This is a genomic window from Haloarcula sp. H-hyl2 (assembly GCF_056934385.1).
Window position 1 is genome coordinate 384,493 of record NZ_JBRIIJ010000001.1, and the last position, 57,230, is coordinate 441,722.

Here is a 57,230-nt window from a genome sequence, read left to right on the forward strand (position 1 = left end):
AACCGCAAGACGGCAAGGGGGTGACCCTGTCAGCCGTTGTCAGACACGTGCTGTCTGTCGTCTACGGTCGCGTTGGGCCAGTGACGGGTGACCCACGCCGGCCGCTCGACCGTTGTCTCGTCGACCGCTGTGTACTCGAACCCGTAGCGGACCGTCGTGTTCTGCCGGGGGTTCCGGAAGGCCAGTTCCATCGAGCGGACGAGTCCGGAGGGTTCGACGAGCGCTCTGGCACGGAAATCCCGGACCTGGTTCAGCGCCGACGGGTTCGGATGGCTGGTCGTCACCCGGTAGTAGCGCCCGTCGTCGGCGTCGACGACGGTGACGGAACTGTTCCCGACGCCGAGGAACGTCCCCACGAGATGCCCGGTGATCGAACTGACCCGTTCGTGGGCCGGCACCGCCTCGCCCCTGACGTATTCGACACCCAGCGGGCGCTTGTGGCGACTGTACCGTGTCTGGCCCTGGACGAACGACTGGTCGCCGTAGCCGCCGGTCCCGGTCTGGCTCCGGTAGCTGTAGCGGTGCTCGCTCTGGACACGCACCAGCGTCTGCCGTTCCTGGCCCGCCGAGGCCCAGTCGATCCGGAGCGTGTACGAGCGGTTCTGGACCCCGTTCACGTGGGCGGCCGCGAGCGCGTCCGCGTCGACCAGTCGCTCCGAGGCCAGCCCCGGTACCAGCGGGCGACCGTCCTCGCCCGGCGTCTGTTCCGGGACCGGCGCCGGCGTCACGGTCTCCGGCGCTGTGGACTGGCCGCCGAGGGTCACGCACCCGGCGCTCAGAGCGACGAGCACCGCCAGGAGGGCGGCACGGCTGGCCATAGGCCACACTACGGTCCGGGAGCGGAAAAGGAGGGGTGTCGTACTGTCGGCTGTAGGCCGTTCGAGAATATCGCCACCCGGTAGTGACAGGTATCCCGTCTCAGCTACAGCCAAGAGCCTCTGTTGAAGTCCTCAGCCTGTGACAGTTGCGGTGTGCTGAATATAGAGGGTGGATGCAGCACGGGCGCGTGTGGATTGGGGATTCGTTGCAGGCTCAGTAGCCGTGTCTATTGAGCGACTGGAAAAGACTGTTGTAAGCCGCGATGGGTTCGACTGCCGGACAGCAGGCAGTCGATCCGGTAACCAGTCACGACAATCACCCCTCAGTTGATGGACTCGATCTCCCGCTCAAACAGTACCGCCGTCTCGTCGCCTCGCTCGGATTCCCAGATGATCGTTATGCGATCCCCGGGCTCCAGTTGGAGTTGGGGGCCTCCATTATGGCCGTTAAGAAAGAGTCGGTTCTTTTCGGGATCGTTATCCCCCCGGCCCCCAGTAGGGTTGGTGGTCCCGGGGGGTTGGTTGATGGTGTATCCGTCACCGTTGCTGATGGTGATACTCGGGTCATCCTTGTGGACAACTCTGAGCGTCTCCCCCGCCCGAAACGAGGCCGACGACGAGTCGCTAAGAAGTACTGACGCTTGTGAAGCACCGAAATCGTTGTTTACTCCCCATGCCTGCCTGCCGTTGACGCGAACGTCTAGCTGGTCTTTCGGAATCGGGTCGCCGTTTGTGTGGGTAATATTGAGTACGTAAAAATCACCAGAATACCCACCGGTTGCCTCAAGACGCATCTGATCTTGCTCGGCACTGAAACTCGCTACCGGAGCGTTCGCCGAAATCGATTCACCGATATACAACGCGAACACGGAGACTGTCGCCGCCACTATCACAGCTACAGCGACCATCAGGATAACAGCAATCACCGTTGAAACTCCTCGGTCGTCACGGAACAGGCGAGTCATCCCCTTTCAATTTCCACCCCAGTGTATATTTGATTGTGAATCTACCATGTATTTCCAGAATCAAATCACCTTCGGACCCGCAATACTCGCTGTCCGCAACCGGTCAGCGTCGGCACCGTCTTGCCTGCGCTCGACTCACGCTGTCGCCACCGCCCATGCCGGCACATACTTGGTTATACATCATACCCACCAGACTCGTTCGATGCACAATCGTCGTGGAGCATCACACCCGACTCGCGCCCTGTATGCAGCACAGCCCCGACAAACTATCAGCGACAGAGGATTTCAACAGAGCCAGCCAACAGTATCAGACCGCCGAATCGTGCTTGTCGTCGAAGTCCCGCTGTGCGCGGTACTCCTCGACGAAGGTCTCGACGTCGAACTGGAGCATCTGTTCCTCGAACTCGCTCATGACCGCGTCGTCCTCGGCGTGGCTGACGGCGTGTTCCATCAACTCGACGAGCAACTCGACAACGATCTCGTGGAGGCGGCGCGAGTCGAAGTCGGTCACCCACGCCAGCGAGTAGCCGACCGCGCCGTCCTCGCTCGTGTCGGCGACGGCGACCGAGTCGGGGAACTCCTCCATCACGACACCCAGGAGGTGGACGGTCGTGAACTCGTCGTGGTCGTCGCTCGGTTCGACGGTCGCCTGCAGCACCTCGACGAGGAACTCCGGGACGAACCGGGCCAGCGGGTGCGGGTCCAGGACGACCGCGTGGGTCTTGCCACAGCCACACTCGAACTCGCGCATTCCCAGGTGGAGGTCGTGGGTATCGACGTGTTCGCCACAGGGGAGTTCGAGCGCGGAGTCGCGGCCACCGGGCACGCGCGGTTCTGCCATTATCCCCCGTTGGGCCGTCGGGCGGTTAAACGACGCGATATCGCTCGTTCAGAACTCTTCGGTCTGCTGGTCGGCCATCGCCTGCTGGTAGGCGTTCGTGGAGACGGCGATCCCGAAGACGGCCGCGATCTGACTGAGGACTGTCGAGAGGGCCGACGAGATCGACGGCGGGAGTCCGAGCGAGAGCGTCGTGAGTGGGACAGTGACGACGATCCCGAGGACGAACGTGACGATGAGCAGCACCACGACGCCGCCGATGTTGTCCCCGACGATGTCGATGCTGTTCGTGATCGATTCGATGATGCCGCTCTCGTTGAGTGCGACCTCCTGCATGACGAAGTAGAACAGGACTGCGAGGACGAGACCGGGGATGATCAACAGCACGGTTCCGATACCGATCGCGATGCCGGTCAGTATCGAGACGACGATCGCGACGGCGACAGTCGGCAGGAGGTTCTGGGTCGCGCCGGACGGAATCGGGTCCGGGCTCTCGATGGCGAACGAGCGGATTACCACGACCCGGAGCGCCACGCCCACCGGCCAGAGCGCGATCGCCAGCAGCCCGGCCACCGCGAGCGGCAAATCGAGTCCCAGGGCGTTCGACGCCCCGCCGAACCCGCCGGACTGTTGCATCGCCGAGGCAGGGATGTCGAGTGCCGAGGCGACGTACCGGTTGAACGCCAACGAGAGCGACTGGCCGACGACAGTGTTGACGAGGCCGAAGATGATGAACACCGCGACGAACAGCGCACCACGTTCGCTCGTCAGGTCGTCGATACTGTCTTGGAGGGTCTGACCGACTTCCAGGGACATATTCGAATCCCGAGGTGAGATCGTAATAAAGCTATCTGTCCTCGGTGCTGGGACAGGTCCCGAGTCCCGTTACAGTGGACTCTCGTCGGCGCCACTCGGTGCGTCACTGCCGGCCGAGGAGCCACCGACCCCACCGCCGACGGCCTGCTGGTAGGCGTCGGTCATCACCGCGAGGGCGTACACGGTCACGGCGGTGGTCGCGACCGCCGGGACGAACGAGGGAACGACGGGGAGCGGCCCCGAGGCGGCCATGCCGGCCACCTGCCCGGTCACGATGATGAGCAGGAAGAGGACGGTCCCGAGCGCGAACACGGCCAGGAAGTTCGACTTCACGTGGCCGTAGCTCTCGCTCAGTGCCTCGAAGGCGTTGGCGTCACCCAGTGCGACCTCCTGACGGACGAACTCCATCAGGATTGCGACCAGGATGCCGGGGATGAGCAACAGTGCTGCCCCCAGCAGGACGAGGATGGTGACGATGAAACTCGCGACCAGCGAGTTCAGCGTCGTGGAGCCGATACTGTCGAACAGGCCGTCGGGGACGCCACTCTCCGGGCTGGCGAACACGCGGATGCCGACGACTCTGGTGACCTCGGCCAGCAGTGCGAGCACCAGCCACAGCGCCACGGCGACGGGCAGCGAGAAGCCCATCGCCTTGGGGAGCAGCTGTTCCGGACCGAACATACCGATCCCCGGGGGCAGTGGTATGGCTCCGGGTGCTTCGGAACTCGCCGCCGAGACCACCTCCGACCACTCGTACCCGACCCGTGCCAGTGCGCGCTCGATGAGCCGCAGGAAGATCGTCTGTGCGACGACGACGTTCGAGATCGCCAGCACGGCGAACGCCCCGAAGACCCCGAGGCCGTTCGGCGTCGCCAGTTTCTGTGCCCCACCTTTGAGAGCGTCGACTACTCCGATGCCCATATCAGGGCACCACGCGGAAATTATAAAATTGCTTTGGTGTGAACGAAACCTCTCGCGGCGGTTTGCGGGAGGTTCGGTCGCTCAGGGCCAGTCGTCGCGCTCGTCGTCCTCGTTGGCCGTCGCGGTCGGCGCTTCCGGCTCGCCCAGTTCCCACCCGGCGGCCTCGGCGGCGTCCTCGACGTGGAGGAACTCCCAGCCCGCCCGGTCGGCCAGGGCGGCGTCCTCGTCGTCGGTCCCGATGTAGACGTGTCGGTCGGTGTCGAACTGCTCTTTGACGTTCGCGAGACTCTCCTCGCGGCTCCGCGGGCCAGAGAAGAAGTCCTGTCGGACGCGGTGTTTGCGCGTGAAGTTCGTCACCACGTAGGTGGGCTGGTCGGAGACGACGCCCACGTACTCGGACCACTGCCGCGCGTCGTTGAACACGCTGTCGGGGTAGGCCAGTTGTTTCAGCGCAGCGAGGTCGAACGCCAGGGTCATGTCGCCGTTGCCGCCGTCCATGTGGAAGAGTCCGCTGTGAGTCGAAAAAAGGGCGTCGTTTGCTCGGTGACGGTCGCCGCGTTATTCCGCCTGAGGCGCAGCCTGGGCCTTGACTTCCTCGACGTCGACGTCCTTCTCGAGGAGCAGTTCCTTCTTGTCCGCGATCTGGAGTTCCTCGCGCATGATCTGTTTGAACGCCGACTGCTGTGAGAGGTCGCCGATGAGCACGCCACCGACGAGCTGGCCGTCCTCGAAGGCCAGGCGACGCCACTCGGTCTCGTTGTACTTGCGCTCGGCCTCGTCGTCGCCACGCGTCGGGTGGCCAAAGGAGAGGAACGGGAAGTCGAAGTGGGTGATCGAGTACGAGGAGACCCAGCGGAACTCGCGCTCCTCGGCGTCGGCGACCATGTTGGTGCCGGCGACCGACCCCTGCTCCTTGGCCGACCCCCAGGAGCCGTTCTGGGCGCGGTCGTTCAGGATGGTGTCGTAGTACTGGGTGAGGTCACCGGCGGCGTAGACGTCCTCGACGCTGGTCTGCATGTACTCGTCGACGATGATGCCGTTGTCCTCCTCGATGTCGAGGTCGCCCAGGAACTCCGTGTTGAAGTCCAGGCCGATAGCGACGCCGGCCCAGGATCCCTCGTAGCGGTTGCCATCGGGGTCGACCGCCGCTTCGACGGAGCCCTCGTCGTCGACCTCGAAGTGATCGACGCCCGACTCGAAGACCGGTTCGACGCCGTTCTCGCGCATGGCGTCGTGGATGATCTCGGCACCCTCCTCCGAGAGCGCGTAGCGCCACCAGCGGTTCCCGCGCATCAGGTACTTCGCGTCGATGCCCTGGGCGCCACAGACGGCCGCCAGGTCGATGCCAAGCAGGCCGGCCCCGACGATGATCCCCTGGTCGCAGGCCTCGGCGTGTTCCTTGATGCTGCGGGCGTCCTGGAACGTCCAGAAGTGATCGATGCCGTCGGCGTCGGAGTTCTCGACGGGCAGCTGGGAGGGCGTCCCGCCGGTCGCGACGAGCAGTTTGTCGTACTCGTAGGTAACTCCCTTGTGGGTGTGGACTTCGTGGGCCTCGGCGTCGACACCCGTGACGTGGGTGTTCAACTGGAGGTCGATGTCCCGCTCCTCGTACCACTCGGGTTCGTGGATGGAGATCGGCGCCTCGGGGAGTTTCCCCTTGGCGAACTCCTTGATGAGGATACGGTTGTACAGCGCTTCACCCTCGTCGGTGAGGACTGTGACGCTGGCGTCCGGGTCTTCCTCCCGGATAGTCTCGGCCGCGGATGCGCCCGCGATGCCGTCACCGATTATCACGTGCGACGTGCTCATAGCAGGGTGTTTGCTATCGGCCTTAAAGTGGATTGCTATCTCCGTATCAGAATTGATCGGCACCTCGTAGCCCCGTCAGTGGCCAGTAGGCACGCCATTCAAGGAGTTCGGGTCCCGAGAGACAGGTGATGAAGCTCCGTCAGAACGTCAGACACTTCGCGGCCAAGCAGGCACTGACACTCCCGGTCGTCGGCGAGAAGGTCAACGACCGACTGGTCGACCTGCACACGAACGTCTTCGCCGACAAGGCTGACCCGGCCCACGCCGACGAGCGCCGCCCCCACCTCGACGACTTCTTCGACGCGACGATGGACACCTACGTCGCGGCACTGGACGCGGGCTATCCGGAGGCCGAGGCCAGGGAGATAACCCACGTCCAGGCCAACTTCGACTTCTACAACCACGGCTGGACGGAGATGATGGAGTTCCCCAGCGACGAACTCCAGGACCACTACGACCGCTACGCCGAGTTCTTCGAGCGCCACGGCATCACCATCTCGGACCCGCTGGGCTCGTTCGCCCCGGCTGACGGCGTCACCGAGGCCCCCTCGACGCCCGAGAACCTCGACGACCCCGAACACCCCTACGCCGAGGGCGGCTTCGCAGACGACGTCTACGTCGAGACCGAAGACGGCGAGGTCGTCGTCGGTGGCCAGGAGGAACCCGAGGACGTCTCACCGTCGGAGGCGCCGGGCGTCGACGACACTGAGAACGCGGCGAGCGACTGAGGCCTGCGCTGCCGACTCCTTTCGCGTGTCGGTCCACCGCTTTCTGAGATCGAACAGCGCGAGCAGCGAGACCATGTCGCCGTCCTGGTGGTAGCCGGTGACGGCGAAGGCGTGGCGACCGTTCCGGGTGTCGAGCACGACGTCGCGGTGGCCGGGGCCCGAGCCGACGGTCCCGTTCAGCCCGACGGTCCAGACGAAGGTATCGCTCTGGCCGATGGAGGTGTGTTCACGGCGCGGGCCGTCGGCGACGACCGCCCAACCGGCGGGGTCGCGCCGGGCGACGGTCCACCAGTCCGGGCCGGTCGCGAACGGGACGAGCGAACTGTTGCTGAGCACGAACCGGATCCGCTTGCCGACCTCTCTGAGTGTGTCCACGAGGAAGACGTCGCTGCTCGCGATCAGTTGGACGGGGAAGTCCCTGGAACTGGGGCCCGAACAGACGTACTGGTCGGCATCGTGTGGCAGGGCCGGACACCGGCCGAGTGTCTCTGATTCGGGGGTCGGCTCGGCGGTCGAAATCGCTGGGACTGGGGCCGGTGTGACGGTCTCTGGCTCGCGTCGACCCCCACAGCCCGCGAGCGCGCTGGCCATCCCGGCGACTGTGGCGAGAAGGGCCCGGCGGCGCATACGAGATATATGTGTCGTGGTACCAAGAGCCTCACGGGGCCGTGAATCGTCGCGCTATTCCGGGACCGCGTCGAACAGCGAGACACACTCGGTGTGTAGCGGAATATCTCCCGAGATTGTCTGGACCGCGAGCGCGTGGCGACCCGGTGCCAGCGTCGTCGGAACTGGCGCCACGTTGTCACGCTCGGGAGCGACTGTGCCGACGATCCAGTGCTGTTGTTCACCCTGACGGAGTGTCACGGCTTCCCGGTCACCGTCACCCGTCGCCACACGCGTCCAGCTATCGCCCGTCCGGCGGACGTGGTACCAGTCGTCGGCCAGCACCTCCAGTGGCCCCCGCGCTCGCCAGCCCAGCGTGACCCTGAGCGGTCTGACGGGCGTGCCACCGCTGACCCGCACCACTTGTCTGTCGGGCCGGAACGTCAGCACTGTCTCGGTCGGATCGGTCTGCGGGCAGACAGTCTGGTCGGTGTCCGCGTCGAAGGTCGGGCACGGCCGGCCACGGAACCGACGACGGTCCGTCGCCTGTTCGTCGATTGTCGGGACCGGTGCTGGCGTGACGGTCTCGGTCTCGCGGCCGCTAGCACAGCCAGCGATAGTTCCGGTAATCCCGGACGCGGCGGTGAGGAACGCCCGACGACGCATACCGGGGCTACGGAGCCCGGTCTCAAGAGTCCCCCGGGCAGATCACCCGGTCCCCGTCGCGGTCGCCCCGCCGTCGAACGGGACGGTGGTCTCGACGTCGACGAGCGCGACCAGTTCGACCCGTTCGGCCGATGGAGTTGGTGTCGCCGTCGTCTCGCGGGTGACCGAGACGACGATGCTGAACGCGTACCGGCCCGGCGAGAGCGAGACGTCGAGTCGCTGCCTCTCGTCACCCCCTGGACTCGGATGGGTCTGGGAGGGGAGCGCCCACCGGTGGGACTCGCCCGGGTCGAGGACGAGCATGGGCTGGATGACCGCCCCGTCGGGTGCGACCTTCGCCCAGGACCCCGACTCGAACCGGTGGAGCGCCCAGTCGTAGGGGTTACACGAGACCTGCCGGCCGGTGCCGTTCCGGAGGACGAACGACAGCGTCTCGACGGTCCCATCGTCACTGTCGGGGGCGAACACCGTCGGCGAGGCGGTGAGGGAGACACTGTTCGGGTCCGGTCGACAGATCGTCCGGTCGGCGGTCTCGTCGAACGACGGGCAGCCGACCTCGTCGACGATGTCGGTCGGACTTGTGGGGCTGTCGGTCGGGCGGGCCGTGTGGACGTCCGTCGGCGTTCTGGTGGGCGTGTCTGTTGCCGATGACTGGTCGTCGGTCGCCGGACGGTCGTCGTTCGACGGCGATCCACTGCTCAGACAGCCAGCGGTGCCGACGAGCGCGGCGGCGCTGGACAGGAGGGCACGTCGCTGCACGGCTGTCGGTACTGTCGCCGGTGTTAAGCACCTTCAGGTCGCTCAAAACGCGGCTGACCGTCGAGGGCGCGAGCGAGTGTGCTCTCGGAGCCCCTCAGTCCGTCTGTGGCGCCGCAGCCTCGGATCCGACGCGCTCGTGGATGCGGTCGGCACACTCGTAGCCGGCGACGATACCGCCGTTGAGCGAGCGCTCGGGGTACTGTGATCGGGAGGCCATCCCAGCGTAGTAGAGGCCGTCGGCCACCGCCTCGCCCAGGTCGTAGGGGATCACCATGTCCAGATACCCGCGCTCGTAGACGGGCGCCGTCCTGGGGTTGCGCGCCGTCCGGACCCAGTTGACGGCGTCGCGGTCGAACTGCGGGAACAGCGACTCGATGCCGTCGAGCCAGGCCTCCCGGACGCCGTCGTCGTCCTGTTGCCAGATGTCCTCCTCCGGGGACTGGACGTAGCGGGCGACGTACAGCAGGTGTTCGCCGCCGTAGCGCTCCGGTGAGACGAAGTTCGTGTGCTCGATGAGCGCACCGAAGGGCGCCTCGTCGGCGATGTTGAGCCAGTAGGTGTCGAGCAGCGGTTCGTCCATGCTGACGACCGAGCAGACGGTCCCCTGGAAGTCGATGTCGCAGGTGTAGCCCGTCAGGTCCTCCAGGACGTCGGGCATCGTCGCGACGACGACGCTGTCGACGTCGTGGGTGGTGTCGCCGTCGTCGTCGGCCACCGTCAGCGACGAGACGCGTCCGTCTGTGGTGTCGATATCCGTCACGCGCGTGCCGGTCTCGATGTTGGACTCGCCGACGGCGTCGACCAGCGCGTCCAGCAGTCGGCCGAACCCGCCGTCGAGGTAGCCCAGGATCTCGCCCCGCAGGATGTCCCGTTCGCCGCGGAACTTGACGCGGCCGAGCAGCCAGGCGGCGCTGACGTCGTCCTTGCGGTCGCCGAACTTCGCGTCGAGCAACGGCTCGAAGAAGTTGTCGTAGACGCCCTGTGTGGTGTGCTCGACGACGAACTCTTCGATGGGGACGTCCTCGAAGTCCTCCAGTCGCTCGTAGGTATCGAACTTCGGAACCCCGCCCCGGATGTCGATATCCAGCGTCAACAGCCCCAGCCGGAAGGTGTCGTACAGCGTGAAGTGTGGGTAGGCCAGGATCTCCCAGGGTGTATCCATCGGGTGGACCACGCCGTCGACGTAGTAGCCGTTCTTGCCCACGAGCCACTCGACGTCCGCGCCCAGGCCGAGCTCTTCGGCCAGTTCGACGATAGTCTCCTCGGACTTCGAGAGGTGGTGGTAGAACTTCTCGATGGGGTCGCCGGCCGTCTCGTAGACCGCGGCCAGGCCGCCCAGATCCTCGCTGGCTTCGAAGACGCGGACATCGTGGCCGCGCTGCTGGAGCCTGTAGGCCGCCGAGAGGCCGGCGATTCCGCCGCCGACGACGCCGATCATACCTCCCGGTTTCAGCCGTCGGGGGATTTAGCTTGCGTTTCCGCGGCCGGCGACTCCCCATCGTCGCCGGTCTGCTGGAACTCCAGAACCGCGATAGCGCCGCGTGGGTCGTTGTCCTCGAACCAGATCGTCCCACCGTACAGTTCCATCATCACGGAGACGAAGTAGAGGCCGAAGCCACCGGCCGTCTGGCTGGGCGTGATCGAGCGCTCGTACATCGTCGCCTTCAGTTCCTGACTGATGCCCGGTCCGTCGTCGGCGATGCGGACCTGGACCCAGTCGCTGGCGCGTTCGAGCGTCACCTCGACGTGGGGCTCGTCGGTGTCGTTGTGTTCGACGGCGTTGCGCAGGACGCTCACGAGGACCTCCTCGGCCATCTCGGTGGCCTCGACGCCGACGCGCTCGTCGATCTGGAGGTCGAACTCGGCGTGGGGCGCCTCCGACTCGACCGTCCTGACAGCCCGCCGGAGCACCATCGGGAGGTCGACAATGACGAACCCGTCCTCCTCGCTGGCCGAAATCGTGTCGCTGATGCCGCGGATGGTCCCGCTCAGGTCGGTCAGCCGCGCACACCAGTCGGTGATGCTCTCGACGTGGCGGTGCTGTTCGTCCGAGATGTGCTCGTCGAGGTGTTCCGCTCGACCCTCGATGACCAGCATCGCGTTCCGGAGAGAGTGGCGCAGGACGCCGTTGAAGAAGTCGATCTGTTCGCGACGGCGGCGGCTGACCTCGCGACGCACCCGGAGCTCCCGCTCGCGTTCGACCTGGTCGAGTGCGACCTGTGTCGTCCGAGCGAGGATCGATGCGTACTGGCGGTCCGCCGGGGCGTAGCTGTCGCGCTTCGAGCCGATGGCCAGGACGCCGTGGTCGCCCAGCGGGAGCAACAGCGCCGACTCCAGCGGGCCCGTTCCCTCGCCCAGGGTCGCGACGCGGCTGGTCCCGTCCGCGAAGGTCTGCCAGAGCGGTTCCACGTGGCTGTCGTCGGGTCCGGCGTGGAGCAACCGGTCGTCCATGTACTCGTGGACGACCTCGCTCAGTGCCACCGGTTGCAGTTCGCCGTCGCGTACGAGGAACACGCCCGCAGCGTTCTGATCGAGGATGTCCGTGACGTAGTTCACCGCCAGATCGGCCACCGTCTCGGGCTGTTTGGCCTCGATGAACTGCTGGGTCGCCGTCTGGAGCGCCTCCAGTCGGTCCTGGCGGCGCTGTTGGCCCGTCACGTTCCGCAGCACGACCAGTCGACCGTGGCGCTCGCCGTGGTCGTCGGTGATCGGCGAGACGTGGGGCTCGTAGTAGGTGGCACCGTCGTCCAGTGTGAACACGTTCCCCCGTTCGACGTTAGAGTCGAGCCCCGGTGCCAGCGAGTCGAGCGAGTCGCCTGTCGGGGACGCGGTGCCGACGGTCTCGACGGCCGCGTCGTTGTAGTCGACGATGGTTTCGTGCTGATCCAGGACGAGTACCGGATCCGGCAACTCGTCGACGAGGATGGTCTCGGCCAGCGGCGTCACCCTGAGGAAGTCGTACCGGAACAGTGCCAGCGAGACGAACAGCGCCGTGACGACGAAGGTCAACGGCGAGAGGTTCATCCCTGGATGGGGCGTCACCCCGGTGACGAACAGGAAGTGAACGCTCGGGGGGAAGACACTGCCGACGACCAGCGTCATCGTCTGGGTCTTGTAGACGTTACGAGAGTGCAACAGGTACTCGACGAGCAAGCCGTATCCCAGCAAGAAGACGCCGAGCGAGACGGCGGTCTGGAACGTGTACAGTGGTCCCTGCTCGACGACGAACAGCGTCAGGCCGTTGCGGGTGACCGCTTCGACGGTGGGCTGGACCAGCCCGGAGAGCAACAGGAGCGCGTAGCCGTGGGTGACGGCGAACGCACCGACGATCCACGGGCCAGTGAGTACGTCGCGACGACCGGTGTAGGTGAGCGCAAAGAGGAGCCAGAGGGTCGCCATCGACGCCGTCGTGAGCCGGGTCAGCGGTCGGAGCGCAGCGACGACGGTTGCATCGGTCGCCGACATCGTCGCCGCAGTCAGGAACGCCCACCCGCCGGCCGCGAACAGCAGCCAGCCAAAGAGCACGGCGCCCGGTGCCGCTCGGTTCCGCCACGCGGTGACGGCACACCCCATACTGACCACGCCACCGACCCCTGTTCCGAGCACTGCTGCCGTCGCCAGATCCAGCTCCATACCCTACCGTCTCGTTGTAGGCCAGTTCGAGGCTATAGGGGTTTGGGAGAAATTCTCAGACATGAGAGCGGTCGGGACGCCGGTTCGCTACCTTTTTCACCACACTGCTGAAATTCGCAGGCATGCTGACCGTCCGGGCGCCAGCGACCAGCGCGAACCTCGGGAGCGGTTTCGACGTCTTCGGCGCCGCCCTCGAACGCCCGGCCGACATCGTCAGGCTGACACGAGCAGACCGGACCACCATCGAGGTGACTGGGGCCGGAAGCCAGTTCATCCCGGAAGACCCCGAGAAGAACACCGTCGGTGCGGTCGCCGAGGCGCTGGACGCCCCCGCGCACATCCAGATCGACAAGGGTGTCAGGCCGGCGTCGGGACTCGGTTCGTCGGCCGCCAGTGCCGCCGCGGCCGCCGTCGGCCTCAACGAACTGTACGACCGGGGCTACTCCCGAGAGGAACTGGTTCCTATCGCTGCGAAAGGCGAGGCCGTCGTCTCGGGTGACGCCCACGACGACAACGTCGCCCCCTCGATCATGGGCGGGTTCACAATCGCGACCGACTCGGGCGTCAGCCAGATCGACGCCGACATCCCGCTGGTGGCCTGTCTGCCCGACATCGTCGTCTCGACGCGAGACGCCCGCCGGGTCGTCCCCGAGCACGCCAGGGTCGAGCAACTCGTCGAGACCGTCGGCAACGCCGCCACGCTGACGACCGGCATGCACCGCGACGACCCGCACCTGGTCGGCCGCGGGATGCACGACACCGTCATCACGCCGGCCCGCGCGGAACTCATCGACGGCTACGAACGCGTCAGGGAGGCAGCGCTTTCGGCCGGCGCGACGGGTGTCACCATCTCCGGCGCGGGCCCGACGGTCATCGCTGCCTGTGAGGCCGACGACCAGCAGGCCATCGCCAGCACGATGCTCGACGCCTTCGGCGAGCGCGGTGTCGACGCCCGCGCCTACCAGACCCGTATCGGCCCCGGTGCCCAGATCTTCTGAGGACCGCGGTCGAGCTGTTGATGTGGGGAATTGTCAACCTTCGTATAGCTGTGTTTCTGGGCCTGAGACACTGCGTACGGGCCTTTTGGGCTACGGATACTCGTCCGAACTGCCATGAGATCCGCCCCACTCTCCCTGGAACCGCGCACAGACCGCCCAGCCGACGCCGGAGGTGACAGATGAAGCGCGCACTGGCGTTGGCGGCGCTGGTCGTCGCGTCCGCACTCGCGGTGCCGGCGGTGACCGCCGGACCACAGGGCGGGGTCATCTCGGTCGACACGACCACGTCGCCCGAGCGGCCCACGCCCGATCAGGACGCGACCGTGAACGTCTCCCTGGCGAACCCGACCGACGACGAGTCCTACAACGTCCGCTGGGTCGCGCTCCACAACTCGACGGACCCGGACAGCACCATGTACGACCGTGTTCAGCCGACCGAACAGCTCAGCGGTGGTGAGACGGCCGGATACGACCTGTCGATGCCGCTGGGCGAGACTGGCGAACACCACGCCGTCGTCCACATCTTCGTCGATACCCTCCACGGTGACACCTACACGTTCACGCGGAACGTGACCGTCACGGCCGTCGAACCCCACCCGGCGCTCTCGCTGTCGACGAGCCCGGTCGGGCCCAACGACCGGACCGACGTCTCTCTCTCTGTCTCGAACGGCCTCTCCGAGGAGCTCCGCGGTGTCTCGGTGGAGCTGTCGGACCGGAACGCCTCGCTCACGCTCGACGAGGACCGCCGGGTCTTCTCATCGCTGTCGGCCGGGGCCGAGGCGACGGTGACGTTCCCCGCCAGCGACGTCGAACCTGGCCGGCAGCCAATCACGGCGGAACTCACCTACACCACCGCGAGCGGGGAGTACCGGACCGTCACGCGCGACCTCTCGACGACGGTCGAACCGGTCGAGAACCCCGCGAACCTCACCCTCACCGGCGTCAAGGTCTCCGAGTCAGACGGGCAGCTCACGATCCGGGGCAGCGCGAGCAACCTCGGTGGTGGGAACGCTACCGGAGCGCTGGTCACCGTCGGCCAGAACGGGGCTGTCGAGCCCGCCCAGTCCCAGTCGCGGTTCTTCGTCGGTGAGGTTCCGGCGAGCGACTTCTCCTCGTTCGAGGTCCACGCGACCACCAGCACCAACGGGACCGTGACCATCCCGCTGGAGGTGAGCTACGTCGTCGACGACACGCGCGTCACTCGCACGACGACGGTGACGTTTACGCCGGACCAGCCCGCGACCAAAGCCGCGACGACCAAGCAGTCCTCACTTCCCGTCCCGCCGATGGCAGCGGGTGGTGCGCTCGTCGTCGTCCTCGGTGGGGTCGTCGGCTGGCGCCGCTTCCGGGGGTGATCGCCATGCCCGTCATCAGCACCACCGACGCGGTCAAGGAGTACGACTCCGGCGACAAGACCCTCCGGGCGTTGAAGGGCGTCGACCTCTCGGTCGACCCCGGCGAGTTCGTCGCCATCGTCGGCCCCAGCGGCAGCGGCAAGTCGACGCTGTTGAACCTGCTCGGCCTACTCGACGAACCCACGGAGGGGTCGGTGACTGTCGAGGATCAGGCCGTCTCGGAGCTCTCGATCCGTCAGCGGACCGACCTCCGGCGCGAGACGGTCGGGTTCGTCTTCCAGTCGTTCTATCTGGTCCCGACGCTGACCGCCCGCGAGAACGTCACCGTGCCGGCGCTCACTCGCAGCGGTCGCTCGGCGTTACTCGACCGTGCCGAAGACCTGCTGACCCGCGTCGGGATGGGTGACCGCCTCGACCACTACCCCGACGAGCTCTCCGGCGGCCAGAAACAGCGCGTCGCCGTCGCACGGTCGCTCATCAACGAGCCCGACATCCTGTTGGCCGACGAGCCGACGGGCAACCTCGACCAGGACACCGGCGCACAGGTGCTGGACGTGTTCGGACGCGTGGCCGACGAGGACGTCGCTATCGTCACGGTCACCCACGACGAGCAGGTGACCGAGTACGCAGACCGGACCGTCACGCTCGTCGACGGGAGCCTCGACACATGATGGAATCGCCCATCTCCCGGCGGTTCCCGCTCGTAGCCTACGCCTGGGAGAACCTCACCAGGGCGAGGGCCCGCACCGCCCTCGCGATGGCCGGTATCACCATCGGCGTCGTCGCCATCGCCTCGCTGGGGATGTTCGGCGCCGCCTTCGAGCAGTCGACCCTGAACCGCGTCGACGACATCACCCGGAGCGTCTGGCTCACGCCCGGGGAGGACGCGGAGTTCGACCAGTTCTCCCGGGAGCACGTGACGGCCATCGAACGCTCGACGGACAGCTCCGTCTACACCATCAAGCAGTATTCGACGGGGGTGACAGGTCTCAGGGCGACCGAGCAGGCCACGATATACGGCCTCTCTGACCCCTCGGCCTTCGTCACCGCTGACGAGGGTCGGATCCCGGAGACGTGGCGGTCCGGGGCGGCCGTCGGTCCCGACCTCGCCGAGACACTCGACGTCGGCGTCGGCGACAGCGTCACCGTCGACGGCGAGACCTACCGCGTGATCGCCGTCCTCGAACCGGCCGGCAGGTCGTCGTTCGTCAGGACCGACGGCGGTGTCCTCTTGCCACAGTCGCAGGTCGACGTCGACGGGTACCAGTCCGCTATCATCCGTGAGGAGTCCCCGCAGGCGGCCTTCCAGACCGCAGACACCCTCGAGACAGAGCTCAACGGCCGCAAAGAGATCTACGCCGTCCAGGACGCAGAGCAGGCCATCGAGCGGTTCAACCAACAGATGGCACAGTTAGAGACGTTCCTGCTGGGCGTGGGTGGCGTCTCGCTGCTCGTGGCCGCGGTCAGCATCCTCAACGTGATGTTGATGTCGACCATCGAGCGCAAGGGTGAGATCGGCGTCCTCCGGGCGGTCGGCTACCACCGGCTGGACGTGTTGCGCCTGATGCTCAACGAGGCGATGCTGCTCGGCATCGTCGGCGCCGTCCTCGGTGTCGGCTGCAGCATCCTCCTTGGGATGGCCATCAACGCCCAACTGCTGTCTGACCCGCTGGCGTTCACCGCCGAGGCCCTCCGCTACACCGTAATCGGATTCGTCTTCGGTACAGTCTCCAGTTTCTGCAGCGGGCTCTATCCCGCCTGGAAGGCCGCCAACGCCCGTCCCGTCGAAGCCCTGCGGGACTGATCCCCCTCTTCGGCCCTCCGCCCGTCCCCCACGCTGAGACTCCCCCACTTCGGCCCTCCGCCCGTCCCCCACGCTGAGACTCCCCACTTCGGCCCTCCTCCCTCGCTACGCGACACTCCCGAACTCGTCCATCACCGCCCGGACGATGTTCGCTTCCGCCTTCTGGAGGTGGTCGCTGGCCGTCGGTGGCGCACAGCCGAGTTCGGCGGCGACGTCCTCGTGTGTCGCCCCACGGGGCTGCTCGTAGTAACCGAGTTCGAGTGCGACGGTAATTGCCTCCCGCTGTCTGTCGCTCAGCCCCGCCGCTGGATCGTCGGACCGCCCGCGGAGTCGGGTGATCTCGTCGATCTGGACGTCGACACCGTCGGGCGCCGCTTCGAGCGCACGCTGGAGCGGTCCAGCGTCGCCGACGACCCGAGCCGACATGGTGCTGTCGCGATAGACGATCGGTTTCCGGACGATGAGGCCCGGCTCTGCGCTCGCCCTGGAGATGGCCCCGAACAGTGGCGTCTCCAGCGGCCGCATGACGACCATGGCGTAGGTCCGCCCCAGTGTCGTCTCGGACAGTTCGACCGAGTCGATTCCGGCGGTGTCGGCCGCTCGCTCGGCGAAGATCGCCGGATCGCCGTCGAGCGTGTACAGGAGTGTCGCCTGTTCGCTGGCCGTCATGCTCCAGTCGACCAGTCGAGCCTCGTCGATAGCCGGCGAAGCGGCGAGCAACTCGAAGAACTCCGGTGCGTGGTCGTCGTCGACGTGTACGGTGACCTGGAGGTGTTTCACGTCCCCCATCTCGGACGAGGCGGGATAAAACTCGCATGTATGCATCACAGAACTCCCATCCACCGACCGACCGTACCAGCGACCAGCGATGGAACCCGAGACGCGCGCCGCCGAGCAGGGACGGCGTACCGATCGACGAGGCGGCCCGATACAGACCGGCCGCCCGCTCGTGGATGGCACCCCGACCGACGGCCCGACACTCGAACTGACTCCGGGGAGCCCTGCGTGCGACCGCCTGCGGCAGTCGCCCCGTCCGCTTGTCTCCGACCCAGTCAGTCGGACCTGGGCGACGCTCCTCGAACGCCCGGACGCGGGCGACACCGACCGTCCCGTGCTGGCCCAGTGGGTGTCACCGACGTCGCCAGAACCACCCGCACACCGCCACCCGAAGACAGAGACGTTCAGGGCGCTCGAAGGGACCCTCACCGTGGTCCGCGAGGGCGAGGCTATCGACCTGGGTCCCGGTGACTCGCTGACCGTCGAGCCAGGACAGACACACACGTTCCGCAACGAGACCGACGCGGTCGTCGCGTTCGAGGCAGAACTCCCCTCGATGCGGACGGTCGAGGGACTCTACACCATCTGGGGGCTGGCCCACGAGCGCGGCACCGACGAGAGCGGTGACTACACCGGCCCTGGGCCGCTGCAGTCGCTCGTGGTCGCGGCGGACCTGTTCGACGAGACGGTGTTGACGATGGCGCCCGTCCCCATCCAGCGATTGCTGTGGGCCACTGTCGGGCGAGCCGCACGGATCTCGGGCCTGACCGGCATCGACGAGACGTATCTCGACGCGTCGTTCTGGCAGCGACACGTCGAGCAGCCAGTATGGGGGGCTGAGGATGTTGCGTACTGACGCCGATCCGCCGACGTTTGGGAGTGACTGGCGGACGCCGCTCGCGGCGTATCTCCTGGTACTCGGCGTCCTGTCCGCACTGACGCTCGCGACGTCGGGACACTCGCCGCCGCCGCTGCTGGGGATGGCCTGGGGCGTCTTCCTCGTCGCGGTGGCGGCCGCCGGCCTGAAAGCCGACGGTATCCCGGGTCGATCCGTTCTCCCGTCCGTCCGCAGTGTCCCGCCGGTGCTCGCGGTGGTCGTCGCGTTCTGGGCGCTGTACAACGTCGTCGCGTACGGTCTCGCACTCGGTGGTGTCCCCGGATTCGAAGCCACGTGGTCGCGGGTCGTGGCCCATCCGCTCCCGTATCTCGCGGCACTGCTCAGTTCGCTCCTGTTTACGGCAGTCCCGGAGGAACTGCTGTTCCGTACGTACCTGCAGCAGAAGTGCATCGCGCTGGTCGGCGGCGACACCCGCCGGGCGGTCGTCGTCGGTATCGGTGTCGTCGCTGTCCTGTTCGCGTTCTTCCACCTCCCACGGTGGTTTCTCGCTTCGGGACACGGCGTCGGGACTGCGCTGGCGCTCCGCCTGCTCGGACTCACGCTCGCGGGCCTTGCCTACGGCGGCGTCTACGCGCTGACTGGCAACCTCTGGCTCGTGGCGCTCTTCCACGCGACGATGAACTTCCGGCCGGTCCTCGTGACAGTCCAGCTCCCGGCCGACCTCCATCTCGTCGCCGGTGTCGTCGAATACGCCGCCCTCCTCTCGGTGGTCTCGCTCACCGTTCGTGTCACCGGTCCTGACGGGGACACACTGCTCTGGTCCCGTGACCGGGTCCCCTCCTGAAATCCGATCTGCCGGACTCCAGGCACCGTCCGGCCGTACCGAGTCACCCGTTGTTTCTGAGCGAGAAACCCCGGTCCGGGAATTTTTCTCCCGGCGTGGTACTGTTCACGTGCCTGTCGTCTGACCTGACGGACGCGTCGACTGCTGACCACGATTAGCGTGGTTCCGCCCGTCTCGCTGTATCCGATACCGTCGAACGATGCGCTCGCGACCCGAACCCAGCAGGATTTTGTCAGCCTACCGTAAACACGCCCACAATGCCGCCCCGGACGTCCCTCCTCGTACTCACGGCCGCCGTCGTCGTCCTCGTGGGGACTATCGGTGTCCTCGCGACCGCAGGTGGCTCCCTCGCGCCGACCGAGTCGGTGGCCCAGGATCCGCCACGGGCCGACGTCACGCCGCGGCCACCGGCACGCGGGTCCGACATCGAGCGGATCCACACCGCCGGTGTCACCGGCCAGGGCGTCAGGGTCGGTATCGTCGACGTGACAGGGTTCGACCCCGACCATCCGAGCCTCGACGGCCACGTCGCCGACGCGCGTTCGTTTACGCCCGGTGAGGGTATCTCCAACGGCGGACGCGACAGCCACGGGACGGCCGCGGCGTCGATACTCTCCCGGAGCGCGCCCGACAGCGACCTCTATCTCGCCAGTGTCGACACCGCGACAGGATACGAGGCGGCCGTCGAGTGGCTGCTCTCGGAGGACGTCGACGTCATCGTCGCCCCGCTGTCTTTCTACGGCAAGCCCGACGACGGCGACGCCCACGTGACGGAGGTCGCCAGACGGGCGACCGACCAGGGCGTCGTCTTCGTGGCGCCGGTCGGCAACCTCGCGGCGGGACACTGGGACGGGATCTACCGCCCGGTCAACGGCGGCGTCCACAGCTTCGAGTCGGGGACGCGGAACTACCTGCGGACTGACGGCAACTCGCGGCTCCGGCTGTGGCTCTCCTGGGACCGGGAGCACCGCGGCGAGGACTACACGGCAGAACTCTACTGGACCAACGGGACGGCCCACAGGCTGGTCGCCCGCTCGCAGCCGTATCTGGCCGACACCGTCCCCAACGAACGGATCGTCACGCGCCTCCAGCCGGGGACCTACTACGTCCGCATCACCGGTCCGGAAAACCGGACGGGAGCACGGCTGGATCTGGAGTCGCCGACACACGACCTCCTGTTCCAGTCGCCGGGGAGCGTCGCCGCACCCGCGACCGCTCCGCAGGTCCTCTCGGTCGGGGCCTACGACCCACAGACCGGCGCGGTCAGACCGTACAGCTCACGGGGGCCGACAGATAGCGGCGCACTCGGTGTCGACGTGGTGGCGCCCGACGGCCAGGCCGCGGCGACCAAGCCGACCGGCTTCAACGGGACCTCGGCCGCAGCAGCCTACACTGCCGGGACGGTCGCACTGATGCTCGACACCAACCGGACGATAACCCCCGTGGGTGTCGAAACGACCGTCGAATCGACGGCAAACGACGTCCAGCGCTCCGGGCCCGACCGGCTGACCGGGCACGGCCGACTCCACTCTGCTCGGGCTGTCGCGGTCGTCCACAACGACTCAAAGGAGTATTTGAGCAACGGATAGGGATTTGTGGCTGTGCAGTGAACGTCCAGATACACGCACATGTCGGGACTCATCTCGCGATTGCAGGACCGTTCGACGCCGACCACGCCCGAGAGTCCCCGCGTCATCGAGATGGCCGACGCCGACGCAGACGAAGTGCTCGATGCACTGGGATCGGAGACGCGGCGAGCCACCTTCCGGGCGCTGTTCGAGGAACCGGGTACCGCCTCCGAGATCGCCGACCGACTGGACACGTCTATCCAGAACGTCGATTACCACCTCTCGAATCTGGAGTCGACGGGATTGGTCGAACAGGTCGACACGGTCTACTCGGAGAAAGGCAACGAGATGACCGTCTACGGGCCGGCCAACGACCCGCTCGTGTTCGTCGGCAACAACGAACCGGACGACACCCCGGACCAGTCGCTTACCGAACTCGTCGGTGGGATCGGGCTGCTGGCGGTCGCAGCACTGTTCGTCCAGTGGGGCGCGGAACTGCTCGTCCGGACGCGCTCACGGACGGTCGGCGCCGCCGGCCCCTCCGGCCAGGGGTCGGTCGCGTTCCCGGACGGGTCGGTCGGCTGGATGGTCTTCGAAGTCATCGAACCCGGCGTGCTCTTCTTCGTGCTCTGTCTCGTGTTGGCGGCGGTGACGGCGGTCGCGATGCGACGCTGAGCAGGCTGATTCGAGGTGGGGCCGAGCAGTTTCTCGCTGTCGAGAAAACGGAAAAAGAGCCGTCAGTACGGGGGCGATGGGCGGCGTCGGTTCAGTCCCGGAACAGACCGAGCACGAGGCCGAGGCCGGCGATAGCGAGGATGCCGCCGACGGCGAGAGCGCCGCCGCCGAGGAACGCCGAGGAGGTTCCCTCCGAATCCGTGTCATCCGGCGTCGCGGGTGGCGTCGTATCGGTGTCGTTGGTGAGTGACGCCTGGACGGTGAGGGTCCCGATATCGTCAGGGTTGCTGTCTGTCGACGACCCCGCGTAGACGCTGATGTCGTAGTCGTCGGGCGTGACAGCACCGTCGGCACGCTCCCTCGTCACTGTGACCGAATCGCCCTCCTGTGCGGCGACCAGCGTCGGTTGCTCGTCTTCGCCGGTCGCGGTCGTATCGAACAGCAGGGGCACCGTTCCATCACCGGTCCCGTCCTGGACAGTCGCGGTCACCTCCATATCGCTCTCGGGGCTCCCGATCTTCACCGTCGCGGTGCTCTGGTTCCCCATGAACAGCGTCAGCGTCGTCTGCTGACCCGTCCGTGTCGTGATGATCGTCTCGTTGAGGCCGAGTTCGTCCTCGGTGGCTACGCTGTCCGGCTGGCTGGACTCCGGGAGGGTACCGTCGGAGCCACCGTCGTGGAGGATGACGGTGCCCCCGGCGACCGGTGTCCCGGTCGGCGTCTCGCTGGCAAACAGCGTCGTGTCGTAGCTCGCCGGATCGAGGCGGTCGACGTTCAGCGACGTCTCGGAGAGCGTCGAAACGGAGTCGGCATCGTCTCTGGCGGTCAGCGTCGGCTCGTCGGACCCGACGGCACCGGTGTGGAACCGCAACAGGACGCGACCGTCGTCGTTGCCGTCCCGGACAGTCGCGTTCAGCTGGTAGTTCACTGTTGGTCCACCGATGGCGACCGAGACGTTGTCACGGTCGTCGAGCGAGACGTGGATCGAGACGGCCTTCCCAGCGATCCCTTCCGATATCGGCGAGATATCGACCGTATCGGTGTTGGGACTCTGGACCCGGCTCACGTACTCCTCGTCGTCCTCGGTCGGCGTCGCGGTGGGACAGCCCCCGGAACACTCGACGACAGTCCCGCTTGTCTCGTACAGTGTCTCGCCGCTGCTGTGGACGGTCACCTCGAACTCGGTGCCGACGGGGACCTGTCCGAGATCGACCGGCGTGCTGAACGAGCCGTCCTCCTCGACCGTCGCGGACCGCTGGCGCAGGAAGGGTGCCTTCGGGTCCGCCGACCGGAGTCGGATCGTCAGCGCTGTCCCCGGTTCGAGGTCGGTCTGACCGGCGACCGTCTGGACGGGCGCGGCTGCGAGCCTGATCGTCTCGCCCTCGTAGTCGAGTGTCGTCCCGTGATTCCCGCTGTCGTCGCCCGATTCGCTGGCCGCTTCACATCCGCTCTCGCAGGGGACGACCGTGCCGACGGTACGGGCGATCTCCTGCCCGTCGTACCGGACGGTCGCGTTGAAGTCGGTACCGGGTTCGGTGACACTCATGTCGAACTGTACGGCGAACGTTCCATCCTCGCCGACGGTGGCCGTCTGTTGCCTGATGAACGGCGAGGACTGGTTGGGCTGGGACTGGAGTCGGACCAGGACGGTCGTTCCGGCCTCCAGTTCCGTCTGGCCGCTGACAGTCTGGTTGATTCCGGCCTCCAGGGCCAGGTCGTCGCCGTCGGACGCGATCTGTGTTCCGTCGGCCGCAGCGACGCTCCCGGGGACGACGAGCGCGGCACCGACGAGTGCGAGTGCCAGTGCGATGGCGCCGGCGCGGCTCACCGTCTCACCCCCGCTGGAGCTGTTCTTGCGTGCTGTACCGTTCGTGTGCGACCGGTGTCGGTCGCTGGAGGGCATCGTCTCATGCCAGCAGTTCGTACAGACGGGACATAAAAAGCCGCGCCGGAAGCTCAAATCGGCAGTTGAACGGACGGCCTGCGGGCCGCGTACGGGCGGCCGGCGGTGGGGACCGGCCTATGGCGACCGGTTGATCTCGATGAACGGCAGCGTCGCCGTCGAGGAGGCGTCGTAGGCCAGCGCGTCGGACTGGGAGACACCCGACGGCGTGAAGATGTCCATCAGGCGCGGCGCGTTGTCGATCGCACCGGGCTTGCCGCCACCGAAGGTGTAGCCGCCGGCGGTCTCGGTGACCGGACGCAGCGAGCCACGGTCCTCCGAGCCCACTGCCGGGACGATCTCCAGGTCCTCGATGTCGGTCCCGCCGAACGCCTCGGCAGGGACGATGAGGCTGACAGTTCCGGCCTGCCGATCGACGTCCCAGTCGAAGCTCACCGGGTTGCCGTCGCTGTCGGTGAGCGCGGAGCCGGTCGGGTCGACGGCGCTGTTGGTGAAGCCGCTGAGTTCGACACGGTAGTGCCACGGCTCGTCGAACTCGACGACCGGGTTGATACCGTTAGACACCGGCTGAGTCGAGCCGCCGCTCCGACTCGGATCTCGGACCCACAGGATGAACCAGTGGGGAGAGAAGCCGTTGAAGCCGCTGAACCCGTCGTTGAGCGTTTCGACTTCGAAGGTGAACGTGTACCGGTTCGGCGTCGCCTCGATCTCCAAGGATTCGAGATCGAACACGCCGTCGGGGAAGGCCCCGGCCGTCGGGTAGGTGTACCCGCCGGGACCGTTGTCGTCACCAGTGGGGTCCTGGATCGTCGTGACCGGCTGTGGCCCCTGGACGGTCACCTGCTCCGAGGCGTAGGTCTGCCCGTCTGGCGAGCGGACCTCGACCTGGTAGGTCCCGGGGTCATCGATGGTCTGTCGGAAAGTGAACGTCGCTCCGCTGGCTCCCGGCGCGAACCGGGCGTTCTCGACGCTGACGACCTCGCCGTCAAGGAGGACCTCGAGTTCCTGACCGCCGATACGGCTGCTGTTGTTGGTGCCCGTCGCCTCGATGAACGTCTCCCGGATGAAGAACTGTTCCTTGACCGAGACGGAGACCGTCTGCGAGGGCCGGGAGTAACCCGGCAGCTGTGACGCCTCGTTGCCGGTGGCCGGACGGAGTTTGACCGCGGTCCCGCCCGAGGCGGCCATGGTCACGAACAGGTCGGTACCGCTGTCGACGATGACCTCGTCGACAGCGACGTCCGTGAGGTTCGAGTCGAACTTCGCGTCGGCGCCGTCCTCGTAGATCTCGGCGACGTACTGCTGTTCCGCCGAGAGGAAGTCCAGGTCGACGTCCAGCGTCCGGCCGCCCTCGTCGGTCATAACGCCGAGGTACCACTCGGACCCGCTCTGGCGTGCGATGGCGATGTAGTCGCCGATCTCGGCGTCCAGTACCGTCGTGTCGTCCCACGCGGCCGGCACGTCCTCGATGAAGTCGAAGGCCGGAACGGTCTCGCCGGTGATCGGCGGCTCGTCGGGTGTCGGCATCGGTGCACCCGGTTCGGTGACTGCCAGCGAGTCGAGGTTGAACCCGCCGAACTCGTCCTCGGTGATCCGGACCGAGATATCGTTGTCACCGGCCGCAAGCTCCACCGGGACGGAGACCGTGTCCCACTGGTCCCAGTACCCGGTATCGGGAACGCGGAACCAGCCCGTGGGCTGGGCCTGATCGTTGACGTGGACGACACCGGAGGCGTCGTAGGTAACTCCGTTGTCGTCGTCGTCGTTGGCGACCCGCAGGTGGAGGTGATACTCGCCAGCGCTGGGGACGTTCTCGATGGTCCAGTACGCACCCGATCCCTGGTCGGCCGAGGCTGCGACCTCGACGTACTGCTCACCCTGTGCGTTCGCCCACGAGGCGGCGCTGTTGAACCCGTCGAGCTCGCCCCACTCGGCCTGGATGACGTCGCCGATCTCGCCAGTCGGCGGCTGGTCGGCCAGGTAGGAACTCGGGAGGTCGGCGACCATCTGCAACCCGCTGAAGTACGTCGGGTACATCGCCAGTTGCTTCGCGCGCGTGGTCTCGATACCGCCGGTCCCGGACTCCATATCGAAGATACCAGGCGTGAAGTCAGCGGGGCCGCCCAGCAGGCGCGTGAACGGGAACGTGACGTGGTGTTCGGGGGTGATCTCCCCGAAGGAGTCGTACTCCTGGCCCTTGAACCCTTCACGGGTCATCAGATTGGGGTACTGCCGGCGACGGCCGGTCGGGTGGATCGGCTCGTGGACCTCGAACATCTGTCGGTTGGCGGCGCCCGCCTCGGCGATGGTCGTGTGGTGGTTGACCAGTACCTGGTTGTGGTGGTTGTGGCCCTTGCCCGCGAGGTCCCCGCTGTCGGCGACGTAGCCGCTCTTGATCGTCCGGATGCCCAGTCCGTCGTACTTCTGGAAGGCGTCCTCGGCCTGGGACTGGTAGTTCTCGAAGTCCCCAGCCGTCTCGTTGTGCATCGTCATCTGGGTCGGTGGGTCGAGACTCGCGCCGTACTGGGTGACTTCCTCCAGATCGAAGTCCGGATACGGTTCCTCGAAGTCGAACTGGCTCCCGTCCCCGGGATACGACGACCAGCCGACGTTCCAGCCCTCGACGAGGACGCCGGGGATGCCGTGTTCGCTGGCGAAGTCCATGTACATCTTCGCCCGGCCTGTCTGTGCGCCGTGGTTGCCGACGCGGGTTCCCGGTGGGTCGGCGCTGGGGTCGAACGCGTCGGTGTTGGGGTTGTACTCCCAGTCCGCTCGGCCCGTGATCATCAGCCACCAGATGCCGATGAACTTCTGGGGTTCGATCCAGTCGGTCCCCTGTTTGAAGACGTTGGGATCGTGGTCCTCGTTGAGGTTGATGACGAGGTTGGACTCGACGAGTCCACCGGGTCTGTCGGCGATCTGGACCGTCCGCCAGGGAGTCATGTGGGGCGCTTTCGCCGACACCTTCGTGCCGTCAGGGAGCGGCGCCAGTTCGGACTCGAAGCTCGTGTCGTCGCTCGACCCCGGCGACAGTGACAGCGAGGCGTAGTCGTCGAGTTTCGCCTCGTGAACGCTGAGATAGACGTTCCCGTCGGTCATCGTCATCGGCGTGTGGACGCCGGTGTAGGAACCGCCGATCTCGTCCAGTCGCGGGCCAACACCACTCAGCGACGTCGTCTCGTACTCGACCTCGAAGTTGTTCCAGTTGTTCTCGATCCACCAGGCGTCGTAGTCGGTGGCGAAGTTGTACTCGGTGCGTTCGGAACTGACGACGAAGTTACCGTTCCCGGCTCCGTTGAAGTTCCCGTCGAAGACGAACCGGAAGCCGAAGCCGTCGTCGAAGACACGGACCTGGAGGTTACCGGACCGCGCCGGCGAGCCACTCTGTTCCTCCAGGCCGACGATCAGTTCGTTGTAGTGCTCGCGGATCGAGTCGTACCGGTCCCAGACCGGCTGCCAGGTCTGATCGACCGAATCCGTCTTGCTCCCCGTAACGGTCACGTCGGCCGCCGAACCACCGACCGCGAAGTCGTCCTGATTCTGGAACTCGAAGCCCAGCCCGGACTCGTCGATGACCGCCGTGCCATCGTATGTAACAGTGTAGGTCGGACGGCCAGACGAGACGTCGACGGTCACCTCGATGCGTCCGTCCGGTGATGTGACTGTCTGTGTCGCACTGTCGGACCCACTCGTTACCTGGGCCGCGACGCGCTCCGGAACTTCGAGCGAGTACGCTGCCGCTGCGAACAGCGACGTCACGCCGCCCAGGAAGTCCCGCCGACTCAGGCTGCTTGAAGATTGTTCGGATTGTTCGTTAAACATCAACGAGTACCATCGAAACCCGTGACGAAATAAATCTACGGGATTTTTCATGCACGTGTGTGGCGAAAGATTGAGCTACTACTGGATAGTTCTCTCTCAGTGACTCGTCGAGGGCCGGCGGCGTTTGGACAACCATTTAACGAGGGCCACAGAAGTCGCGTCCATGTCGAATCCGCGACTGCTGATCCTGGGGCCGCCGGGCGCCGGCAAGGGCACCCAGAGCGCGAACCTCGCCGAGGAGTACGGTATCGAGCACATCACGACCGGCGACGCGCTCCGGGCGAACAAGGACATGGACATCAGCGACATGGACACGGAGTACGACACGCCGCGTGCGTACATGGAGGCCGGCGATCTCGTCCCGGACGCCGTCGTCAACGCCATCGTCGACGAGGCGCTCTCCCAGGCCGACGGCTTCGTGCTCGACGGCTATCCCCGTAACCTCGAACAGGCCGAGGAACTCGAAGGGATGACCGACCTCGACGTCGTCCTGAACCTGGAGGTCGACCGGGAGGAACTGGTCGACCGGCTGACCGGTCGACGTGTCTGTGACGACTGTGGCGCCAACTACCACGTCGAGTTCAGCCCGCCCGAGACCGAGGGCGTCTGTGACGACTGTGGCGGCGACCTGATCCAGCGCGAAGACGACAACGAGGACTCGGTGCGCAACCGCCTGGACGTCTTTCAGGACAACACCGCACCGGTCATCGAGCATTACCAGGGCCACGCCGGCTTCGTCACCATCGACGGCGAGGGAACGCCCGACGAGGTCTGGGCCGCCATCAGAACTGCGGTCGACGCACACACAGAGTAAAACGTTGATAAACCGTCGCCGCTGTACTATTGCACAATGGCACGCACCGCGCCGAAGGTAGAACGACTGGCCGAGGACGGCGAGGCCCTCACCGACGCCCTCCAGACGGTCCTCTCTGTCGCCGAGGAACAGGGGACCGTCACCTGGGGTGACGTCAGCGACGAGATGACCAGCGGCGAGTGGGGCCGTCTCATCGAGTCCGGCCTGCTCGTCGACGCCGACGGCGAGGGGTTCGTCATCGACGACCCCGACGGCGTCCGCGAGGCACTCGAAGAGTCGGATGCCGTCCCCGACGAGGACGAAGACGAGGGCTGGTCCACCTGGGACAAGCTCGCAGGCCTCGTGACGCTCGGGATGTTCGCCGGCTACTCGCTCAACTCCGTCCGGGACGCTATCGGCGGCGTCCTCGACATCGCGCTGGGGCCGCTGGCCGAGATACTGCCGTTCTATGTCGTCATCCTCGTGCTGGCGACGTTCACCGGGACGACCTCGACGATCCTGCAGGACAACCTGATGGACATGTCCGGCATGGAGGAACACCAGGCCAAGATGCAGGACCTCCAGGAGCGCCGGAAGGAGGCCAAGGAACGCGACGATCAGGAAGCGCTGGACCGCCTCGAAGAGGAGCAGATGGAGATGATGGGCGACCAGCTCGGGATGTTCAAGAAACAGTTCCGACCCATGGTCTGGATCATGGTCATCAACATCCCGATGTTCCTCTGGCTCTACTGGATGGTCTTCGGACCTGGTCTGACCCTGGAGGCGCCCGTCGCCGTCTTCCCGATCATCGGTGAGGTCGAGTCCTGGCGACAGGGTGTCGCCGGCCCGATGCAGGCCTGGATCGTCTGGTACTTCCTGTGCTCGCTCTCCTTTACCCAGGTCATCCGGAAGGCGCTGAACGTCCAGACCTCGCCCGGCGCTGGGTGACCCTGTTGGCTGTCACTGCTGCGGTGGATTCGCCACCACACGGGGGCGATGGTCTCGCAGACCCGACAGCCGACAGGAGCAGAAAGACAGCCTCTTTTAGCCGGCCGTTCCGAGTGCTGGTATGTTGATCACCGTCTCCGGTCCAGCCGGGAGCGGCAAGAGCACGCTCGCAAAGAGCCTCGCCGACGCCCTGGACTACGACCACGTCAGCGGCGGCGACATCTTCCGCTCGCTGGCCGAGGAACGTGGGATGACACCCCTGGAATTGAACAAGGCTGCCGAGGAGGACGACCAGATCGACCGCGATCTGGACCGCCGACTGCGGGACATCGCGAAGGAACGGGACGACCTCGTCCTGGAGTCCCGCCTGGCGGGCTGGATGGCTGGCGAGTACGCCGACATCAAACTCTGGCTGACCGCGCCACTGGACGTCCGGGCCGACCGTATCGCCCAGCGGGAGAACAAGCCGTTCGACCAGGCCCGCACCGAGACCAGAGAGCGCGGCGACAGCGAGGCCCAGCGCTACAGCGACTACTACGACATCGACTTCGACGACCTCTCGATCTACGATCTGTCGGTCAACACGGCCCGCTGGGACCCCCAGGGCGTCCTCAGCGTCACGCTCCACGCCGTCGAGTCCTACAGTAGCGACGGCGACGAGGGGAAAGCACCCATCGAGAACATCCGGTACGAGTTCTGAGTGATGGCGCTCCGTGGCCCACCCGACGACCGGGATATCGACGCGCTCCGCTCGTTCGGCGTCGTCAACCTCGACAAACCGCCCGGCCCATCGGCCCACCAGGTCGCCGCGTGGGTCCGGGACGCCACCGGCCAGGACCGGGTGGCCCACGGTGGGACGCTCGACCCGAAGGTCACCGGCTGTCTCCCGGTCCTGCTCGGTGACGCCGCGCGGATGGCTCGGGTCTTCGACGACGCGGTCAAGGAGTACGTCACGGTGCTGGAACTCCACGACAGCGCACCCCCCGACTTCGAGGCCGTCGTCGCCGAGTTCGAGACCGATATCTACCAGAAGCCGCCGCGCAAGAGCGCCGTCAAACGACAGCTCCGCAGTCGGCGGATCCACGAACTGGACGTCCTCGAACGGACCGACCGCCGTGCACTACTGCGAGTCCGGTGTGAATCGGGGACCTACATCCGGAAACTCTGTCACGATATCGGCCTGGCGCTGGGCACCGGCGCCCACATGGGCGACCTGCGCCGTACTGCGACGGGGACCTTCGACGATACCAGCCTCGTGACGATGCACGATCTGGTCGACGCGCTCGCGTTCGCCGACGAGGACGGCGACGAGACGCGACTCCGCGAGGCGGTCCAGCCGGCCGAACGGACACTCGTGGACGTCCCATGCGTCACCATCGCACCCAGCGCCGCCCGCGAGGTGGCCAACGGCGCACCGGTGTACGCTCCCGGTGTCGTCGACGCCGGCCCGTCGCCCGACGGCACTGTGGCCCCGGAACGGGGCGACCTGATCGCGTGTTACACACCCGACGGGGCGGCGGTCTGTCTGGGTACGCTCGTCGGGGACCCCGACGCGGAGTCGGATATCGTCGTCGAACTCGAACGGGTGCTCGTCTGACAGGTCACCGGTGGAGGTATAGGTACTGACGACGAACGCCGCACACAGACGTCACCATGGCGCTCACCTCCCGCCAGCAGGAACTTACCGCGGCCGGACTGGTGAGCCTGCTCGGACTGGGACTCGTCGTCCTTTCGCTGGCCCACTGGACACGACACCCCCAGTCACCGCTGGCGGCACTCCTCGGCACTGCGACCCCGACCCTCCTCGCACTGGGTATCGCCCTCGCCGGCCCCGCCCTCGCGGCCAGCGATTTCACTCGCTCGCAGATCCGGCGGCTCCGGAACTGGACACTTCTGGGCGCCGTCGTCGGCGCCATCGCTGGCGCCGGTCTCGTCGGCCACCTGGCACTGGTGACCGGCACGACCACCGAAGGAACGCTCCTCGCGACGAACACCGCCATCCTGGGCGCGTCCGGCGGGCTGGCGGTGGGCTACTACGAGGTGACCGGGCGGCGCCGCGCCGACAGCCTCGCCGAGTCACACGCGCGGTTCGAGGCCGTCTTCGAGGGCACACACGACGCGCTGGTCATCGCCGACGACGACGGGACCTACGTCGCTGCCAATCCTGCTGCTGCCAACCTCTTCGGCCTCCCGACCGACGACCTCGTCGGGATGTCCATCCGCGAGTTCGCCGATCCCGACTTCGATTTCGATACCGAGTGGTCCGCGTTCCGGCAGGAGAAAGCCGGGCGCGGCCAGTTCCAGCTCGTCCGACCCGACGGCACCTCCCGGACTGTCGAGTTCGCCGCCACGAGCGACATCTATCCCGGTCACCACCTCTCCGCGCTCCGTGACGTCACCGACCGGGTCACCTACGAACAGGAACTCGAACAGCAACGCGAGACGCTCGCGTTTCTCAACCGGATGCTCCGGCACAACGTCCTCAACGGGCTCCACGTGACGCTGGCCCGCGCCGACCTCCTCGCCGAGAGCGCGACCGACGAGCAACTCTCCCACATCGATGCGATCCGGGACCGCAGCGATCGTATCGTCGACCACGTCGACCGCGTGAAACAGCTCAAAGACACCATGTGGGACGGGCGCCCCCTCGACCACCTCGACGTCTCTGCCACCCTGTGTGACGCCATCGACCGGACCCGTGATTCGTTCCCGGCCGCGTCGATTACTTCCCCGGAGCGCTATCCCGACGATGCCGTCGTCGAAGCCGACCCGATGCTCCACGAGGTCTTCGAGAACCTGCTCGTCAACGCCGTCGTTCACGACGACTCGGAAACCCCTGACGTATCCGTCAGCCTCACGACGACCGCCGACAGCGTCGAGATACGGATCGCGGATACGGGCCCCGGAATCCCGGCACGGCTCCGGGACAGTCTCCTCGGTGAGTGGGACCGTCCTCTGACCAGCGACGGTTCGGGTTTCGGGCTCTACATCGTCCGGACGCTCGTCGACCGATACGACGGGTCGCTCTCCGTGGCCGACAACGAACCCACCGGGACCGTGTTCACGACCACCTTCCCGCGTGTGGAACTCTCTCCCGTGACGCCCCGAAAACGACACCCCTAAGTCGGGGACTACCCTCTCCCTGAATGCGGGACCGTGGGGTAGCGGTATCCTCGGCGCATGGGGTGCGTCGGACCTGAGTTCGACTCTCGGCGGTCCCACTACAACTTCTGACGGACACCGATACTCGGGCAGCCAGTCGTCCGGATGCCCTGCCGTCTTCGATGGCCGCTTCGAGTGGCTCGAAGCGGCTACAGAGCGCCGCTCACAGGCTGAAACGGCCGTCTCTCACCCCGTACAGTAGTCGATCGCTTCACGGACCGCTTCGGTTCGGCCGATGAAGGTGACGTGGTCGCCCTCGTAGACCTGGTCGTCGCGGTGGGGCATCCGGTTGTCGCCGTCGCGGCTGAGCAGCGCCAGGTGGCAGTCGTCGGGGAGGTGGTCGGTCAGCGTCGCGACGGTTCTGCCGTCGAGTTCCTCGCGGCTGATCTCGACCTCCTGGACGTCGCCCATGCGGTCGAGTTCGGTCATCCACTTCGAGATGGCGGGTCGTTCGATGACGTTGTCCATCGACCACGCGACGGACATCCCGGTCTGGATGGGTTCGACGTCCAGCGCTTCGAAGGCGTCGATGTTCCCGGGGTCGTTGACGCGGGAGACGATGGTGTCGACGTCGAACGTCGTCGCCGCCAACTGTGCGATCAGGAGGTTCACGTCGTCGACGCTGGTCGCACAGGCGACGACTTTCGCGTTCTCGGCACCGACCGCCCGGAGCAGGTCCTTGTCGGTCCCGTCGCCGAGCCTGGCCGAGAACCCCTCCTCTCTGGCGGCTTCGACGGCCGCCTCGTCGGTGTCGATGATGATGACATCTTCGCCCCTGTCCGCCAGTCGTTCGGCGAGCGCGGTACCGACGCGCCCGCCACCGATGATGATGACACGCATTGGAATCACGTCGAGCGCTTCTGCGATGTGGCGGGCGAACCCACCCTCGATCACGACGGTCGCCAGGATGACCAGGAAGACGGTCCCGACCAGCGTCGTCGCTGCCTCGGGATTCGTCGGCTGGAGTTCTAGCGCGAACAGCGTCGCGACGCTGGCCGGGATGATCCCCCGCGGGCCGATGGCACCGATGAAGGTTCGCTCGGCGAGGGTGAACCGGTCGCCGACCGTACAGAGTGCCACCGCGATCGGTCTGATGACGGCCATCACGGCGACGACGACGAGCAGGCCGCCCAGGCCCAGTGAGAGGAGGTCGCCCACGGAGAGCAGAGACGCCAGCGTGATGAAGACGAACGCCAGTACCAGCAGCGTCACGTCGCCCTTGAACTGCTCGATCTCCTCGCGATAGGGGAGTTCGAGGTTGCCCAGGACGATCCCGCCGGCGGCGACGGCGGCGATGCCGGCCTCCGAGACGACGGCGTCGGCCAGCCCGTACATCACGAGAGCGGCGACGAGGACGATGAGCCGCGCGTTCTGTGGCGCGTTCTCCGGCGAGAGGTCGGTGTGCCGGAGGAGGTACCAGACGACGACGGCGACGGACGCGCCGACGAAGACTCCGACACCGAGCCGGAACGCGAACTCCCGAGCGAACCGGAGGACGCCGCTGTCGGCGAGGACGACGTACTCGAAGGTGACGACCGCGAGGATCGCTGCGACCACGTCGTTGACGACACCCTCGGTCTCCAGCGTCGACGAGACCCGCTCACGGACTGCGATGACGTTCATGATCGGCGTGATGACCGTCGGCCCTGTCGCGACCAGCAGGGCGCCGATCAACAGCGAGATGGGCCAGGACGCGCCGAGGACGACTCTGACGACGGCCGCGGTCGCGAGTAGCGAGAACGCCGCTCCGAGAGTGACCAGCCGGGTCGTCTCTCTGGGAGCCTGGCGCAGCCGCTCGATCCGGAGATGGAAGGCTCCCTCGAAGACGATGATCGCGACGCTGAAACTCACGATCGCCGGCAGCGCCCCGCCGAACGACTCGCGCGTGACGACCGGCTGGATTGCCGTGACCCACGCGGGGGTATCGGCACCGAGCAACGCCTCTGCGGCTACCGGAATCCAGTAGCCGAGCCCCTCGGGCCCGGCGGCGATCCCGGCGAGGATGAGAAACAGGACGCTTGGGACCTCCAGGCGGTCGGCGAGGACCTGCGCCGCGACGCCGAGCGCGATGATGGTGATGACCGGCCCCAGGAGCGCGAGCGCCCCGCTCATCGTCGTGACTGTGTGACGCGCGTCTGGTCGTCCGGACGACCCATGTGCGGTTCGAAGAAGGCAGAGGGTGAACTTAATTATTCACACGACCGGGCGCTCGGATTTTGCTCTTACAACCCCTGTGGGGGCGTCGCTGTAGAAACATTCCGACCGCCGAAACAATGACATAGGACGATACGAGTACTGTAGCCATAGATGGGGCAGGGCACGGATAAGTCGGTACTGGTAGTCGCTGCGGAATCAGTGGCTGCAGAGACGCTCGCCTCGAAGTTCGGTGCCCGCCCGCTGTCAGTCACTGTTCTGGAGACGCTCCCCGACCTGTTCGACCGGTTGACCAACGGTGTCTTCCACTGTCTGGTCCTACCCGACCGGGTGGGCGAGCAGGCCGGGACCGATATCGCCGCCGGCGTCACGAAGCTGTTCCCGGACCTCCCGATCGTCCTCGTCGGCGTGGACCCGGCGGACGTTCCAGCGCATCTGGTGGTCACGGCCGTCCAAGCGGACTCTGTGGAGGATCCACGCGTGATCGACGCTATCATTGCCCGACTCGACGGGGAAGAGCCCTCGGTCGCGGGGCGGGAGCCCTCCCCGATGGAGACGCTGTTGCTCTCGCTGTTCAACGAGATGCCCGACCACCTCTACGCGAAAGACGAGGCGGCCAGACACGTCATGATGGGACGGGGATTCAACGAGCCGACCGACAGGATCGGACTCACCGACGTCGAGGTCGACGAACTCGTCGACGAACACGGGAAAGCGGCGTTGCGCGACGAGATGGACGTCCTCGACGGCGAGACGGACCGGATCGTCGTCGAGGAGTTCCTCGACCTCGATGCCTCGTACGTGCTCACGAAGAAGGTCCCGTGGTACGACGCCGACGGGAACATCCAGGGACTGATCGGACTCACCCAGGACATCACGGCACGCAAGACCAGGGAACACGACCTGCTGCGCCAGCACGAACGGATGGTGAAGGTCGCACTCCTGGCCGCCCACGAGTTCCGGAACGAACTCCAGATCGCACAGGGACGGCTGGGACTATTGGCGGACGGACAGGAACACGTAACCGCCATCGAGGACTCCCTGGAACGCATCTCGGCGGTCGTCGACACGGTCGTCGAACTGTCGACCAGAGAGACGTCGGTCGACGATCAGCAACCGGTATGGCTCTCGCGACTCAGCCGCGAGGTCTGGGATACCTTCGCCGAGAGCGAGGCGGTCCTCGACATCGAGGGTGACGCACGTGTGGTCGCCGACCAGGAGTCGGCCGGCCTCCTCCTGCAGTTTCTCTTCCAGAACGCCGTCGAACACGCCGGACCGCAGGTCACCGTCACCGTGGGGACGTCGCCAGACGGTTTCTTCGTGGCCGACGACGGACCGGGCGTCGACGTCCACCCGCCCGAGCGGGTGTTCGACGCCGGCTATACGACGGCCGACGGGAACACCGGGTTCGGCCTCTACATCGCCCAGATCGTCGCGGAGGACCACGGCTGGGAGATCTCGTTGACCGAGTCGGCGGACGGCGGCGTGAGGTTCGACATCGAGAACGTCGACCTGCTCGAGTAGCGCCGCTACCGACCGATATTGCGTGGGATCGACCGGCCACTGTCCTCGTCGGTCCCGTGGGAGTCGAAGACGTACATCGACTCGATGGCACCACCGAACAGGAAGCCAAGGAAGTGATGGAAGTCGCCGATCCAGCGTGGGCCCGCGAGGATCATCACGAGCAGGAGGCCGCCAGCGGTCGGGACGAGGAGGCCAGCGACGACGTACTGGAGTGTCTCCGAGGACGCGTTCTGGAACGCGTAGCCCGCCGACCGGACGAGCGTCGCCGCGGCCACTCCGAGGACGACGTGACTGATTCCGACCCCCGGTCCTTCGATGGTGATCGCGACCGCGATCGTCAGGAAGTTCGTCGCCAGGAGCAGGCCGAGGACGTGCCGGTTGCTCGTCAGCAGCGTGAGCAGTATCCCGAAGGGGAGCCACAGTCGCATGTTGCCCGCGTAGTGTGCCCAGTCGTCGTGGAACAGGATGTTCACCGTGTAGACGAACGGGTTGAACAGCGTCCCGAGACCGCCGACGTGGAAGACGTCGGTGAACGCGATCCCGTTGACGATCAGGAACCAGCCGAGCAGCGCGATACCCAACACCACTACCGGGACGTTGCCGAGCACCCGCCGCAGCGACAGCCTCCCGTCTCCCCACCCAGGAAGATTCACGGTTGGCTAGAACCCTGTCAACCACGTACTAAAATCTGCGGACGTGCTGTCGCCCCCGATCTGGTGACAGTCCGTCCGACGGAAGTGTAGAAAATCTATTGTGTCGATGGTTACAGAAAAAACAATCAATAACTCGACATAATACTATAACGGAGGGGCTCGTTGGCGATTCTGTATGCACACTCAAAATAGCCTTGGACGGGGGATTAGAACCGCATGAACGACTCGGACCGATCACCGACCGATGCGTTGGGATCGAGTATCACGAGGCGGACATATGTTCGGGGCCTGCTTGCGAGTGGTGTCCTCGCGTCGACGGGAACGCTGACGACCAGTGCGGCCGAAGCTGCCGACGTCGAACAGGTGGGCGCGGGCAGTATCGCGACGGTCACGCCCGAGGAGGGGAATGCACCGCCACGGACCGTCCACGCTATCGAGGGACTTTCCGGGCCGTATCCCACCAACGACTGGTGGACGACACTCCTCTGGCAGCCCTACTCGGAGAACATGTGGGTACACCCACTGGCTGCTCGTGTCACCGAATCGGGCCTCGACGTGGCGTACCCCGACCAGTGGACTGTCGGAGACGCGCCGTTCTCCTGGGGGCCACGGACCGACGACTTCGCCGAACTCGTCACCGAAGCGAACGCGAGCACCGACGCTATACGCGCGGATCTCACCATCGCGCACACCAGCATTACCGACGGCGTCCCCGTATCCGTCGCCGACTGGGGAGACTGGTCGGCCACCTACCGGCGAGCGCAGGGTGACAACTACGTCGACGTGACGCTCGTCCAGGGGTCCCCATTCGTCTACTGTGAGACCGGCGGTGGCGGTATGGACCTGTCCTACGGCGACACGGCGACAGTCTGGCACAAGCGCAACCACGTACTGGGCGTCACCGTCGGCGGGCACCACTATGGAATCTTCGCCCGACCGGGTGACTCCCTCGATCCGGCTGGCGGGGGCGTGTCGGCAGCGTTCAAGAACGACGGCTATCTCGCTGTCGCCGTCCTCCCGGACGACTCGCCTGACACACTCGACGCCTACCGCCGCCACGCGTACGCGTCGGTCGAAGACACGACGGTGTCCTGGGAGTACGACGAGTCCCGGTCGGCTGTCGTGACCGAGTACGAGTTCGACCTCGCGTCGAAACACGGGAACGCCGACGAGACGCTGACTGCACTCTATCCGCACCAGCAGCGGGCGACGACCGACGACCTGACCGACTGGACGTACGTGTCTCCGCGCGGGGAGATGGCCGTCCGCAGTGGCGCCTCCTTCACCACAGAACTCCCGTATCGCGGCGTCCTCCCGTTCCTCCCCGACGAGGCCGACGTTCCGGACCTGGAGGACCACGTCGACGCCGTCGAGGCGAGTGACTCGCTGATCCGTGACTGGCAGGGCGACGGGACGTACTGGACGGGCAAGAACTTCGAACGCCTCCTCCAGCTCGCTCCCATCGCGGAACAGATCGGCGACGACGAGGCCGCCGAGACGTTCCACGACGCGATGCGGACGGAACTGGAGACGTGGTTCACCGCCACCGAGGATGGCAGTGTCGCCACGTCGGACCTCTTCTGGTACGACGACCTCTGGGGGACACTGGTCGGGACGCCGATGGGCTTCGGTGCCGATGCCGACATGAACGACCACCACTTCCACTACGGCTACTGGGTCAAAGCAGCGGCCGAGATCGCCCGACGGGATCCTGACTGGGCCAGCGAGGACCAGTACGGCGCCGTCGTCGACCACCTCGTCCGTGACTACGCGAACCCCCACCGCGACGACGACCGGTATCCCTTCCTCCGGACTTTCAGCCCGTACGCGGGCCACTCTTGGGCCTCCGGGAGCGGCGAGTTACCCGCCGGCTGTAACCAGGAGTCTTCCTCCGAGGCGATCAACGCCTACGCTGCCCTCATCCTGTGGGGCGAACTGACCGGCGACGACGAGATTCGGGACACCGGCATCTACCTCTACACCCACGAGGTCCACGCGGCGCTCCAGTACTGGTTCGACGTCGCCAACGAGACGCTCCCCGAGGCGTGGCCGTACGACTACGCCGGGATGATCTGGGGTCGCGGTTACAAGTACGCCACGTGGTTCAACCAGGACGCGGAGTCGATCCACGCCATCAACTACCTCCCGGTCGGTGGCCACTCGTTCTATCTCGGCTGGAACACCGACGCGGCAGCGGCGAACTGGGCGGAACTTCTCGCAAACGACGGCGGCGGGGGGACCTTCGATCTCGGCTGGTACACGGACGTGCTCTGGGAGTTCCGTGCGCTCTCGGATCCCGCGGCCGCCCGGTCGTGGTACGACACCGACTACACCAGCGGCGACTTCGCGGAGTCACGTGCCCACACCGCACACTGGCTGTACACCCTCGACGCTGTCGGAACGCCCGACGCGACCGTCACCGCCGACACACCGCTGTACAGTGTCTTCCGTGACGGCGATACGCGGACCTACGTCGTGACGAACCTGACCGACAGCGCCGAGACAGTCCAGTTCTCCGACGGGACCGAACTGTCCGTCTCCGCCGGAGAGACCGCCACGACGAGACGGTCGTTCGAGTCGCTCTCGCCGATGGAGGGGGCACTCCCACAGGTCGAGTCTGCAGCGTCCGAGAAGTGAGCTGAAGCAACGGGCGGGACACAGCTCTCCCATCGGTACGTCGCGTCTGTTCTCCTGTGAGTCGATATCGACCCGGCCACGGTGTCGCGCCGGCGTCGGGTGCGCCTGACAGCTGGCGGTGCGATCCGCTCGGTCACCTTACCGGGTTAACTGGATAAGTCCGCGCTTGAGTGCGTCCTCGAAGCGCTCGTCGAGTCGCATCCGTTCCCACTCGTCGGGACGGTCCGCCTCGGGAATCGACTCCAGCGAGTCGACCAGTGACGTATGCAGGAACCGACCGTTCTGCCCACACTCGTCACAGGTCCGGATGAGCGACCGGACCGCGAACTCCCGGTCGACCGTTTCACGACAGTTCGCACACAGGTACGTCTCTGGCACACTGTCTACTATTCACCGGGCCTACTCGGATGTTGCGGGTCAGCGTTCACCGTATCGATCAATTGCTGCCCAGACGGACTGTCGGTTCGACGACTGCTGCGTCGTGGTAACTACTGAGCACCGAGGAGAGATACCGACGCTGGACCGTTCCGTCCCACCATACTCACTATCGTGACGATGGGATTGCCGGTGCGGTCGATCGGTCGCGAAAAGCCGCCCCGCTGCCCTGGCGTTCAGTTACCCCGCGAGACCGCATCGGAGATGATCTTGTACTGGAGCCCGGCGAACCCGGCGAAGAACACGACCATCGCAGCGAGTGTGACGACGGCTCCGAACAGCCCGAGAATTGCGGTGACGATACCGTTTTCGACTCCGTTTGCACCGAAGAGTAACGCGACACCGAGGCCGTTCACGACTGCAGCAGCCAGGAACAGCACGAGGATATACACCATGAGGCCGAGGCCGTACGAAATCCCTTCGCGGATTCCCACTACCCCTGCCTGCTCACTTTGAAACGTAGATAAGACGGAGTTGGCGGAATCGCCGTCGTTGCCGCTCGCTACTTGCTTTTCCTTATCCCCCTCTGCTGTCGACCCATTGGAGTCAGTCTCTGGTTGACTCATATTCCAGTCACACAATCTGGTGTGAAATACATAATTTCTTTGCTTTTAATATTTGAATATTTTTTATAAAACTAACCTCGGATGGAGGGGCGGCACACTCGGTCGACTGTTCGATCGGATTCGCATAACCTGACATCCTACTGTATGTTCGCAGAATGGAGCGTGGTTGTGGCCCACGCTTCTAACGTTTGCGAATGAAGCACTCTCGCCAGGCGAGGTGGACGCTGCGAATCTCACGCTCGTTCCGGAACTCTCCGAGCTCCGAGCAGGCTGAGGGACGAGCATAGCGAGTCTTTCGGTGGCCAAAAAGCCGGACTCTCACTCCGTTCGAGTCCGGTGACCTGTGCTACAGCCGCTCCCTCACTCCCACTTCACGCCCGGGTTCGTCACCGCACCGTTGGCCGCCGACCACCTTTTTCAGCGTCGGGTGGCCTCGCTGCGCTCGGCCACCACTCCTCGAAAAACGTGGGCGAAAAAGCCGGACTCTCACTCCGTTCGAGTCCGGTGACCTGTGCTACAGCCGCTCCCTCACTCCCACTTCACGCCCGGGTTCGTCACCGCACCGTTGGCCGCCGACCCGAAGTCGCGGCAATACTTCGCGAGCACACCGTTGTCGTAGGCGGGTTCGGGATCGTGGTTTTCGAGGCGCGCTTCGATCTCCTCGTCGGTGAGGTCGATGGAGAGTTCGAGTGCGTCGATATCGATGGTGATAGTGTCGCCGTCCTCCAGCGCGGCGATGGGGCCGCCGACGTAGGCTTCGGGGGCGACGTGGCCGATGGAGAAGCCCCGCGTGGCGCCGGAGAAGCGGCCGTCGGTCAGCAGCGCGACGTCCTCGGAGTGGCCCTGGCCGGCGACGGCGGAGGTGACACCGAGCATCTCGCGCATACCAGGCCCACCCTGTGGGCCCTCGTTGCGGATGACGATGGCGTCGCCGGACTCGACGCGACCCTCCTGGACGTACTCCATGGCGTTCTCCTCCTCGTCGAAGACCCGCACCGGGCCCTCGTGGTGGAGGTGATCCTCGCCGGTGATCTTGATGACGGCGCCGTCGGGCGCGAGGTTGCCGGTGAGGATGCGGATGGCACCCTGCTCGTTCTTGGGTTCGTCGACGGTGTAGAGATAGTCGACGTCCAGATCCGCGATGGCCGGCGGGTCGTAGGCCTCCAGTTCCTCGCCGATCGTGTTACCAGTGACGGTGAGCGCGTCGCCGTGGAGCAGGTCGGCCTCGTAGAGGGCGTTCAGGACGACCGGGACGCCACCGACCTCGTGGAGGTCGTTCATCACGCGTTCACCGCCGGGCTGGAGGTCGGCGATCTTCGGCGTGCGCTTGCTGATCTCGTTGAACGTCTCGATGTCGATGTCGACGCCGGCCTCGGCGGCCAGGGCCAGCAGGTGAAGGACCGCGTTGGTCGATCCGCCGACGGCGACCTGCAGCGCGATGGCGTTCTCGAAGGACTCCCGCGTGAGGAAATCGGAAGGACGACGCCGTTCCTGGACGACCTCGACGGCGAGTTCGCCGGCGCGCTGGGCCGCCTCGTAGCGGGACTCGTGTTCGGCCGGCGGGCTGGCACTGCCCAGCGGCGCGAACCCGAGCGCCTCCGAGATGGAGGCCATCGTGTTGGCGGTGAACATCCCGCCACAGGAGCCGGCACCGGGGCAGGCGTTGCGCTCCATCTCGTCGAGTTCGTCCTCGGTCATGTCGCCGTCCGCGACGGCCCCGACGCCCTCGAAGACGTTCTGGATGGTGATCTCGCGGCCGTCGTGCTCGCCGGGCATGATCGAGCCACCGTAGAGGAAGACACTCGGCAGATCTGTTCGGATCGAGGCCATCATCATCCCCGGCATGTTCTTGTCACAGCCGCCGATGGTGACCAGGCCGTCCATGCGCTCGCCAAAGGAGACCAGTTCGACGGAGTCGGCGATCATCTCACGGGAGATGAGCGAGGCCTTCATCCCCTCGGTCCCCATCGAGATGGCGTCGGAGATGGTGATGGTGCCGAACTCGATGGGCATCCCGCCCGCGTCGTCGATGCCGTCGTAGGCGGACTCGGCGACGTCGTCTAAGTGGACGTTACACGGCGTGATGTCGGCCGCCGGGTTGGCGAGGCCGATCATCGGCGAGGCCAGGTCCTCGTCGTCGTAGCCCATCGCCCGGAACATCGCCCGGTGGGGGGCGTGTTCGGGCCCTTCGGTGACTTCGTTGCTCCGGAGCTCGGGGTCTTTCTCCGGACGCTCGTGGCGTTCCTGTTGGCTCATATCACCACCGAAGCCGCGGGCGACCTTAAATAACTTGTAGTCGCGGTACCGTCCCCCATGGTTGCCCGGCGGAGTTCCTGTGACAGTAGGCCTGTCGGGAGCAGGCCACGACGTCCCGATTGGCCGGGCCAGCGGCTCAGTGCTCTGACTCGCCGCCGTCTGCCCGTGCGGTCAGCGAGTCGTAGATCTGACGTTCGATCTCGGCGGGGTCGGGATCGTCGTCCTTGTCGGCGAGTCGACCGGTGACGTGGTCCAGCACGCCCAGCTCTTTCAGGAGCGACCGTGTCTCGCGCATGTCGAGGTCGAGCGCGAGTTGCGCGCCGTGTAACGAACTCGACTCTGCGACGGCGTCGCGGACGTCCTCGGGCGTGATGCCGTCCGGCAGGTCAGTGTCGTCGAAGGCACGGGACGACGGGGGTGAGGCCGTCTCTTCGCTGTCGCTGGCTGTGTCGTTCTCGCTGTCGTCGACGCCCCCACTATCGTCGTTCTCGCTGGCATCGTCACCTCCATCTGCGTCGTCACCGCTGGCGTTCGTGCTTGGATCGTGGATGCCGTGCTTGATCATGTTCCGGCGCACGGTCTGGGCCGTGACGTCCACGTCGAGGGCCTCCTGCATCGCTGCGAACGAGTCACAGGCGTCGTAGACCTCCCGGAGTCGTTCGGGGTCCTTGTAGGCCGGAACGTCCGCTACCGAACCGTCGGTCGGCCCAGTACTCTCCGAGGGGTGGTCGGACGCCTCTGTGGTCGTCTCGGTCAACGCGGCGGTGTCGACCGTCACCGAGACGTCGACGTGGACACCGCCGTCCCTGTATTCGGAGTCGGTGACGGTGACAGTCTCGGCGTTCGCTGCCAGTTCGAGTGGGTACTCGACCGTCAATTCGGCTGTCAGGTCCTCGCCGTCGGTCGCCGCCGACACACGCTCGATAGCCACACCGTCGCTCGCCGACGCCTCGAGGTGGTCCGCGAGTGCACGCAGCGCGGTGTCGATTGGCATACGCCGTGGTAACTCGTTGGCTGATATGTACTTTTCGCCCGTCCTGGCAGTCCGCTACGGGAACACTAGTTTCATCTCGGGGGCCGGCCAATCGACGGCCATGGCGAGGGTCACGACCGCCGCACGGCTCCACTTTGGCTTCCAGAACCTCGCGCTCGCACACGAGCGGCTCTACGGGGGTGTCGGGCTCGCGCTCGCGGCACCGCGGCTCGTCGTCGAGGCCCAGCCCGCGGACGAACTCCGCTGTAACGACGACGCGGCTCGGCCGTACGTCCGGCGCGCCATCGAGGCACTCGGTGTGCCCGGTGCCACAGTCTCTCTCACCGAACGGTTCCCCCGCCACGTCGGCCTCGGCAGCGGGACGCAACTCTCGCTGGCTGCCCTGATCGCCGTCGCCCGCGCTCACGACACGACGGCGGACGTTCGGACCTACGCCCCGGACCTGGGGCGTGGCGGGCGCAGCGGTATCGGCGTCGCGACGTTCCTCCAGGGCGGGTTCGTCGTCGACGGCGGCCACCCGACGGAGCGGTTCACAGCCGAACCCCCGGCCGAGGGCGACTGGGACGTCCCGCCCGTCCTGGCCAGACACGACGTCCCTGCCGACTGGCGGTTCCTGTTGGTCGTCCCCGATGTCGACCACGGCCGGAGCGGCGCCACCGAGGACCGGAGCATGCGCCAGGCGGTCGAACGGGCCGACCCCGGTATCGCCGACGAGATAGCGACACTGTTGACCAGGCAACTACTGCCCGCCATCGCGACCCGTGACCGACGGGCGTTCGGCGCGGCGGCGGCCAGGCTCGGCCGACTCAACGGGGCCTGGTACGCGGACGAACAGGGTGGCGTCTACCGCCCGCCGGCGGGCAAACTCGTCGAGTTCCTGACCGACGCGCCGGCGATCACCGGCGCCGGGCAGTCCTCCTGGGGACCGACGGTCTGGGGGCTGACCGACGTCGACAACGAACAGACGGCGCGCGACGCAGGCCGGGACGCGCTCGACGCCGCGGCCGTCGAGGGCGAGGTTCACGTCGTCGCCCCCCGCAACACCGGTGCCGACCTCGTCGAGTGAGCGGTCAAAACGGTGCGACTGGTTATTCGTACTCGATGGTCGCCGGCGGCTTGTGGGTCACGTCGTAGACGACGCGAGCGACGTTCTCGTGGGCGCCGGTGATACGGCTCTGGATGCGCTGGAGCGTCTCCCAGTCCAGTTCCTGGGCGCGGGCGGTCATCCCGTCGCGGCTCTCGACCGAGCGGACCGCGACGACCCAGCCGTGGACGCGGTTGTCACCCTTGACGCCCGTCGCTTTGCCGATGACGGCGGCGAGGGCCTGCCAGGGCTCGTACTCTTCGAGTTCCTCCTCGACGACGTGGTTGGCCTCGCGAGCCACTTCCAATTTCTCCGCGGTCACTTCGCCGATGATACGCACCGCCAGACCGGGGCCCGGGAACGGCATCCGCTCGGAGATGATCTCCTCCAGATCGAGCGCGCGAGCCACCTCTCGGACCTCGTCCTTGTAGAGGTCCCGCATCGGCTCGACGATGCCGTCGAAGTCGATACGCTCGGGCAGGCCCCCGACGTTGTGGTGGGATTTGATCGTCCCCTCGCTCTCGATGCGGTCGGGATAGATTGTCCCCTGGACCAGGTAGTCGGCGTCGACCTCGCGGGCGACCTCCTCGAACTCCCGGATGAACTGCTCGCCGATGATGTGGCGCTTCTCCTCGGGGTCGGTCTCGCCTTCGAGCGCGTCGATGAAGCGGTCCTGGGCCTCGACGATCCGCAGCGAGTCCATGTAGTCGAAGGTCTCGCGGATCTCCTCGGTCTCGCCTTTCCGCATCAGCCCGGTGTCGACGTAGACGGCGGTGAGCTGGTCGCCGATGGCCTCGTAGGCCAGCGCGGCGGCCGTCGAGGAGTCGACGCCGCCGGAGAGCCCGATGACGGCGTTCTTCTCGCCGACCTGGTCTGCGATCTCGGCCTTGGCCTCCTCGATGAACGAGTCGACGTCGACCATCAGTGGCTCACCTCCCGTCCCTCGATAGCATGTGGGTCCTCGCCGAGGACGGCCTCCAGCAGGCCGACGAACGGTGGACTCGCGCGGGTCGGCCGCGAGCGGAACTCGGGGTGGAACTGCGTGCCGATGAAGTACGGGTGCTCCTCGACCGGCAGTTCGAGGATCTCCATCCGGTTGTCCGAGTGGCCCGAGAAGACCAGGCCGGCGGCCTCCAGATCGTCGATGTACTCGGGGTTGACCTCGTAGCGGTGGCGGTGGCGTTCCGTACAGGAGTCACCGCCGTACAGCGCGGCGGCCAGTGTCCCGGGTTCGATGTCGGTCACGTTGGCACCCAGTCGCATCGTCCCGCCCATGTCCTCGACCTCGTACTGCTCGGGCAGGATGTCGATGACGGGGTAGGGCGTGTCCTCGTCGAGTTCCGCGGAGTGGGCCCCGTCGAGGTCGAGGACGTTCCGTGCGTACTCGACGACGGCCATCTGGAAGCCGAGACACAGTCCCAGGAAGGGAACGTCGTTCTCGCGGGCGTAGCGGATGGCCTCGACCTTGCCGTCGGTCCCGCGGGAGCCGAAGCCCCCAGGAACGACGATGGCGTCGGCGTCTTTCATCCGGTCGGCGTGGCGGTCGTTCATCTTCTCGGAGTCGACCCACTGGACGTTTACGTCGACGTTTTTCTCCAGGCCGGCGTGTTTCAGCGCCTCGTGGACGGACATGTAGGCGTCCTCCAGATCGTACTTCCCGACGAGCGCGATGTCGACCTCGCCCTCGGTCCGCTGGGTGACCAGTTCGCGCCAGCGGTTCTCCCGCTCGTCCGCGGGCAGTGCCTCGTCTGCGATGTCCAGGCGCTCCATGACGTACTCGTCGAGCCCCTCTTCCTCGACCATCAGCGGGACGTGGTAGATGTCGTCGACGTCCGGGTTCGAGAAGACGGCCTCGGTCGGGACGTCACAGAACAGTGCGATCTTCTCCTTGGTATCGATGTCCAGTTTGTCCGAACAGCGGCCCACGAGCACGTCGGGCTGGAGCCCGATGCTCCGCAGTTCCTTCACCGAGTGCTGGGTGGGCTTTGTCTTCTGTTCGCCGTTCTTCGAGTAGGGGACGAGCGTGACGTGGGTAAAGAGGATGTCGCCCTCGTCTTCCTCGTGGGCGAACTGCCGCAGCGCCTCCAGGTAGGGCATCCCCTCGATGTCACCGACGGTCCCCCCGACCTCGATGATACAGACGTCGTTGCCCTCTGCGGCCTCGCGGATCCGCCGCTTGATGTCGTCGGTGATGTGCGGGATGATCTGGACGGTCCGGCCCAGGTAGTCCCCGGCACGCTCCTTCTCGATGACGTGCTGGTAGGTCTTCCCCGTCGTGACGTTGTGGTCGAACGTCATATCGATGTCGAGGAAGCGCTCGTAGTTGCCCAGGTCCAGGTCGACCTCGCCGCCGTCTTTGAGGACGTACACTTCGCCGTGCTGGAACGGGTTCATCGTTCCGGCGTCGACGTTGAGGTACGGGTCGATCTTGACAGCGGTGACGTCGAACCCGGCGTTCTTGAGCAAGCGGCCTGTGCTGGCGGCAGTGATGCCTTTCCCCAGTCCTGACATCACGCCCCCGGTGACAAAGATGAACTTCCGACCCAGCTCAGGGTCGTAGCCCGTTTCGGGTTCGGTCGGCATACCGACGGTGCGCCGTGGGTCGCCAAAACGGTTTCGGGACCACCCTGCTTCGTGAGCATGTGTCAACCCACGGTATCGGGATGGGACCTACTGGCAACTCTCGCTGGGCCCTACCGAGGGTCCGCTGTGTCCTACAGCGAGAGCATGCGGCTGACCGTGACGATCGTCGCGAGCGAGAGCGCGGAGATGACGGCGTCGTTCACCCCTGCACCGATAGCCAGAAACAGGACGACGCCCGCGAGGAAGCCGGCGGTCAGCGACACCATCCCGTGACGCGTCGTTCGTGTGACACGCTGCCGACTGGCAGTCGCCATATGCGTCTATTTATAATTATATACAATAAGGGTATGGGGTACTCCTCAATTGTTCACACTACTGTGCCGCCGGACCGAGTGCGGACACGCCGGAGAGCGTACTCGATAGCGCCGGGGAGCAGCGCGATGCCGAGGAAGACGAACCACCCCACAGCGTACAGCGCGTGCGGATCACCGGGACCGGCGTACTGCTGTGCGTAGACGCTGTTGACGAACAGTACCGTCACGACGGCGGTCGGCCAGACCAGGTCGTCGGTGAGCAGGAGGTACACAGGGATGCCGACGAGCACGACACCGCCGCCAAGCGCCCAGAGTGCCCCCAGCGGCGTCCCGGACATCCCCCAGCCCCAGGCGTAGGCGACGGAGGCGAGTGCGTGTGCGACCCCGGCGACGGCGGCGACGACCCGTGGATCGGCCTCGACGACGATGCTCGGTGTGTCGGGGAGAGTCGGCAGCCACGCACGGCGGCGAACGACAATCTCCCAGAGGCCAGCTAGCCCGGCGGCGACGGTCCAGACGAACCACGGGCCGGCGTACTTCGCCAGGTAGAGGCCGTTCTCGACGACGGTGAAGCCGGTCGGCCCGTCCACGCCGGGTTCGATCTCGGCGACGTCACGGAAGACAGGGTCCGGTGGCGTCAGTTCCGCGTGGAACGCCAGCGCGGCCAGGACGGCGACCAGCGCCAGCGGCGTGACCAGCCTGTATCGAAGCGCGAGCCAGACCGGGACGGCGCCCAGGACGATCAGCCCGCCGTAGCGCCACAGCACCATGTGGACCGGATACGCGGCGGGGCCGACGTCGTAACCGAGCTGAAGCTGGACGCCGATGACGGCGGCGGCGTGAGCCAGGCCGACGAGCAGTGCGACGGCGAGGGGGAGGGCAGAGCGGCGCACGGCCGAAATCGTTTCGGCTGAGAGATATGTCTTCGGGTCAGACGGCGACCGGTCGGGAGATGATCCACAGCGAGAGGACGGTGTACCCGACCATCACGGCGACGAGCGGGACGTGCGCCCGAGGGCCTGCTACGCCGTACCGGTCGAGTGCGACGGCGTGGGCAGCGACGACGGCGACGAGGTGGCCGACGACGACGAGAACGACCTGGGTGCCCCAGAATACCGGGACCGGCAGCAGGGCGGCCAGTGCCGGGTCGACGGTACCGCCGGTAGCGAGCGCGAGTGTCGTCCCGAGGTTCCGGAGGACGAAGGGGTAGGTGTGTGCCACCTCGTAGGCCGCAGCGATGGGCAGGACGGAGCCAGCGAAGGCCGTCGCGACCGCCACTGGAACGGAGCGCCCGCCGCCGACGCGTTCGACGGCGACCACTGCCAGTGTGAAACTGGCGAGGAACCAGGCGAAGCCGGCGACGTAGAGCACGGTCGCCGTCGGCGTCGGCCCGAGCGGTTCGGCTACAGTGGCCAGCAGTGTCTGAAACGTCGGCGTGCTGGTCAGGCCGTCGAAACTGACGGTGTAGACCGCTGCGATGGCGAAGGCGACGACGGAGGTGTCGGCGACAGGTCGCGTACAGGCCCGCCAGGGGGCACGGAGCGCGAGACTGTAGCCCCCCTCCCCGGTCCGTCGGACAGCGAGCGGCGCCACGCGACCGAGCAGGTCGTACAGCACGGCCAGCGGGTCGGCCCGTCGGAGCCACGCGGGACCGAACACGAGCGCCCCGACGAGCATCACGAGCGCGTAGCCGGCGACGAGTGCGGCGGTCAGCCGCGGCGACCGAGGGAGCGTCGTGAGGTTCTCGACGACGCCGACCAGCAGGAGATAACCAAGCAGTGCGGGCCAGACACTCAGACGGTCCGGGTAGTCGCCCAACAGCGCAGGAGGTTCGCCCTCGATACGGGCGAGGACCCCGTACAGCGTCCCCCAGGGGGAGACGACCCGCCACGGGCTGCCAGCGAGGATGGCCACCAGCCCCACCCCCTTGAGCCAGACGGGCCAGAACAGCACCGTCGCGACGTTCTCGGACTGGATCTGTGGCCCGATCAATCCGCCGAGGACGACCGCGAGGAACGCGGCGAGGCCGAGAACGCGGCCGCCGGTCCGGAGCAGGCGTGCGCCCGCCGAACCGACGACGACCCTCCGGTCGCCCGCGAGTTCGGGCACCGACCGGCCGCCGACAGCGAGCCACCCGGCGGTGATGGCGACCGTCGCACCCGCACCGCCGTACAGCAGTCCCAGCGGAATCGGCGCCTCGAATTCGCCGCCGACTGCGCCGTGGGCGCTCACGGTCCCGGCGGTCGCCAGCAGCGTCCCGGCGGTCGCCAGGAGCACGACCACGGGTCGCGTCGAACGACTGCGTGACACAGGTGGCTCTCGCCGGTCGGCGGGCAAGTACGTACCGCTCTCGCCCGGCGAACGCAGACGATAGACGGGCTTTTCACTACCGGGCGGCGACCTCCAGTGATGCGACTGCCGACGGTCCTGGCCGCCCTCGTTCTGTGTGGGGTTCTGGTCAGTGTTATCCTCGTGGGGCTTGCCGGTGGCGGTGGGTCGCTCACGCAGACGTGGATAAGCGACACCGCTCGCCAGAACGAGGTCAACCACCACGCGGTCGGTGTCGGTCCCGACGACGAGGTGGTCGTCGCGCCCGTCGCCGCGGTCCCCAACGCCGAACCCATCGGGCCCGAGTCGTGCTCGCTGGTGCGGCTCGGTCCGGCAGCGGGGGCGACCGAGTGGCGCTGGAGCGTCCCACCCGAGGACTGTTTCACCCACGCTCTCACCCAGCCAGCCATCGCGGATCTGGACGACGACGGCTCGCTGGAGGTGGCGGCTAGCACGACCCAGAACGCCCTCGTCGTCCTCGACGCGGCCTCGGGGACCGAGGAATGGCGCGTCCCGCTGTCGACGTACGGTTACGGACAGCCGGCGGTCTCGACGGCCGACCGCGGGCCGGCGGTGGTCACGAGCGACATCCGGGGGACCGTCGTGGCGGCCCACGGCAACGGCACGGTCGCCTGGCGGACCGACACGAACATGACGGTCTGGGCCCGCCCCCGGCTGGTCGACCTCGACGCCGACGGCGCACCGGAGATCGTCGTCGGCGGCAAGGAGGCGGTCGTGGCGCTGGACACCGACGGGACCGAACTGTGGCGTTCGCCGACGCCGGCGACGACGCTCGCGGCAGTCGAGCGCGACGGCGGGGCGACTGTCTTCGCCGGCGACCTCCAGCAACTGACCGCACTGGACGGGACGACCGGCCAACGCCTGTGGGAGCGGTCGGTCTCCGGGACCGCGCGACTGCACGCGACCGGTGACGCCGACGGCGACGGCGACGCCGAGGTGTACGTCGGCCACGCGCCCAACACCGTCCTGGCGGTCGACGCGGCGACCGGGGACACCGAGTGGGAGACGCCGCTGGGCGGTGGCGAGCGCCAGTCCATGTTCGCCCCGGTGCTGGCCGACGTCGACGGCGACGGCACCGCGGACGTCGTCGCGGTCACCAACGGCGGGACCGTCGTCGTGCTGGACGGACGAACTGGCGGGGAACGGGCGGCCTACGAGCGTGATGTCTTGATCTGGACGTTCGCCACATCGGCGGACCTCGACGGCGACGGCGACGCGGAGATACTGGCACGGTACGGCGACGGCCGCGTGGTCGCACTCGACTGGGAGGACGGCTCCCGGCGGCTGGTCGCGCTCGGCTGATCGGCTACCGCGAGGCCAGCAAGAAATCCGTGATCAGTTCTACGACCCGGCCGGTCCGGCCGGTGAACTGGTGGCCTGCAGGCACCGACTCGACGCGGTGGCCCAGTTCACGGGCGCGGTCGACCACTGGCTCCCAGTCGACGGCCTCGTCGCGTTCGCCGTAAACCACCTGGAGCGGGCAATCGACGGTATCGACAGCGTCGACCACGTCCCGCTGGCCCGTCAGTCCCGCTGGCGGCGCGAGGACCGAACAGCACTGCGGGGCCTCGGGCGCGTCGGCGTCCAGGGCTGCGGCCGTCCTGAGTGCCACCGCCGCGCCGAAACTGTAGCCGAACAGGCCTCCCGTCTCGTAGCGGTCGGTGGCCCACGCGAGGGCGTTCTCGGCGTCGGTTCGTTCTCCACGCCCCTCGTCCCAGGGGCCGTAGTCGATGCGGAGACACGCCACGTCGGGCGCGAGTGCCTCCCCGACCGCCCGGAGCCGCGAGTCCGACCGCGAGCCGCCGTACTGCGGATGGGGTGGGCACGCGACAACGACGGCCTCTGCGTCGGGAGTGTCCAGCGACCCGACGACGCGACGACCGCCGGGGACGTGGACCGTCTCGCTCATGTGTCACCGGAGGATGCCCGCCAGCCTGAACCTGTCGAAATTCAGACTCTCTCCGAGCGAAACACCATGTAAGAAATTTAAGTCAGGAGCCACGAATCAGACCATATGGGAATCCTCTCGCGCGCCTCGTACGTCATCCGGTCCAAGCTCAACGCCGTCCTGAACCGGGCCGAAGACCCGACCGAGACCCTCGATTACAGCTACGAACAGCTGCGAAACGAACTGCAGGACGTCAAGCAGGGTATCGCGGACCTGACGACACAGAAGAAACGCCTGGAGATACAGAAACGCCGGCTCGAAGAGAACGTCGAGAAGCACAACGAGCAGGCCCGCCAGGCCGTCAAGCAGGACCGCGAGGACCTGGCCCGGCAGGCCCTGGAGAAGAAGAAACAGAAGATGACCCAGATCGAGGAGCTGGAGACCCAGATCAGCCAGCTCCAGTCCCAGCAGGACCAGCTCGTCGAGCAGAAAAACGAGCTGCAAAAGCAGATCGAGCAGTTCCGCACCAAGAAGGAGACGATGAAGGCCCGCCACGAGGCCGCCAAGGCGTCAAAGCGCGTCAACGAGGCGATGACCGGCGCCGGCGACGAGATGGAGGACGTCAACCGAGCCATCGAGCGCGCGGAGGAACGGACAGAGGACATGGAGGCCCGCGCACAGGCGATGGACGAACTCCGGGAGGACGGCGTTCTGGAGGACCAACTCTCCGACAAGAGTTCGCTGGAGCAGGAACTCGACGAGGTGCAACAGCAGGGTGAGGTCGACGCCGAACTGGACACGCTGAAGGCAGAGATGGGCAAGGCCGACGAGAGCGAGGCCGAACCGGCCGACAACGGCTCCGAGGATCTCTCCGAGAGCGACCTCGAACAGGAACTGGCCGGGGAGGGCGACGTCGACGCGCCGGAGGTCTCCGATAGCGAGGTCGACGCCGAACTCGAAGAGCTGAAAGACGACGAGAAGCCGAACTAGCGGTTCAGCCACCACCAGCCGACGCCCAGGAGCACCGCGACCACGACTGCCCCCACGAGAAGCACGACGGTACTCCCGGTCGTCTCTTCTGTCGCGATCTCGACTGCGATCTCGTGTGGCCCGGACCGGACGGTGTCGTCGTCGGGCGTCGTCGCCGTCACGTTGACCGACACCGATTGTGTGCTCGGAACGGCGTCCTCGGCGACCGTGAGCTGGAACGTCACGACCGTCGACTCGCCAGGATCGAGCGAGCCGACGAAGCTCCGGGGCCCCTCGCTCGTGAACGGTGCCGTCGGCGCGATCCGAGCGTCGAGGTCTGTCAGCGTGATCGAACCGACGTTCTCGATACGGACGTCGATCTGTCCGTCCGAGTCGGGGGCGAGCGTGGCGTTGACGGCCTCGACTGCCAGCAGGTCGGCGTCCGTGACCGTCACGGGAACGTCGTGCGGTCCGGAGCGGACGGCGTCGCCGGCTGCAGTCGTCGCCGTCACGTTGACCGGCACCGAGTGGGTGCTTGCGACGGCGTCGCCGGCCACGGTCAGCGGGAACGTGACGGTCGTCGCGTCGCCGGGGTCGAGCGAGCCGACGAAGCTCCGAGGTGCGTCGCTGGCGAAGGGCGCCGACGGCGCCAGCCGCGGCGCGACATCGGTCAGGGGTTCGGAACCGACGTTCTCGACACGGACCTGCAGTCGGCCGTCCGTGCCCGGTCGGTATGTGGTGTTCGTGGCCGTGACAGCCAGCAGGTCCTCGTCGGCGACCGGCACCGAGAGCGTCCGGACGACCGTCCGGCGGCGGTCGGCGTCGGCGTCGTCGCCGTCGAGTTCGTAGGTGACGGCCACGGTCACCGGTCGGGGTCCGCCGTCGGCCGCTGGCGGGACGGTCACTGGGATCGAGAACTGGCTGGAGCCACTGCCCTCGACGTCGCCGACGGGATAGGCCGGCTCGCGGAACCGCAGTGTCGCCGACGGCGAGGTGACCTCGACGACGGCGTTCCTGGCGGTGCGGTTGCCCTGGTTGACGACGACGCCGTTGATCGAGCCTTCAACGCCAGTGTTGAGGTCGCTCTGGACTTCGCGCAGTTCGAACCGCAGTGCGGGACGGGGTGTGACACCCACTGCACCGAGGTCCTGTGAGACGTCGAACCCGTTCTGGTCGGTGAAGGTCGCCGTCGCCGACAGCGCGTACCGCTCGCTGCGGGCGCTCCCGGCCGACTGGACCGAGAATGTGACCGTCTCGCGGTCGCCGCTATCGAGCTGTCCGAGGAGGCGACTGGCCTGCTGTCCGCCACCCATCGAGAGGTCCGTGTCGTCGGTCGACAGCGCCAGGCGTGCATCGCGCGCGGTCGCAGTCCCGACGTTCTCGACGGTCACCGAGACGGTCCCGCGCTCGCCGACAGCGAGGTCGGACTCGGTGTCGACGACCCGCAAGCGGGGCCGTTCGGGGACCCGGACGGTCGCAGTGACCGTGTCCCGCTCCGCCTCGTCGAAGTCCCGGACGTAGCTGACCCGGAGCGGGATCCTGTAGGTCCCCGGCTCGACGTCCGCCGGCACGACGACGCGGACTCGGATCGGCTCGCGCTGGCCGTCGCGCATCGTCCCGACGAACTGCGGGCCGGACTGGATGGTGAACGGTGTATCTCCGGCACGTGGCTCGACGGAGACGTCCGTCGCGTCCTCGACGACGTCCTCCGGGTCCTCGGCGTCGTTGGCGAGCTGGACCGTCACGGTCTGTTCGGTGCCGGGGGTGAGTGTCGGCTCGGGGACGCTGGTCTCGAAGTGGGGGTTCCGGACGCCGGCGGTGACGACCAGGGGCTGGGTCACGAGTAGACAGCCCACGAGGACCACGAGCAGGGCGCGAGAGTGTCTGGGGGCCATACGGTGTGTTGCTGGAAACTGACGACGGGCTCGGTGATAAACGTTCGTCGCGTTACAGGTCCGCCCGGAGGAACCGTGCGCGGGCGAGTCCGAGCAGGACGAACGCGGCCACCAGCAGAATGATCGCGCCCTCGACGTCGTAGGTCTCCTGGACCAGGATCTCCGTGGTGTCGTAGTATCGGGTCGGCGAGAACGCGCCCAGCACCTCGAAGTCGGTCGAGGCGGTCACCGAGTCGAGCACGAACAGCAGGAAGACCGCGGCCATGCCACCCCGCTGGGCGAGGTCGCCACGCGGGAGGAGTACCGACAGCACCAGTCCGATACTCGTACAGACAAGCAGGTACGGGACCGACAGCGCGTGGACCGCGAGCAGGTCCACCAGGTCCAGTGACTCCTCGATGAGGATGGTGCCGCCGTAGACGAACAGCGGCATGACGAGGTTGAGCACGACGATGGGGGTCACGAGCGCGAGGTACTTCTCGACGAGGAGCCGCGAGCGGCTGATCGGCGTCGCCAGCAGCAGGTCCAGGCGGCCGTTCTCGACGTCGCCCGCGACGGTCCCGCCGGCGACGTAGGCCATGTAGAGCCCGAACAGCAGCACCCAGACGAACTGGTAGAACTCCGCGGCGAGAAACCCCTCGATGGTCCCGAACGCCTCGGTGCCGAAACTCGCCCGGAACGCCTCCGGCAGGCTCTCGATGTAGGCCTCGAAGTCGACGCCGGAGGCCTCGATAGAGGGGAAGACGCCGATGATGAGCAGGCCGAACAGGCCCAGTCCGACCGCGAGGCCGGCGGTCCCCCGGACCCGCCGCCGGGCCTCGTAGCGGGTCACCTCAAACATCGTCGGCCCCCGTCGCTTCCGGGGTGTCCACCGCTGTGCTCCGGTCGCTTCTGTCGTCCTCTTCGTCGCCTGTTTTGTTCCCCGTCCCGTCGCTGTCGTCGCCGCTCCTGGGCTGGTCGCCGTAGAAGTGCATAAAGACGTCCTCCAGGGGCGGTTCCTCGATGTCCAGGTCGACGATGTCGTAGTCGGTCAGTTCGGCCACAAGGGTGTCGTAGTCGCCCGTGAACGTGAACTGGAGTTGCTCGCCGACGGCTTCGCAGTCGACGACGCCTGGGAATTCGAAGGCCGAGGGGTCGGCCGGGTCGGCGGTCGTCACGCGGACCTTCTTGCCACCCCGGGATAGCAGGTCGGTGACGTCCTCCAGGGCCGCGAGGTGACCGTCCCGGATGATCCCCACCCGATCACAGACCCGGCGGACCTCGCCCAGCACGTGCGAGGAGAAGAAGACGGTGACGCCACGGTCCCGTTCCCGTCGGAGGAAGTCGTTGAAGTGCTCCTGTTTCAGCGGATCGAGTCCCGACGTGGGTTCGTCCATGACGACCAGGTCCGGATCGTGCATGAACGTCTGGACGATGGCCAGCATCTGCTTGTTGCCCGTCGAGTAGGCCCGTATCTTCCGGTCCAGCGGGGGGTCGAACAGTTCCAGGAGCTCCCCGCGGCGCTGGTCGCCTTTCAGTTCGGCCTGGTAGTCCAGGAACGTCCGGCCGGTGACGCCCCCGTCGAACCCCGGTGTCGCCGGCAGATAGCCCAGGTCGGCTTTGGCCTCCAGCAGGGCATCCTCGTCGCGGATGTCCTGGCCGAGTACGCGGGCGGTGCCCTCTGTCGGGGACTGGAAGCCCAGCAGCATCCGGATGAGGGTGCTCTTGCCGGCCCCGTTCGGGCCGAGAAAACCGAATATCTCGCCCTCCCGGACGGTGAACGAGAGGTCGTCGTTGGCGACCGTCTCGCCGTACACCTTGGTGAGCCCCTCGACCTCGATGGCGCCCATACGTCGAGCGACGCGTCGCGGTCCCTTAGAACTACGCCGTCAGAGTGGCCAGACGAACGCGACTGCGAGCGTCGTAACGGCACACAGCAGCAACTGCAGCGGGAGCCCCACGCGGGCGTAGTCGGTGAACCGGTAGCCCCCGGGGCCGTAGACCATCAGGTTCGTCTGGTAGCCGATGGGCGTCAGGAACGCCGTGGCGACGGCGAAGGTGACGATCAGCAGGAACGGGAGGCCGGCGACACCGACATCCTGTGCGGTTGCGACGGCGATGGGAATCATCAGGACGACCGTCGCGACCGGGGTGATGACGCTGGCCAGTACTGCGGTCAGGAGGTAGAACAGCGCCAGCAACGCCAGCGGTGGGAGTACCCCGCCGGCCGTCGAGAGCAGGCCACCGAGGAAGGCCGCACCGCCGGTCTCCTGCATCGCCAGCCCCAGCGGGAGCAGGCCCGCGAGCAGGAAGACGACGTTCCAGCTCACCGCGTCGTAGGCCTTCGATGCGCTCAGCCTCCCGGTGGCGACCATCGTCACGACCCCGCCCAGTGCGGCGATGTAGATCGGGAGCAGGTCCAGTGCCGCGACGGCGATCACGCCCACCAGGATCGCGAGCGGGACCAGGGCACCGGGGTCTAGCGAGGGGATCTCGTCGTCGTGGATGATGTCGAACAGTTCCGGCGGCCCTTCAGTCAACACGAGGTAGCCCTCCTCTTCGAGGTGGCCGATCCCGTCGACGGGCGTCTGGAGCAGGAGGGTGTCTCCGGCCGAGAACGTCACGTCACCGAGCCCGTCCTGGATGAGGGTGTCGCCGCGACGGACCGCCAGCACTGTCGCGTCGAACCGCCCCCGAAGTTGGACGTCGGCCAGTGTCCGGCCCCGCAGTCGTGATTCCTGGTCGACGACGGCCTCGACGAGGACGCCGGGGTGGCCGCTCTCGGCCAGCAGTTCCTCGGTGACCGACTCGCGGGCGAGCTGGCGCAGTCCCAGCGTCTCGGCGAAGCGGTTGACCGACTGGCGGTTCCCCCGCACGGTCAGGACGTCGTCGGCCTCCAGCGTG

The 57,230-nt window shown here is 66.6% G+C and carries 50 protein-coding genes and 1 tRNA gene (1 of these 51 running past the window's edge); 20 read left to right on the top strand and 31 right to left on the bottom strand.

Annotated elements, in window-relative coordinates; genetic code table 11:
• Positions 1–29: 29 nt before the first annotated feature.
• The 7 genes from Hhyl2_RS02035 to Hhyl2_RS02065 all read right to left on the bottom strand — a co-directional run bounded on the left by Hhyl2_RS02035 (position 30) and on the right by Hhyl2_RS02065 (position 6,167).
• Positions 30–818: a hypothetical protein gene (locus tag Hhyl2_RS02035; RefSeq protein WP_483549048.1), complete on the bottom strand. Its 789-nt coding sequence runs from the start codon at positions 816–818 to the stop codon at positions 30–32.
• 323 nt (positions 819–1,141) lie between these two features.
• Entirely contained in the window at positions 1,142–1,783 is a 642-nt protein-coding gene (locus Hhyl2_RS02040; protein WP_483549049.1) for a type IV pilin domain-containing protein, read from the bottom strand.
• 307 nt (positions 1,784–2,090) lie between these two features.
• The gene (locus tag Hhyl2_RS02045; RefSeq protein WP_483549050.1) at positions 2,091–2,624 is read right to left on the bottom strand and encodes a DUF5815 family protein; all 534 of its coding nucleotides are present in this window, start codon (positions 2,622–2,624) and stop codon (positions 2,091–2,093) included.
• A gap of 48 nt (positions 2,625–2,672) precedes the next feature.
• Positions 2,673–3,437, bottom strand: coding sequence for a DUF7847 domain-containing protein (locus Hhyl2_RS02050; protein WP_483549051.1), 765 nt, complete (start codon positions 3,435–3,437; stop codon positions 2,673–2,675).
• Positions 3,438–3,506: 69 nt separating this feature from the next.
• Entirely contained in the window at positions 3,507–4,358 is an 852-nt protein-coding gene (locus Hhyl2_RS02055) for a DUF7847 domain-containing protein (RefSeq protein ID WP_483549052.1), read from the bottom strand.
• 81 nt (positions 4,359–4,439) lie between these two features.
• Positions 4,440–4,856, bottom strand: a complete 417-nt coding sequence (locus Hhyl2_RS02060) for a DUF7124 domain-containing protein (RefSeq protein WP_483549053.1) — start codon at positions 4,854–4,856, stop codon at positions 4,440–4,442.
• A gap of 60 nt (positions 4,857–4,916) precedes the next feature.
• Positions 4,917–6,167: an NAD(P)/FAD-dependent oxidoreductase gene (locus Hhyl2_RS02065; RefSeq protein WP_483549054.1), complete on the bottom strand. Its 1,251-nt coding sequence runs from the start codon at positions 6,165–6,167 to the stop codon at positions 4,917–4,919.
• Positions 6,168–6,295: 128 nt separating this feature from the next.
• Here Hhyl2_RS02065 and Hhyl2_RS02070 point away from each other — a divergent pair, with 128 nt between their 5' ends.
• Positions 6,296–6,895 carry a DUF6149 family protein gene (locus Hhyl2_RS02070; RefSeq protein WP_483549055.1) on the top strand — a complete coding sequence of 200 codons (600 nt, stop codon included), beginning with the start codon at positions 6,296–6,298 and terminating at the stop codon, positions 6,893–6,895.
• Here the strand turns inward: Hhyl2_RS02070 and Hhyl2_RS02075 are convergent.
• The 5 genes from Hhyl2_RS02075 to Hhyl2_RS02095 all read right to left on the bottom strand — a co-directional run bounded on the left by Hhyl2_RS02075 (position 6,842) and on the right by Hhyl2_RS02095 (position 12,559).
• The gene (locus Hhyl2_RS02075; protein WP_483549056.1) at positions 6,842–7,522 is read right to left on the bottom strand and encodes a hypothetical protein; all 681 of its coding nucleotides are present in this window, start codon (positions 7,520–7,522) and stop codon (positions 6,842–6,844) included. The genes Hhyl2_RS02070 and Hhyl2_RS02075 overlap by 54 nt on opposite strands.
• Positions 7,523–7,576: 54 nt before the next feature.
• Positions 7,577–8,167 (bottom strand): hypothetical protein, encoded by a 591-nt coding sequence (locus Hhyl2_RS02080; RefSeq protein WP_483549057.1) that lies wholly within the window; start codon positions 8,165–8,167, stop codon positions 7,577–7,579.
• A 42-nt stretch (positions 8,168–8,209) separates the two neighbouring features.
• Positions 8,210–8,926 (bottom strand): hypothetical protein, encoded by a 717-nt coding sequence (locus Hhyl2_RS02085; RefSeq protein WP_483549058.1) that lies wholly within the window; start codon positions 8,924–8,926, stop codon positions 8,210–8,212.
• Positions 8,927–9,020: 94 nt separating this feature from the next.
• A complete protein-coding gene (locus tag Hhyl2_RS02090; RefSeq protein ID WP_483549059.1) occupies positions 9,021–10,364 on the bottom strand; it encodes an NAD(P)/FAD-dependent oxidoreductase in 1,344 nt (447 codons plus the stop codon).
• An 11-nt stretch (positions 10,365–10,375) separates the two neighbouring features.
• Complete coding sequence (locus Hhyl2_RS02095; RefSeq protein WP_483549060.1) at positions 10,376–12,559, bottom strand: sensor histidine kinase; 2,184 nt, start codon at positions 12,557–12,559, stop codon at positions 10,376–10,378.
• 122 nt (positions 12,560–12,681) lie between these two features.
• Between Hhyl2_RS02095 and Hhyl2_RS02100 the strand changes: the two genes are divergently transcribed.
• The 4 genes from Hhyl2_RS02100 (at position 12,682) to Hhyl2_RS02115 (ending at position 16,716) form a co-directional block, all read left to right on the top strand.
• Entirely contained in the window at positions 12,682–13,557 is an 876-nt protein-coding gene (locus Hhyl2_RS02100; protein ID WP_483549061.1) for a homoserine kinase, read from the top strand.
• Positions 13,558–13,736: 179 nt separating this feature from the next.
• Positions 13,737–14,912, top strand: coding sequence for a COG1361 family protein (locus Hhyl2_RS02105; RefSeq protein WP_483549062.1), 1,176 nt, complete (start codon positions 13,737–13,739; stop codon positions 14,910–14,912).
• Between the two features lie 5 nt (positions 14,913–14,917).
• Positions 14,918–15,583 carry an ABC transporter ATP-binding protein gene (locus Hhyl2_RS02110; RefSeq protein ID WP_483549063.1) on the top strand — a complete coding sequence of 222 codons (666 nt, stop codon included), beginning with the start codon at positions 14,918–14,920 and terminating at the stop codon, positions 15,581–15,583.
• On the top strand, positions 15,580–16,716 hold the full coding sequence (locus tag Hhyl2_RS02115) for an ABC transporter permease (RefSeq protein ID WP_483549064.1): 1,137 nt from the start codon (positions 15,580–15,582) through the stop codon (positions 16,714–16,716). Before Hhyl2_RS02110 ends, Hhyl2_RS02115 begins: the two co-directional genes overlap by 4 nt.
• A gap of 105 nt (positions 16,717–16,821) precedes the next feature.
• On the opposite strand, the gene Hhyl2_RS02120 is transcribed toward Hhyl2_RS02115, so the two are convergent.
• Positions 16,822–17,541 (bottom strand): helix-turn-helix domain-containing protein, encoded by a 720-nt coding sequence (locus tag Hhyl2_RS02120; RefSeq protein WP_483549065.1) that lies wholly within the window; start codon positions 17,539–17,541, stop codon positions 16,822–16,824.
• A 43-nt stretch (positions 17,542–17,584) separates the two neighbouring features.
• Here Hhyl2_RS02120 and Hhyl2_RS02125 point away from each other — a divergent pair, with 43 nt between their 5' ends.
• The 4 genes from Hhyl2_RS02125 to Hhyl2_RS02140 all read left to right on the top strand — a co-directional run bounded on the left by Hhyl2_RS02125 (position 17,585) and on the right by Hhyl2_RS02140 (position 21,418).
• Complete coding sequence (locus Hhyl2_RS02125; RefSeq protein WP_483549066.1) at positions 17,585–18,349, top strand: cupin domain-containing protein; 765 nt, start codon at positions 17,585–17,587, stop codon at positions 18,347–18,349.
• Positions 18,336–19,175 (top strand): CPBP family glutamic-type intramembrane protease, encoded by an 840-nt coding sequence (locus Hhyl2_RS02130; protein WP_483549067.1) that lies wholly within the window; start codon positions 18,336–18,338, stop codon positions 19,173–19,175. Before Hhyl2_RS02125 ends, Hhyl2_RS02130 begins: the two co-directional genes overlap by 14 nt.
• Positions 19,176–19,432: 257 nt before the next feature.
• A complete protein-coding gene (locus Hhyl2_RS02135) occupies positions 19,433–20,764 on the top strand; it encodes a S8 family peptidase (RefSeq protein WP_483549068.1) in 1,332 nt (443 codons plus the stop codon).
• 39 nt (positions 20,765–20,803) lie between these two features.
• The gene (locus Hhyl2_RS02140; RefSeq protein ID WP_483549069.1) at positions 20,804–21,418 is read left to right on the top strand and encodes an ArsR/SmtB family transcription factor; all 615 of its coding nucleotides are present in this window, start codon (positions 20,804–20,806) and stop codon (positions 21,416–21,418) included.
• A gap of 91 nt (positions 21,419–21,509) precedes the next feature.
• Here Hhyl2_RS02140 and Hhyl2_RS02145 read toward each other — a convergent pair whose 3' ends face one another.
• Together Hhyl2_RS02145 and Hhyl2_RS02150 are read right to left on the bottom strand one after the other, a co-directional pair.
• Entirely contained in the window at positions 21,510–23,246 is a 1,737-nt protein-coding gene (locus Hhyl2_RS02145) for a BGTF surface domain-containing protein (protein ID WP_483549070.1), read from the bottom strand.
• A gap of 192 nt (positions 23,247–23,438) precedes the next feature.
• Positions 23,439–27,143 carry a glycoside hydrolase family 97 N-terminal domain-containing protein gene (locus Hhyl2_RS02150; RefSeq protein ID WP_483549071.1) on the bottom strand — a complete coding sequence of 1,235 codons (3,705 nt, stop codon included), beginning with the start codon at positions 27,141–27,143 and terminating at the stop codon, positions 23,439–23,441.
• Positions 27,144–27,306: 163 nt separating this feature from the next.
• On the opposite strand from Hhyl2_RS02150, the gene Hhyl2_RS02155 reads away from it, so the two are divergent.
• From Hhyl2_RS02155 to Hhyl2_RS02180, 6 genes are all read left to right on the top strand, one after another.
• The gene (locus tag Hhyl2_RS02155) at positions 27,307–27,957 is read left to right on the top strand and encodes an adenylate kinase (RefSeq protein WP_483549072.1); all 651 of its coding nucleotides are present in this window, start codon (positions 27,307–27,309) and stop codon (positions 27,955–27,957) included.
• 36 nt (positions 27,958–27,993) lie between these two features.
• Entirely contained in the window at positions 27,994–28,884 is an 891-nt protein-coding gene (locus Hhyl2_RS02160) for a DUF106 domain-containing protein (protein WP_483549073.1), read from the top strand.
• Between the two features lie 121 nt (positions 28,885–29,005).
• Entirely contained in the window at positions 29,006–29,584 is a 579-nt protein-coding gene (cmk, locus tag Hhyl2_RS02165; RefSeq protein ID WP_483549074.1) for a (d)CMP kinase, read from the top strand.
• 3 nt (positions 29,585–29,587) lie between these two features.
• On the top strand, positions 29,588–30,481 hold the full coding sequence (locus tag Hhyl2_RS02170; RefSeq protein ID WP_483549075.1) for an RNA-guided pseudouridylation complex pseudouridine synthase subunit Cbf5: 894 nt from the start codon (positions 29,588–29,590) through the stop codon (positions 30,479–30,481).
• A gap of 56 nt (positions 30,482–30,537) precedes the next feature.
• A complete protein-coding gene (locus Hhyl2_RS02175; protein ID WP_483549076.1) occupies positions 30,538–32,007 on the top strand; it encodes an ATP-binding protein in 1,470 nt (489 codons plus the stop codon).
• Between the two features lie 27 nt (positions 32,008–32,034).
• A tRNA-Pro gene (locus tag Hhyl2_RS02180) sits at positions 32,035–32,105 on the top strand.
• 127 nt (positions 32,106–32,232) lie between these two features.
• Here Hhyl2_RS02180 and Hhyl2_RS02185 read toward each other — a convergent pair.
• The gene (locus Hhyl2_RS02185; protein WP_483549077.1) at positions 32,233–34,158 is read right to left on the bottom strand and encodes a cation:proton antiporter domain-containing protein; all 1,926 of its coding nucleotides are present in this window, start codon (positions 34,156–34,158) and stop codon (positions 32,233–32,235) included.
• A 195-nt stretch (positions 34,159–34,353) separates the two neighbouring features.
• Between Hhyl2_RS02185 and Hhyl2_RS02190 the strand changes: the two genes are divergently transcribed.
• On the top strand, positions 34,354–35,724 hold the full coding sequence (locus Hhyl2_RS02190; RefSeq protein WP_483549078.1) for an ATP-binding protein: 1,371 nt from the start codon (positions 34,354–34,356) through the stop codon (positions 35,722–35,724).
• Positions 35,725–35,729: 5 nt separating this feature from the next.
• Here Hhyl2_RS02190 and Hhyl2_RS02195 read toward each other — a convergent pair whose 3' ends face one another.
• Complete coding sequence (locus tag Hhyl2_RS02195) at positions 35,730–36,377, bottom strand: hypothetical protein (RefSeq protein ID WP_483549079.1); 648 nt, start codon at positions 36,375–36,377, stop codon at positions 35,730–35,732.
• Positions 36,378–36,593: 216 nt separating this feature from the next.
• Between Hhyl2_RS02195 and Hhyl2_RS02200 the strand changes: the two genes are divergently transcribed.
• Complete coding sequence (locus Hhyl2_RS02200; protein WP_483549080.1) at positions 36,594–39,014, top strand: glycosyl hydrolase; 2,421 nt, start codon at positions 36,594–36,596, stop codon at positions 39,012–39,014.
• Positions 39,015–39,152: 138 nt separating this feature from the next.
• On the opposite strand, the gene Hhyl2_RS02205 is transcribed toward Hhyl2_RS02200, so the two are convergent.
• The 4 genes from Hhyl2_RS02205 to Hhyl2_RS02220 form a co-directional block, all read right to left on the bottom strand.
• On the bottom strand, positions 39,153–39,392 hold the full coding sequence (locus Hhyl2_RS02205; protein WP_483549081.1) for a hypothetical protein: 240 nt from the start codon (positions 39,390–39,392) through the stop codon (positions 39,153–39,155).
• 233 nt (positions 39,393–39,625) lie between these two features.
• On the bottom strand, positions 39,626–40,015 hold the full coding sequence (locus tag Hhyl2_RS02210; RefSeq protein WP_483549082.1) for a hypothetical protein: 390 nt from the start codon (positions 40,013–40,015) through the stop codon (positions 39,626–39,628).
• 528 nt (positions 40,016–40,543) lie between these two features.
• A complete protein-coding gene (gene ilvD / locus Hhyl2_RS02215) occupies positions 40,544–42,271 on the bottom strand; it encodes a dihydroxy-acid dehydratase (RefSeq protein WP_483549083.1) in 1,728 nt (575 codons plus the stop codon).
• A 136-nt stretch (positions 42,272–42,407) separates the two neighbouring features.
• Positions 42,408–43,265: a DUF8073 domain-containing protein gene (locus Hhyl2_RS02220; RefSeq protein ID WP_483549084.1), complete on the bottom strand. Its 858-nt coding sequence runs from the start codon at positions 43,263–43,265 to the stop codon at positions 42,408–42,410.
• Positions 43,266–43,365: 100 nt separating this feature from the next.
• On the opposite strand from Hhyl2_RS02220, the gene Hhyl2_RS02225 reads away from it, so the two are divergent.
• Positions 43,366–44,331 carry a beta-ribofuranosylaminobenzene 5'-phosphate synthase family protein gene (locus Hhyl2_RS02225; protein ID WP_483549085.1) on the top strand — a complete coding sequence of 322 codons (966 nt, stop codon included), beginning with the start codon at positions 43,366–43,368 and terminating at the stop codon, positions 44,329–44,331.
• 22 nt (positions 44,332–44,353) lie between these two features.
• On the opposite strand, the gene guaA is transcribed toward Hhyl2_RS02225, so the two are convergent.
• From guaA to Hhyl2_RS02250, 5 genes are all read right to left on the bottom strand, one after another.
• On the bottom strand, positions 44,354–45,271 hold the full coding sequence (gene guaA / locus Hhyl2_RS02230; protein WP_483549086.1) for a glutamine-hydrolyzing GMP synthase: 918 nt from the start codon (positions 45,269–45,271) through the stop codon (positions 44,354–44,356).
• Complete coding sequence (pyrG, locus tag Hhyl2_RS02235; RefSeq protein WP_483549087.1) at positions 45,271–46,932, bottom strand: glutamine hydrolyzing CTP synthase; 1,662 nt, start codon at positions 46,930–46,932, stop codon at positions 45,271–45,273. Before pyrG ends, guaA begins: the two co-directional genes overlap by 1 nt.
• A gap of 131 nt (positions 46,933–47,063) precedes the next feature.
• The gene (locus Hhyl2_RS02240) at positions 47,064–47,246 is read right to left on the bottom strand and encodes a hypothetical protein (RefSeq protein WP_483549088.1); all 183 of its coding nucleotides are present in this window, start codon (positions 47,244–47,246) and stop codon (positions 47,064–47,066) included.
• Between the two features lie 53 nt (positions 47,247–47,299).
• Positions 47,300–48,139 carry a hypothetical protein gene (locus Hhyl2_RS02245; protein WP_483549089.1) on the bottom strand — a complete coding sequence of 280 codons (840 nt, stop codon included), beginning with the start codon at positions 48,137–48,139 and terminating at the stop codon, positions 47,300–47,302.
• A 37-nt stretch (positions 48,140–48,176) separates the two neighbouring features.
• A complete protein-coding gene (locus Hhyl2_RS02250) occupies positions 48,177–49,556 on the bottom strand; it encodes a hypothetical protein (protein ID WP_483549090.1) in 1,380 nt (459 codons plus the stop codon).
• A 99-nt stretch (positions 49,557–49,655) separates the two neighbouring features.
• On the opposite strand from Hhyl2_RS02250, the gene Hhyl2_RS02255 reads away from it, so the two are divergent.
• Positions 49,656–50,897, top strand: coding sequence for an outer membrane protein assembly factor BamB family protein (locus Hhyl2_RS02255; protein WP_483549091.1), 1,242 nt, complete (start codon positions 49,656–49,658; stop codon positions 50,895–50,897).
• A 4-nt stretch (positions 50,898–50,901) separates the two neighbouring features.
• Here the strand turns inward: Hhyl2_RS02255 and Hhyl2_RS02260 are convergent, their stop codons facing one another.
• The gene (locus Hhyl2_RS02260) at positions 50,902–51,504 is read right to left on the bottom strand and encodes an alpha/beta hydrolase (protein ID WP_483549092.1); all 603 of its coding nucleotides are present in this window, start codon (positions 51,502–51,504) and stop codon (positions 50,902–50,904) included.
• A 105-nt stretch (positions 51,505–51,609) separates the two neighbouring features.
• Between Hhyl2_RS02260 and Hhyl2_RS02265 the strand changes: the two genes are divergently transcribed.
• Positions 51,610–52,473, top strand: coding sequence for a PspA/IM30 family protein (locus Hhyl2_RS02265; protein WP_483549093.1), 864 nt, complete (start codon positions 51,610–51,612; stop codon positions 52,471–52,473).
• Here Hhyl2_RS02265 and Hhyl2_RS02270 read toward each other — a convergent pair.
• The 4 genes in view from Hhyl2_RS02270 to Hhyl2_RS02285 are tightly spaced (at most 52 nt apart) and all read right to left on the bottom strand, a layout consistent with a single transcriptional unit that may run on beyond the window.
• A complete protein-coding gene (locus tag Hhyl2_RS02270; RefSeq protein ID WP_483549095.1) occupies positions 52,470–54,347 on the bottom strand; it encodes a COG1361 S-layer family protein in 1,878 nt (625 codons plus the stop codon). The genes Hhyl2_RS02265 and Hhyl2_RS02270 overlap by 4 nt on opposite strands.
• Before the next feature lie 52 nt (positions 54,348–54,399).
• The gene (locus tag Hhyl2_RS02275; RefSeq protein ID WP_483549097.1) at positions 54,400–55,188 is read right to left on the bottom strand and encodes an ABC transporter permease subunit; all 789 of its coding nucleotides are present in this window, start codon (positions 55,186–55,188) and stop codon (positions 54,400–54,402) included.
• Complete coding sequence (locus Hhyl2_RS02280; RefSeq protein ID WP_483549098.1) at positions 55,181–56,176, bottom strand: ABC transporter ATP-binding protein; 996 nt, start codon at positions 56,174–56,176, stop codon at positions 55,181–55,183. The genes Hhyl2_RS02275 and Hhyl2_RS02280 overlap by 8 nt, the downstream gene beginning before the upstream one ends.
• A 39-nt stretch (positions 56,177–56,215) precedes the next feature.
• Positions 56,216–57,230 carry the 3' portion of an SLC13 family permease gene (locus Hhyl2_RS02285; protein WP_483549099.1) on the bottom strand. Its footprint extends 914 nt past the window's final position, so 1,015 of the gene's 1,929 nt are visible here — the last part of the coding sequence; its start codon lies beyond the right edge, outside the window; the stop codon is at positions 56,216–56,218.

Coding starts and splice junctions, on each gene's coding strand:
- Hhyl2_RS02035 (WP_483549048.1), bottom strand. CDS start 818: ATGGCCAGCCGTGCCGCCCTCCTGGCGGTGCTCGTCGCTCTGAGCGCC.
- Hhyl2_RS02040 (WP_483549049.1), bottom strand. CDS start 1,783: ATGACTCGCCTGTTCCGTGACGACCGAGGAGTTTCAACGGTGATTGCT.
- Hhyl2_RS02045 (WP_483549050.1), bottom strand. CDS start 2,624: ATGGCAGAACCGCGCGTGCCCGGTGGCCGCGACTCCGCGCTCGAACTC.
- Hhyl2_RS02050 (WP_483549051.1), bottom strand. CDS start 3,437: ATGTCCCTGGAAGTCGGTCAGACCCTCCAAGACAGTATCGACGACCTG.
- Hhyl2_RS02055 (WP_483549052.1), bottom strand. CDS start 4,358: ATGGGCATCGGAGTAGTCGACGCTCTCAAAGGTGGGGCACAGAAACTG.
- Hhyl2_RS02060 (WP_483549053.1), bottom strand. CDS start 4,856: ATGGACGGCGGCAACGGCGACATGACCCTGGCGTTCGACCTCGCTGCG.
- Hhyl2_RS02065 (WP_483549054.1), bottom strand. CDS start 6,167: ATGAGCACGTCGCACGTGATAATCGGTGACGGCATCGCGGGCGCATCC.
- Hhyl2_RS02070 (WP_483549055.1), top strand. CDS start 6,296: ATGAAGCTCCGTCAGAACGTCAGACACTTCGCGGCCAAGCAGGCACTG.
- Hhyl2_RS02075 (WP_483549056.1), bottom strand. CDS start 7,522: ATGCGCCGCCGGGCCCTTCTCGCCACAGTCGCCGGGATGGCCAGCGCG.
- Hhyl2_RS02080 (WP_483549057.1), bottom strand. CDS start 8,167: ATGCGTCGTCGGGCGTTCCTCACCGCCGCGTCCGGGATTACCGGAACT.
- Hhyl2_RS02090 (WP_483549059.1), bottom strand. CDS start 10,364: ATGATCGGCGTCGTCGGCGGCGGAATCGCCGGCCTCTCGGCGGCCTAC.
- Hhyl2_RS02095 (WP_483549060.1), bottom strand. CDS start 12,559: ATGGAGCTGGATCTGGCGACGGCAGCAGTGCTCGGAACAGGGGTCGGT.
- Hhyl2_RS02100 (WP_483549061.1), top strand. CDS start 12,682: ATGCTGACCGTCCGGGCGCCAGCGACCAGCGCGAACCTCGGGAGCGGT.
- Hhyl2_RS02105 (WP_483549062.1), top strand. CDS start 13,737: ATGAAGCGCGCACTGGCGTTGGCGGCGCTGGTCGTCGCGTCCGCACTC.
- Hhyl2_RS02110 (WP_483549063.1), top strand. CDS start 14,918: ATGCCCGTCATCAGCACCACCGACGCGGTCAAGGAGTACGACTCCGGC.
- Hhyl2_RS02115 (WP_483549064.1), top strand. CDS start 15,580: ATGATGGAATCGCCCATCTCCCGGCGGTTCCCGCTCGTAGCCTACGCC.
- Hhyl2_RS02120 (WP_483549065.1), bottom strand. CDS start 17,541: ATGCATACATGCGAGTTTTATCCCGCCTCGTCCGAGATGGGGGACGTG.
- Hhyl2_RS02125 (WP_483549066.1), top strand. CDS start 17,585: ATGGAACCCGAGACGCGCGCCGCCGAGCAGGGACGGCGTACCGATCGA.
- Hhyl2_RS02130 (WP_483549067.1), top strand. CDS start 18,336: ATGTTGCGTACTGACGCCGATCCGCCGACGTTTGGGAGTGACTGGCGG.
- Hhyl2_RS02135 (WP_483549068.1), top strand. CDS start 19,433: ATGCCGCCCCGGACGTCCCTCCTCGTACTCACGGCCGCCGTCGTCGTC.
- Hhyl2_RS02140 (WP_483549069.1), top strand. CDS start 20,804: ATGTCGGGACTCATCTCGCGATTGCAGGACCGTTCGACGCCGACCACG.
- Hhyl2_RS02150 (WP_483549071.1), bottom strand. CDS start 27,143: ATGTTTAACGAACAATCCGAACAATCTTCAAGCAGCCTGAGTCGGCGG.
- Hhyl2_RS02155 (WP_483549072.1), top strand. CDS start 27,307: ATGTCGAATCCGCGACTGCTGATCCTGGGGCCGCCGGGCGCCGGCAAG.
- Hhyl2_RS02160 (WP_483549073.1), top strand. CDS start 27,994: ATGGCACGCACCGCGCCGAAGGTAGAACGACTGGCCGAGGACGGCGAG.
- cmk (WP_483549074.1), top strand. CDS start 29,006: ATGTTGATCACCGTCTCCGGTCCAGCCGGGAGCGGCAAGAGCACGCTC.
- Hhyl2_RS02170 (WP_483549075.1), top strand. CDS start 29,588: ATGGCGCTCCGTGGCCCACCCGACGACCGGGATATCGACGCGCTCCGC.
- Hhyl2_RS02175 (WP_483549076.1), top strand. CDS start 30,538: ATGGCGCTCACCTCCCGCCAGCAGGAACTTACCGCGGCCGGACTGGTG.
- Hhyl2_RS02185 (WP_483549077.1), bottom strand. CDS start 34,158: ATGAGCGGGGCGCTCGCGCTCCTGGGGCCGGTCATCACCATCATCGCG.
- Hhyl2_RS02190 (WP_483549078.1), top strand. CDS start 34,354: ATGGGGCAGGGCACGGATAAGTCGGTACTGGTAGTCGCTGCGGAATCA.
- Hhyl2_RS02200 (WP_483549080.1), top strand. CDS start 36,594: ATGAACGACTCGGACCGATCACCGACCGATGCGTTGGGATCGAGTATC.
- Hhyl2_RS02210 (WP_483549082.1), bottom strand. CDS start 40,015: ATGAGTCAACCAGAGACTGACTCCAATGGGTCGACAGCAGAGGGGGAT.
- ilvD (WP_483549083.1), bottom strand. CDS start 42,271: ATGAGCCAACAGGAACGCCACGAGCGTCCGGAGAAAGACCCCGAGCTC.
- Hhyl2_RS02220 (WP_483549084.1), bottom strand. CDS start 43,265: ATGCCAATCGACACCGCGCTGCGTGCACTCGCGGACCACCTCGAGGCG.
- Hhyl2_RS02225 (WP_483549085.1), top strand. CDS start 43,366: ATGGCGAGGGTCACGACCGCCGCACGGCTCCACTTTGGCTTCCAGAAC.
- guaA (WP_483549086.1), bottom strand. CDS start 45,271: ATGGTCGACGTCGACTCGTTCATCGAGGAGGCCAAGGCCGAGATCGCA.
- pyrG (WP_483549087.1), bottom strand. CDS start 46,932: ATGCCGACCGAACCCGAAACGGGCTACGACCCTGAGCTGGGTCGGAAG.
- Hhyl2_RS02240 (WP_483549088.1), bottom strand. CDS start 47,246: ATGGCGACTGCCAGTCGGCAGCGTGTCACACGAACGACGCGTCACGGG.
- Hhyl2_RS02255 (WP_483549091.1), top strand. CDS start 49,656: ATGCGACTGCCGACGGTCCTGGCCGCCCTCGTTCTGTGTGGGGTTCTG.
- Hhyl2_RS02260 (WP_483549092.1), bottom strand. CDS start 51,504: ATGAGCGAGACGGTCCACGTCCCCGGCGGTCGTCGCGTCGTCGGGTCG.
- Hhyl2_RS02265 (WP_483549093.1), top strand. CDS start 51,610: ATGGGAATCCTCTCGCGCGCCTCGTACGTCATCCGGTCCAAGCTCAAC.
- Hhyl2_RS02270 (WP_483549095.1), bottom strand. CDS start 54,347: ATGGCCCCCAGACACTCTCGCGCCCTGCTCGTGGTCCTCGTGGGCTGT.
- Hhyl2_RS02275 (WP_483549097.1), bottom strand. CDS start 55,188: ATGTTTGAGGTGACCCGCTACGAGGCCCGGCGGCGGGTCCGGGGGACC.
- Hhyl2_RS02280 (WP_483549098.1), bottom strand. CDS start 56,176: ATGGGCGCCATCGAGGTCGAGGGGCTCACCAAGGTGTACGGCGAGACG.